This is a genomic window from Gardnerella phocaeensis (assembly GCF_048545075.1).
Taxonomy (GTDB): domain Bacteria; phylum Actinomycetota; class Actinomycetes; order Actinomycetales; family Bifidobacteriaceae; genus Bifidobacterium; species Bifidobacterium vaginale_J.
On record NZ_JBKQXS010000006.1, the window covers coordinates 1 to 47,171 of the forward strand.

The following is a 47,171-nucleotide window of genomic DNA, read 5'->3' on the forward strand; positions in this document are numbered from 1 at the left end:
AATCTTTACAATGAAATTAATGATTCCATTAAAAATCATTTAGATGAATTTACTAAAGAAGAGCAAATAATATTAGCGTCGTTTGTATTGAATTATGAAAATAATAGTGATGACTTTAACCATGCTACTGAGCGAGAAGCGTTGCGACTCATAGAAAAGTGGAAATCTGAAAGCAACATAGAAAAGTAGTAAATCATATTGGGCGTTAGCACACTGCTGTTAGTGCCCGATATTTTTGTCGCTTACCCTATTTGGTAACATGAGTTATAGGAGTCTTCCTGCGTTGAAAGTCGGCTTCATGCCGTTGACTGCTTTAACACTTTAGGCGTTGCGTAGGCTCCTTTACTTTTGGCTTATAACGTATGAATCATTAAAGATTATAAAACAGTTGGAATATACGAAAGCTAGTCATACCCTCAAACCAACTCATTACGAGATTAAAGGGAAAGAGGAGCCCTAGCATTCATTTCGATTCTATCATATGAGTCTTTCCCGCATATGCGTGGTTATCCTTTCAATAAAGTGTCCCCTCACCGGGGGCACTAGTCTTTCCCGCATACGCGGGGGTGATCCTGAGTTGTTCGGAATTCCCGAACAAGTTAAAAAGTCTTTCCCGCGTATGCGTGAGCGCTTCAACCTGCTTGAGTGCAACACAAAACGCACGAAAGCACCTTGAAGCGCCGAGCTTGCTCAAAGTTGAAAGCACAGCGTGCTCTCAACGCAAGCGAGGACTGACTTCGCGCTTTAACGAAGTCAGCAACACCAAACGCAGTCTTTCCCGTATACGCGGGGGTGATCCCGCAACGCAATGCAGAAGGGGCTTAATCTCCATGTCTTTCCCGCATACGCGGGGGTGATCCTTGACGCGGCTGGTAGTTGTGGAATGCGCTTCAGTCTTTCCCGCATACGCGGGGGTGATCCCAATAGCTTTAATGCCGCTGTCTTGCTTCATTTGTCTTTCCCGCATACGCGGGGGTGATCCTACGCAGTGGTAATCCTTGAAGCGCAATAAGTAAATAAAGAGTCCCGAACAATCCAGGTGTCCGGGACTCACCATCCACTATACTGCAGGCTCATTATGAAATTAGATGCAATAGTATCAGCTATATTCTCACTCGTTATTATCGCTGGAGTATGGTGTAATTTTTCGCCTTGGTTCACAGGCTTTCCCGCATACGCTGATGCTATCCTAGAAGTGCGTTTATCAAAAAGAAAAAATCTTAGCGTGTTGTTACTGCATATCATGACGTAGAAGATAAGAGAGGAGTGAAAAGCTAATGGATATGATGAAAATTTGTTATGACATGGTTGAAAGGCTCCGTCCTTATGCCGAACCTAATATGGATAAGCTCTCTAAAGAAGCAGCCAATAGTGCTATTAGAGCAGGCGAACCATCGATTGCAATTGATTATTATTTAGTAGAAGCATGGCTACACAAGAGCGCACCTAAAGAGCTGCTAATAGAAGCCTATAACCTGCTAGATCCTTATGAATGTGGCGATGATTATGACGATATAGCAGACGATTTAGGAGTCCCGCGTAAAGTTCATTCTCCAGATGAATAAATAAATTTTGGCCTATAACCCTAGAACCTATAACCCTAGAAAATATACTTAAAATGAAGATTGCGAAGCTGGGAATATTAAGCCAAGTTCTAAACACCGTTACTAATTCAGTCAACGAACTGAGAAAGTAACGGTAATCAGCAAAAAACTGTTAAAAACTCAGTCAACGAACTGAAAAAGTAACGGTAATCAGCAAAAAACTGTTAAAAATTCAGTCAACGAACTGAGAAAATAACACTCACAGCCCAAACATCGTTAAAAACTCAGCTAGCCAACTGAGAAAATAACACTCACAGCCCAAACATCGTTAAAAACTCAGCTAGCCAACTGAGAAAGTAACACTTGCGCTCGCAAATGCTTCAATACCATACGCATAACAAACCTCCAATCAACACGCGCAAACGAACACACCTACTAACACGCCAAAAAACACACCAACAGAAACACCAAACGACACGCCAAAATAGGCGAGGGCTTGCATTTGTAAATATTTCGGGTATAGTAGTTACTCGTGCTTCGGCACTGACATTGTTCAGTAAAGTTGCATTGCGGACATAGCTTAGTTGGTAAAGCGCAACCTTGCCAAGGTTGAGACCGCGGGTTCGAGTCCCGTTGTCCGCTCTAGGTCCGATGAGTTATTCGACCTTACGGTGGGTTAGCCAAGCGGTTAGGCAGCGGCCTGCAAAGCCGTATAGATGAGTTCGACTCTCGTACCCACCTCGATTAAGCGGGTTAGCTTAATAAACAACCTGGGCGGTTGGCGCAGTGGTAGCGCACTTCCCTGACACGGAAGGGGTCACAAGTTCGAACCTTGTATCGCCCACTCGAAAGGATTGCCTTTCACGCATAATTAAAAAATTTTGGGTGATTGGCGCAGCGGCTAGCGCACTTCCTTCACACGGAAGGGGTCATAGGTTCGATTCCTATATCACCCACAATATGTTCGCAGTGTAGAAGCACTGCGTTTTTTGTTATCTGGCTATTTTTTATTTCCTAACTTACATATGAAAATTTTTTGCAACCGAACACACATGCAACCACAAATGGAAGCAATATCTCGTAACAGTCAACCAACCAATCATTTCTTCACAGAAACACACATGCTAATGTTCATTTTGAGTTCATTTAATATCGTGCTATACTCATCCGAGTACAAGTGAAAATTGCAGGGGTACTGGAAACAGTTGAGAAACACCCTTTGAACCTGTTTTGTTAAGACATGCGTAGGGAGCAATTACAGTAAGTGATTTCTTTCTATCACGATTTTCGTGATATCTTGCGTTGCCACAAAGTAGTAGCAATTACACGAGTATCAACTAAACAATTAAAAAAAAATTAAAAAAACAACTAAAAAAAAAACTAAAAACCAAACACCAAAACCAAAAAATATCCGCCTGAATGTCACTTTTGGGGAAACTTGCACAAGTGAGGAGGAATACTGCACATGATTGATAGCAGCATAAGTGCTGAAACTATAGAATCAGCCATAAGCTGGCTTGCAGGATTCACAGAAAAACCAGGAGAACAAGGAGTTACTCGACCTCTTTACACAAAATCTTGGAAACAGGCTCTTTTTGCTCTTCGTCAACGATTTGAAAAACTCGGTATGACTGTAGAATTCGACCAAGTTGGAAACCTAATTGCAACTGTTGAAGGATGCGAAAATCCAGAAAGCATAATAGCTTGTGGATCGCATATTGATACAGTTTCAAGAGGAGGTCGTTTCGACGGTCAACTTGGAATAGTTGCAGCCTATTTAGCAATTAAGAATTTACTTACTAGATATGGAAAGCCAAAGAAAAGTCTTCGCATTATCTGCTTAGCAGAAGAGGAAGGCTCACGTTTCCCATACGTATTCTGGGGTTCAAAGAATTTCTTCGGACTAGCCAAAAAAGAGGACGTAGAAAATATTTGCGACAGTGAAGGTGTTCCTTTTGAAACAGCAATGCGTGAAGCTGGGTTCAATTATCAAACAACTCAACCTAAGTTCGCAAATCTTGAAGCCTGGATTGAGCTACACATTGAGCAGGGACCAACGCTTTACAGCAATCACGAAGATTTAGGTATTATCACTAGCATTGCTGGCCAGCATCGTTGGGATATTCATCTTAAAGGCGTACAAAATCACGCTGGCACAACAATGATGTCCTACAGGCACGATGCAGTAGATTGCATGTCTCATATAGTCGCCAAGAATCTTGACAAAGCTAAGCAAGCAGGCGACCCACTGGTACTTACTTTCGGTAGAATCAGCGTAGTTCCAAATCAAGTAAATATTGTTCCTGGAGAAGTTACTTTTTCAATGAACTGCCGTCATACAGATAAAGCTTTTCTTGATAAATTCTTGCAGGAACTCGACGAAGATATTCACGAAACTGCCAAGTCTTATGGCATTACAACGCAGATTGATAAGTGGATGTCTGATGATCCTACACCACTTAGCGACGATATTATTAATCTTTTGAAAGATCAAGCTAATAAGCAAGGTTATGCGTACAGAGTCATGCATTCAGGTGCTGGTCAAGATACGCAGATTTTTGCTCCGTTTGTAAAATCCGGAATGATTTTCGTTCCTTCAAAAGATGGTATTAGTCACGCTCCAGAAGAGTACACAGATCCACAAGACGCTGTTCACGGAGTAAAGCTTTTACGAGATGCTCTGCATAGTTTGGCTTATGAGGACTAACTAAAACCAAACGAAAACCAAAAAGAAATAGAAATTTAGGAAGGACGCAAAAGGCATATACGATGCCAACTTCACTGCTTAATTAATCGCAGCGAAGAAAAGTGAATATCGAATGAGAGTACAACGCTTATTCACAAATAAGAGGCTGATACGAAGGGGCGCACCACCACGGGTACGATATCCTTTCGTATCTTTTTTTATTTTTGAGCAAAGTTGCGATTATTACTTTCAAAAAACTCAAAATAAAAAACTCAAAACACAAAAAAGAATCAAATTTACAAACAAGAAAAGTAAGGAGGTGCGCATGCAAATTAGTAAACTGCTACAAGACGAGCCAGTAGATAGTAAAAACTTGGAATGTTACCGCGAGCGCGGCTACACTAACGAAGATTTACTGCCAAAGCCGCAAGAAAAACGCACAATGAGCGCTCTTAATTTCTGCACTTTGTGGATGCAGTCTGTACACAATATTCCTAATTATGCTGCAGTTGGCGCGTTCCTTTTAATGGGATACTCTCCAATTTACGTAATGATTGGTATCATGCTTGGCGCAATTCTTACAGCAATTGTCATGGTTGCTAACGGTGTTGTAGGTTCCAAATACGGCATACCATTTTCTATGCATTTGCGCGCAACATACGGAAAAGCAGGCGCTCAACTACCAGGATTCCTCAGGGGAGTAGTTGCTGCAATATGCTGGTATGGAATTCAAACATATATAGGTGCGAAAGCTTTAGAGATTCTAGTTGGCAAAATTTGCCCTGAGTTTCTTACTTTTGGAAACAAAATACCATTTGTAGGTTCGCACATACCTATTATTATTTCCTTCGCAATATTTTGGTTGCTTAACTTGGCGATTGGTTTAGGCGGAGGAAAGACTCTTAATAAGCTAACTGTAGTATTAAGCCCACTTATTTACGTTGTTTTTGGTTGCATGAGCGTATGGGCTATTAGCTGTGCTGGTGGATTATCTGCAATCATGCAATATCATGCTACTGTTCAAGCGCCAACTAATTACGGTCTTGGGCTTTTCATGATGATGGTTGTAAATTCTGTGCTGGGCGTTTGGGCTGCTCCTGCCGTTTCTATTGCTGATTTTACGCAAAACGCAAAGTCAACTATGGCTCAACTAAAAGGTCAAATTGCTAGCTTCTTGCTAAGTTACGCGCTTTTTGCTTTTACAAGCGTAATTATTTTAGTGGGCGGATCGCTTTTTTACCATGAAACTATTACAGATGTTCTTGTTATCATAAACAAGTGGGATAATCTTCCTGCAATTGCAATAGCTACTGGGTTGCTTCTACTTACTACAGTTTGCACAAATGCCACTGGCAATATTGTTCCTGCAGCATACCAGCTAACTGCTTTAGCTCCGCGATTTGTAAATTATAAGCGTGGCGTAGTTATTGCAGCTCTTGTAAGCACTGTGTTAATGCCGTGGAAGTTTATGGCTAATATTACAGGCTTCTTGAATCTTATTGGTATGCTTTTAGGTCCTATTGCAGGTGTTCTACTTGCCGACTATTACGTAGTAAAGCGCACGCATATTGATCTTGATCAAATTTATTACGATACAAATAGCTCGTCAAAATCTGCCTATTCTGGAACTAACTGGATATCTTATACTTCTACGATACTTGGGCTTTTATTTGCTCTTTCCGGGCAGATAATTCCTCTACTTTCACCGCTTACTCAAATCTCATGGATTGTGGGATGCGCTGTAGGTTTCGTGTGTCAAATATTACTATCAAAAGTTTTTCAGCCAACAATGGCTAAAGAAAGGAAATAATATGAACTACGATGTAGTAATCACAAATGGTTTGGTTGTATTCGATAATGAAGCAACTAAAGCCGATATAGCAATTAAAGACGGCAAGTTTGCCGCTTTTGGAAGCAACTTTGCAGCAGAAAAAACTATTGACGCAACTGATTTAATAGTTGTTCCTGGAAAAGTTGATTCTCACGTTCATATTAACGCTCCAGGCGGCGGCGTTCGCGACGATTGGGAAGGTTTTGTAACAGCAACTTCTGCCGGCGCAAAAGGCGGTATTACTACAATGCTGCAAATGCCTTGCAATCAGATTCCTGCAACTACTGATGGAAAGTCATTTGAAGCAGTACTTGAAGAAGCCGACGGAAAGCTCAAGGTTGATGTTGGTCAAACTGGTGGCTTGGAACCACAAAACCTCAATGGCGGAATATGCGAGCAAGATAAGCAGGGTGTCGTTAATTACAAAGCATTCCTCGGCACTACCGGCGACAAGGATTTGCAAGTTGATTTGTATAATTGCGACGATTATTCCCTCTACACCGGTATGCAGCAGATTGCAAAAACCGGCAAAATTTTGATTATGCATTGCGAAAACGCTCCTATTACAGATCAGCTTGGAAAGAAAGCTCATCAAATGGGAGCTAGAAAACTTTCTGAGTTCGTAGCAACCAGACCTGTTTTCACTGAAGTTGAAGCGATTGAACGCGCTTGTCTTTTTGCTAAAGAAACTGGATGCAGAATTCATATTGTTCATGTTTCTTCACCGGAAGGCGCTCAAGCTGTTGCTGACGCTCGTAAGAATGGCGTAGACGTAAGCTGCGAAACTTGCAACCATTACCTGTATTTCGACACTTCTGAGCTTGACGAAATTGGAAATATCGCTAAGTGCACTCCGCCAATTCGTGACAAGGAAAACCAGAATGGCTTGTGGGAAAAGGTTTTTGACGGTTCTATTAACTTCATTGTTTCCGACCATTCGCCAGCTCCTTTGAGTTTGAAGCAAACTGATGATGCTTTCACAGCTTGGGGTGGTATTGGTAGCGTTCAAAACGATGTTGATGTGTTCTTTGATGAAGCTGTGCAAAAGCGCGGAATGTCATTAACTCAATTTGTGGCATTGAATTCTAGCAATTCTGCAAAACGCTTCGATTTGAAAGGAAAAGGCAGCATACGTTTGGGTTATGACGCAGATCTTGCATTCATTAAACCAAATGCTCCTTATGTTCTTAAAGCTGAGGATCTTGAGTATCGCAACAAGTTCAGCCCGTACGTTGGTCGCACTATTGGCTGCCAGGTGGTAAGAACTTTGCTTCGCGGCGAAGAAATTTACAGCAAAGAAAACGGCGTTTGCGAAGACTTTAAGGGCAAGTTTATTCTTCATCCGGCTAAGGCTTAGGTAGAATATTTAAACGTAATATTTAAAAACTTAAAGCATATTCTACAGAAAGGAGGTAAGTGTGCTGAAACTTAATCACGATACTGTGGATTATGTTGAGAACGAGAATTTACTTGAACTACTTAAGCGCGAAGGCTACGACAGTACTTTTGTTGCAATAGAAGTTGATGGTGAATTAGTAAAACGCAAAGATTTTGAAACTTTCATAGTTAAAGATAACGCAAAAATTGAAGTATTTAGCATTATGGGAGGAGGATGAATGGAAAGTGACGATATTCGCGCAAAAGTTCTTAAGCGTCAGCTAAAGGAAGATAATGATTTGTTTGCTCAACAATCAGTTTCAATACTTGGCTGCGGCGGTTTGGGATCAAATATTGCGTTAATGCTTGCGCGAGCCGGCGTAAAAAAGTTGTACATTTACGATTTTGACAGTATCGAGTATTCGAATTTAAACCGTCAAAATTATACGATTAACGAAATTGGACAACACAAAGTACATGCTACTAAAGCGCGACTTAATGAAACTTTGCCGTACGTTGAAGTAGAAGCTTTCGTGCAAAAAGTTACGCCGGAATCGTTAGATGAGATTGCTGATCGCTCCGACTTGTTTATTGAAGCATTCGACAATCGCGAATCGAAAGCAATGGTTCTTGACTATTTCATGAATCATCCTAACAAATATGTTATTACTGCTTCTGGCTTATCTGGACTAGGAGATATTAGGAACGTAAAAATTAAGCATCTTTCAAACGTGTGCTTAGTAGGTGATTTTAAGTCTTCTCCTGAAGAAGGCTTGTATTTGCCTTATGTTTCGATTATCGCGAGTTTAGAAGCCTTAGAAGCGTTGAAATGGATAAAAAATGGAGGAAATTATGGAGAATGAAGATTATTTAGAATTGGGCGGTAAGAAGTTTACTTCTCGATACATTTTGGGTTCTGGAAAGTATTCTGAGGAACTTATTGATGCCGCAGTAAACAGTGCTAAAGCTGAAATGATTACTGTAGCAATTCGCTATAGTGAGAAAGCTGCAGGAATTTTAAAGCATATTCCAGAAGGCGTTACCATTTTGCCTAATACCAGCGGATGCGTAACTGTAGAGGAAGCAGTTAACACTGCTCATATTGCTCGCGAAATGGGTTGCGGAAACTTCATCAAGCTTGAGATTATTCCTGATCGCAAGTATTTGTTGCCAAACAATGAAGCTACTTTGCAAGCAACAAAGATTTTGGCTGACGAAGGTTTTACTGTTCTTCCTTACATGTATCCTGACCTTTATTTTGCTAAGGCAATGCGCGACGCTGGTGCTGCAGCAATTATGCCTCTCGGCTCTTTGATTGGCTCTAACAAGGGTCTTGAAACTAAGAAGTTCATTCAACTTATTATCGACGAAATCGATCTTCCTGTTATTGTCGATGCCGGCATTGGCGTTCCAAGCCAGGCTGCTGAAGCAATGGAAATGGGTGCTGCAGCTGTAATGGCAAATACTGGCGTTGCTACTGCAAACGATATCGTGCTTATGGCTAAAGCTTTCAAGCTTGGTATTGAGGCAGGCCGCGCAGCTTATCTTGCTGGCCCTGGTCGAGTGCTTGAAAAGGGTGCAACACCATCTTCTCCAAAGCGCGATGACGAAAACAAGTAAGCAAACAAATAAAATAAGTTTTCAACTTAAAACACTAAAAATCTGAAACAAGTAAGCCTTACAAGTGCATCCAGTACTTGTAAGGCTTGCGACATACCTAATTTGCACTTTTTATGAAAATGATATAAGGTATTCACTTGTTTGCGGACATAGCTTAGTTGGTAAAGCGCAACCTTGCCAAGGTTGAGACCGCGGGTTCGAGTCCCGTTGTCCGCTCCATTTTTTCTCAATATTCGAAATCGTCCTATTCTCTTATTAGCAATCTATTGATGAAATAATTTCGATAAATAATGTCGCGCATTTTATAACATGCATAATTTCTTATATACTAAAATAATGTGATTAAACGCCACATTATGTGCGCTAAAAATATAAAACAAAAACTCACATGCCACAAAGCAAAGTGAAAGAATGGGGATTATGACTAACAACATGCAAACTACTGAAAATTCAGAATCTCAGGAAGATAGTATGTTGCAACTACAAGAATCTCTTAACTCGTTGTGGTCAGAAGGCAATCCAATAGATATTTCGTCGCGCGCTAAAAAGTGCGTTATTAAAGATTTTCCACAAACAAATATCAACAATCAATTAGGCTGGGTTCAACTTAACAAGAAAAAAGAATACACGTCAATTGGATTATTTAAAGAAGACGGAAGAAAATTCCTTCAACTAGCAGTAGCAGATTCAGAAGGGCGAATATTTCTCGGCAGCAACCTTAGCTACGAAGATATTCAAGACATGAGGCCGCAACTTTCATTTGTAGAAAAAAATAATTCTTCACTGAAAGATTTACGCCGTTTTTATGGAAAACAATATAAAAAAACAAAAATTACTCTAAAATGTGCATTTTCGGAAGCGTTTGACGAAACATACACAAAACATACAGACTATGATATGGATAATATCGTAGAATCCTATTTAAATGGCGACGCAACCGTAAAAGATTTTCTCGCTTCTTTAGAAAGCAGTAAGTCTAAAAGCGCGTTAAAACCAGAACAACGCTCTAAAACTTTTGCCGGAAAAATAAACTACTTTTCTAAAACTTTTTCAAAAATTAGAAAAGAAAACGTATTTTACGTATCAAACGGAGACTTAGTTTTACAACTTTCAGAAGATGACGGTTTAATTAAAATCGGATCATGGATGGCACACGGGTTCGGATCTAAAAAAACTTATACTCTCGAAGAGTTACGAACTAAACTTCCAGAAAACTTACGATGCAATCTTACATACACAAATGCAATAGCAATAGCATTCTTTGCAGCATTATTCATTCCAGACATGCACAAGTCTTTAACTGGATTTGGCTACAGCAATGTACTTCGCAGACTAGAACACGAAGCACCTTTAGGAGCAATACGAAGAAGTGTAGAAGACATAAAAATAGCGAAAAAAGAGAATTTAAGAGTTTCAGGTTTAGAAGAATATTTCGAAAAATTAATGCGCTCAACTGGAGCTTTAGAAACAGAGCGCAGCCTGGAAGCAGTGCATGGTGCGGAACGCCTACACATGCAAAAATCTCAGCAAACAGAAGCAAACTACTTACTTTGGGATGATGCTTTGGAACCAAATGCTGCACTCAAAGTACTTAAAATAGAAGGCGCTATTAACCGTTTATATTCAATTTATGATTGTCTGCAAATTAACTCCATTACGGGAGGGAAAACTTGCGAAAATACTATAAAAGAAGAGCAGGCATCACAAATCGACATGGCAATGATTAAAGATGTTGCTTTTGCAGCAAGCGGTTCAATAGGTATGCAATTTTTTGGCAATCCTTTGATGGACGACAAAATAAGACCTATTTTGCACATGTGGAGAAGAGCAAAGCAGGTAAAAAATAACGATAAGTATTTCAATAAGATAGATAACGACAGTGAATGGTCCTATAGGCAGCGTCTTTCTAATCTTATTAGAAGCGTATACTTGCCGTTCCGTTTTGACGCGGAATTTAGATCTAATTTAGAAGATGGTAACGTGGCAATAAACCTTACTACAGCTGGAGCTGCACTTATGCCATCTGTAGCTTACGTTAATGAGGATAAATCTTGGAAAAATCTGAACGACGACGATAAAGAAAAACTAGCTACAAACTACAATCTTCAAGTTGGAATGATAATGTCTACTCTAGCTTTTGGAGCAAGCGGTAAAGTAAAAAATGTTTCTATACGCTTAGATTCAATAGGCTTAGAAGAGATGGTTACAGCACAAAACAATGCTATGAACAATCTTGTAAATCGTACTCTTAATGCGCTTAACGTTATGAATAGTGACGCTGCAAATAATGATTCATCCAAGTCAAAAGGAGATCCAAAAGACGGTGACGTTCATGGAGACCCGTCTAAATTGCAAGAAATGCAGCAGACTAATATTAGTAACGCAAACAAGACAAACAATAATGTCATATCAATACATGCGAGCGCAAGCAGCCAAGAATTAAACTCAGAAACAGGCACAAACGCAGATTCTAACGAAAATCAACTGTCCGAAAACAGCATGGATAAGTCTAAAGAAGAAAATTCATTTGCAGCTTTTACTACAGCACCATCCATACGAGCTCTAACTACAGTTACGTTTAGCAGAGACAGATTTATAAAACTTATTCACCAAAACGGATTAAATAATCCTATAAAAACATACGAAAAATTTAATGCCAAATTAAACATTGATTCTCATGGAAAATTAAATACCATCGAACCAGATTTTGATGTTCACAGTAGCCGCTTTTCTCCTCATGGATCACAAGAAGAACCTGAATTTTCTGACAAAATTTTTACAGCAGATCAGGAAAGCATACTGGGAACACAATACGCACAAGGGCTTTCTATACAACGCGAAGATCTTTTGCAACAAGCTGTTGCCGACTTCCACCATATTGCTTCAGAACTTATGCCAACAACTGCACAAAAAGCTCACGAAGCTATGAGTATTATTGAAAGCATTGACGATCCTGAACTTAATGCTCAAGCAGATTCAATAACGCGAGCGCTAATTGACGAAACAGATTTACCTAATCTTTCATTTACTGCAGCAAAACGTATAAGAGATATTCGTACAAAAGCTCACGAACAGTTTATGAATGGGGACCTTAGCGAGGCTTTAAAAGAGTACGAAAATTCTGTAGCACAATTCGATACTATGTTTACTAGCAGCGAAGCTGTACCAAGATACTTTAATTCCTATGCTGAGAGAGTAATTTATAATCATCTATTTGCAACTAAAGAAGAACGAACAAGACTTATTCCTGACGGTCTTTTCTACGCGCATATGGAACTTGCTGATTTACTTTCGCAATTAAACCAACATGACGAAGCTTTACGCCATTTAAATATTATGGTTTCGTACGCTCCTACTTACGCTCTTTCTCATTTAAGATTAGCTGATATACTTGCGCAAAAAGAGGATTGGCCATCTGTTATTGCAGCTTGCATTAACGCTTTGAATGTGTCTCTCGATAGGGATGACGCTGCTTTTGCTTACTATAAGCTCGCTTATGCGGAATGGATGCAGAATAATTTCCTCATTGCTGCATCTTCGTATAGAATGGCACAATACTTAGCTCCAGGAAAGATTGAGCCGCTAGAAATGGAACTTGATGAACTTCTTTCTAGAATGAGATCGCAGTGCAAGCTAATACCGAGCAATATACATGAAGCGCAGATGGCTCTTCTTTCTGAAGACATACCAGCTTGGCCTGATATTGAAGCAGAAGAGATTATTGATAAAGCAGCAAAATTAACTGTGAACGATGGAATGTTTGTAATTGCAAGAACTTTGTGTGTTGCAAATATTCGAATGACTTCTAACGAAGATCTAAGTAGCACAGTACAAACACAGTTCTTACGTTCATTAAATGCGTAAATGGTAAGTGACATAATCTATATAAAGCAACAGCTGATTTGAAGGGGGTTTCATGAGTATGACTCACGATGATATCGAGTCAAAAAACGCACAATGGACTCTTTTTGACGATTTTGACGAGCAAAATGAGACTCATGAAAATACGCAAAAAACAGATACATGGATTGCTCAACTTCAGCCAACAGACACTGATGCGTTGGCTCTTGGAAATTTGCAACCAGCGACGCTTACTATAGAGCAAGCTGCGAAACTTTGGGCGAAATTGGCAGCTTGGGCACAATCTGATCAAATTGCTTATTATGTAGAAGATTCTCCGACTAGTTCAGACGCAGCATACGATGCAAGAATGCGAGCGCTAAGCGCTTTAGAAGCTGCTTTCCCAACTTTAGATACTCCTCAATCTCCAACACATCGCGTAGGTGGAACTTTTTCTAACGATTTTACTTCTGTAAAGCATCCGTCTCGAATGATGAGTTTGGATGACGTATTTTCAATTGAAGAATTACATGATTGGTATAACAGCGTAATTCGCGATTTACAATGGGATGAGTCCAAACCTCTTCCTATGACTTGCGAAGTAAAAATTGATGGTCTTGCTTTAAATCTTATTTATCGCAACGGTACTCTTGAACAAGGTCTTACTAGAGGCGATGGCGTAACTGGCGAGGATATTACATTAAACGTAAGAACGATTGAAGCAATACCAACACAGCTTCATTCTGACAATCCTGACGATATTCCTGAGTTCGTGGAAATTCGTGGCGAAGTTTTTATGAAATGGGAAGACTTTAGGAAATTAAATGATGAACAAGAAAATGCTGGACGAGTTGCTTTTGCAAACCCTCGTAACGCTGCAGCTGGCTCTTTGCGTCAAAAAGATCCACGAATTACAGCCACGCGTCGATTAAGCTTTTTTGCACACGGACTAGGTGAGCTTCGTTGGAAAGAAAATACAAGCCATAACAATAGTGAAACAAAATTTAATCAGTCTGACGCATATAAGTTCTATCAACAGTGGGGAATACCTGTTTCTCCGTACACGAGAAAAGTCACAAATTTTTCTGAAATAGAAGAAATGATTGACTATTACGGAGAGCATAGAGCAAATATTTTGCACGCTTTAGACGGCATAGTTGTAAAAGTTGATGACAGAGCATTACAGCATCAACTAGGAGCTACTTCTAGAGCTCCACGATGGGCTATTGCATACAAGTATCCTCCTGAAGAAGTTAATACTTATTTGAAGGATATTATTGTCCAGGTTGGAAGAACTGGAAGAGTAACTCCTGTAGCTGTTCTTGAACCTGTTACTGTAGCAGGATCGACAATTTCTCGCACAACTCTTCATAACGCTTACGAAGTTGAACATAAAGGTGTGCTAATTGGCGATACTGTCGTAGTTCGTAAAGCTGGGGATGTTATTCCGGAATTAGTCGGTCCGGTACTTAAAGCTAGGGAAGGGCGAGAAAATGAACTTAGAAAGTTTGTTATGCCAGAATACTGCCCATCTTGTGGAACTAAGCTAGCTCCTGCAAAAGAGGGAGATAAAGACATTCGTTGCCCAAATGTAGAAAACTGCCCAGCTCAACTTACAGAACGAATAATTCACTTGGCTTCCAGACAAGCTTTTGATATTGAAAATTTGGGCGATAACGCTGCGCTAGCTCTCACAAATCCTGAGGATTGCAGGCCTACAACTGCAGAAGTTTACTGCCCAGATATGGATAAAATTATAATTCAGCGAGGCGCAACTCAACAACCATATATACCGTCACCAGATTTAACGCTACCTGAACCACAAACTCCAGTACTTAGAAATGAAGCTGGATTATTTAGTATTACTGCCAACGATTTACAAAATGTAATGGTTTGGAAAGAAATCCCTCTTGTTGAAGAGTGGAAAGAAGTTAGTAAAGACGGTAGCTTTAAAAAGCGTACACGCAAAATAGGTGGATCTGGTCTTTGGCATCAAGTTAGAGCATTTTGGACTCGCACAATCGAAGCAAAGTTATCTACAAATTACGAAGCAGCAGAAACTTCCGAAAAAACTACTTCATCAAACGAACAATGGGATCCTCAATATCCTAAATTCCAGGTTCCAATTGACGCTAAAGTAGTACTTTGGAAAAATAAGCGCATTACTAGAAATGCTAAAACTAGCGACAACGCTAAAGAAACAATAAATGTGCCATGGTATACAAGACCTTCTGAAACTACTCGTAGTATGCTTGAAGAAATAGCTCAAAAAGGCAAAAATGCAGCGCTGTGGCGAGTTTTGGTTGCTTTATCTATTCGTAGACTAGGTCCACCAACTGCACGTCTTATAGCGGCAAATTTTGGATCTTTAGATAATATTTCCAAAGCATCTATTGAAGAACTTACACAAATTGATGGAGTTGGTCCTGAAATTGCGCAAGCAGTATACAACTGGTTCCAACAAGCTAAAGACCCTGCTAATTGGCAATTTGAAGTATTAAAATCGTGGCAAGAAGCAGGTGTAGTAGGGAAAGTTGAAACATCATCTTTCGCTCAAACATTAGTAGGTAAAACAATAGTTGTTACAGGGTCTTTGCAAGGATTTACACGTGACAGCGCAAAAGAAGCTATAGTCTCAAGAGGCGGCAAAGCATCAGGATCAGTAAGCAAGAACACATATTGCGTTATTCTAGGCGAAAATGCAGGATCCAAGGCAACTAAAGCGCAAGAACTTGGCATTCCTATGCTTAACGAACAACAGTTTAATACTCTTTTAAAAACTGGGGACTTAGAAGAAATACTACAAATTGCAAATAATACTGTGCCAAATCTCATTGCTGAGGAATCATAACGCATGAATACAAGTGAACTCGAAAAACAAGTTTACGATTTGCTGGGTAGCGTTATTGATCCAGAATTAGGTCGCTCTGTTACCGAATTAAACATGGTAACCGGAGTGCATGTGATAAAAAAAGCTGAAACTATTGATGCAACAAAGTTTGCTTATGATGTAGAGATAAATCTTGAACTTACTGTGCCAAATTGCCCTCTTGCAGAAGTGATTACAGGACGAGTTCAAGAAGCTATATCTAAATATCCTCAAGCAATACTCATACCGCACGTTAACGCCACTGCAATGAGTAAAACTAAATTAGAAAAGTTAGTTGCAGATTTAAAAGCTGAACGCAAAGAAAATCCATTTAATAAAGCTGGCACTCGCACGAGAATTTTTGCTATAGCTTCTGGAAAAGGCGGAGTTGGAAAATCTTCTATAACTGCTAATTTAGCTGCAACTTTTGCAGCATTAGGTTACGATACTGCAGCTATCGACGCCGATATTTACGGCTTTTCTTTACCGCGAATGTTTGGAGTTAATTCTCAACCAACAAATTTAAACGGAATGCTTATGCCTGTAGTTGCTTGGGGAGTAAAGCTTATTTCTATTGGAATGTTTGCTGGAACTGATCGTGCTATTTTGTGGAGAGGACCACGATTACAACGTTCTTTAGAACAGTTTCTTTCCGATGTTTGGTGGGGCAACCCCGATGTTTTACTTCTTGATTTAGCTCCAGGCACAGGAGATATGGCATTAGCTGTAGCACAATCCTTACCAAATGTAGAGCTTGTTGTAGTAACAACTCCACAGCCTAGCGCATCAGACGTAGCAGTTAGGTCGGGTCTTATGGCTTTGCAAATTCCTGTAAAAGTTCGCGGAGTTGTTGAGAACATGAGCTGGTTTGAAAATAACGGCGAGCGCTTAGAATTGTTTGGTTCAGGAGGAGGAAAGAGAGTAAGCGAACAACTTTGTAACGCTCTTGACACTAATGTGCCTCTTTTAGCTCAACTTCCTTTAGATCCTGCGCTTAGAGAAACTGGTGAAGCAGGGCGACCTGCTGTTCTAACCGAAGATGGAAAATTGGCAGATTCTAATTTAGCTAATACTTTTATTCATTTAGCTAAATCTTTAATAAAAAACTCTTAAAAGCAAATAAATCTTAAAATACAGCCGAAAAATAAGTATGGGGCCGCTTGATTTTTAAGCAACCCCATACTTTTAATTAGTTATAAAACTAATTTACTTAACAGCGTTAAGCCACTGCTCTTTAGTAGCCTTTTCAGCTTCCAACTTAGCTTTACGCTTATTATCGGTTTCCTTAGCAATAGCAGCGTTAAGCTCTTCGAGTTGTGCTTCCAACTGTAAAGCAAAACTGGACTTACGAGCGTTAGCTTCAGGATCAGCTTCACGCCAAGCAGCGTCTTCAACAGCCTTAATCTTTTTATCAACGTCGTTCAAGCGAGACTCAATACGACGCATATCTTCACGAGGAACGAAACCAATAGCATCCCATTCTTCCTGAATCTGAGACAAAGCCTTACGAGCCTTCTTAGCAGCCTCTTCATTTTCTACTGGCAACAAAGCCTCTGCTTTTACAAGCAAAGCTTCCTTCTTAGCAAGATTTTCGTGTTCTCCAGCATTAACCTTTTCACGGTCATTTTGACGAGCATGATAGAAAGCATCAGCAGCTTCGCGGAACTTAGCCCACAAAGCATCATCGTGCTGGCGACCAGCATTGCCAGCTTTCTTCCAACGATCCATTAAAGCATTGAACTTCATAGAAGTTTCACGCCAATCTTTTGAATCTTTTAAGCTTTCAGCTTCTGCAATAATAGCTTCCTTAAGCTGCTTAGCAGTATTACGCACATGCTCACGTTCTTTAACCCAAGAATTGCGAGCCTGAGAGAACGCAGAACGAGCCTTTGAAAAACGCTGCCACAAAGCATCGGCATCAGACTTATTCAAGTGAATAGTAGTACGCTGGTGCTCCTGCCATTCGTCAAATAAAGCACGTAGCTTATCGTTTAATTCACGCCAGTTAGTAGATTCATTCATTTGCGCTACTAACGATTCTGCACGTTCTACAATATTTGTACGTTCTTTCAAAGCTTTTTCTAGAGCTTCTTTTCGAGCTTTAGAGATTGCTTCCTTCTTTTCATTACCTTTTGCAGCTAATTCGGCGTGTCGCGCACGTAAAGCAGCAATATCGCCTACGGCAGCAGGATTTTCCAATTCAGCTTTCAAAGTATTAAGCGTTTCGTCAATTTCTTTTGCTTTTACATTGGAAGCTTCTAAGCGCTTAGCAAAAAGATCAAGCTTAATCTTCAAATCAAGATAACGATGAATATAGAAAGTCAACGCTTCTTCAGGAGTACCAGTGGAGTATTGACCAACCTCACGCTCAGCACCGTTTTCAGTAACGTAAACAGTGCCATTTTCATCAACTCGGCCAAAGGTTTTTGCGGCTTTAATATCCTCTTCACTATAAGAAATGGTTGGTGCTTGAGCAACAACACGAGTCTTATGCGCGAAGCTTGCTGGAGATGGAGCAACTGGCTTTGGCGCGGTAGTAGTTTTAGTAGTTTCTTCAGGTTTAGTCTGTTCGGTCACGGGACGACTCCTTACAGCAGATGCACGGTAACATTGTTACGAATAAGTATGACGGTAAGCCATGATTTTTCCGCAACACCACCTATTATAGTGGACATGGTACAAGGCTCATCAATATCGGGTTTCCCTGAATGGCTTCCTAGTGAACGCGCTGTTGAACAGCAAGTAATTGATACACTAAGAGAAGTGTTTGAACTCAACGGTTTTATTGGAATTGAAACGCGTGCAGTAGAACAGGGTTCAAGCTTATTAAAAAAAGGCGAAACCAGTAAAGAAATTTATTTATTATCGCGTTTACAAGAAGTCGGTCACGAATCCGACACTCCTGTAGAAGAACGCATTGGTTTACATTTCGATTTAACAGTTCCACTCAGCCGTTACGTAGTTGAGCATACTGGTGATTTGACGTTCCCATTTAAACGCTGGCAAATGCAAAAAGTTTGGCGAGGGGAGCGTCCACAAGAAGGTCGTTTCCGTGAGTTTGTACAAGCTGATATCGATGTCGTAGGAAATGGCGAATTACCTTCACACTACGAAGTTGAACTTCCACTTGTTATGGTTGAAGCTCTTGAGCGTTTACGTAAGTTCGGTCTTCCTAAGGCAACTGTTCATGCTAACAATCGAAAGCTTTCGGAAGGTTTTTATCGCGGTATTGGATTAAGCGATATCGAGGGAGTTCTTCGAGAAATCGATAAGCTAGACAAAATTGGCGCTGAAGAAGTATCTAAGCTTTTAGTAAAAGAATGCGGCGCTACAGCTTCTCAAGCTGATGCATGCTTAGAATTAGCTGAACTTACTGCCGAAACAGGAGATGAGTTAAAGTCTCGTTTCAACGAATTATGCGATAAGCATAGTATTTCTCGAAGCGATGATAACGAATCTTACGTTTTAGCTTCTCAAGGTGTTGAAACTCTTGCGATGATTGTAGACGAAGCAGCACGTATCCGCCCAGGCGCTGTTGTTGCTGATTTGAAGATTGCTCGTGGACTTGACTACTATACTGGTTCTGTTTACGAAACTTTCCTTGACAACGCAGAATCTCTTGGTTCAATTTGCTCTGGCGGTCGTTACGATAATTTAGTTTCACAAGGCAAGAAGAAGTATCCAGGCGTAGGACTTTCAATCGGCATGTCTCGACTGCTTTCTTATATGCTTCACACTGCAGGTGCTACTGTTTCTCGAGTTTCTCCTGCTGCAGTACTTGTTGCAGTTTGGAATGAGGAGGATCGTCCTGCATGCAATGCTATTGCTAAAACTTTACGAGATCGAGGCATTGCAGCAGATGTTTCTCCTAGCGCAGCAAAGCTTGGTAAGCAGATAAAATATGCTGACAAGCTCGGCATTCCTTATGTGTGGTTCCCTGCTGATAGCACTGAATCAGAGTCATCTCACGATGAAGTAAAAAATATTATTACTGGCGAACAGGAAACCGCGGATGCCACGTCTTGGCAACCGGATACTGTTTATGCCCGGCAGACAGTTTCTTGCGCTAAATAATGTTCTTGCAAATTTGCTTGAATATTGTGCGCAAAATCATGTCAATAGAAACAAATGAATATATCAATTAGATTGTAGAGGAAGTGGACTTATGAGCCAGACGGCGTATCGCACACATCATGCCGTTGAAGTGACTGAAGAATTAGTCGGGCAAAAAGTAACCATCGCTGGTTGGGTTGATCGTCGCCGTGATCATGGTGGAGTTGCCTTTGTCGATGTCCGTGATAACACAGGCTTAGTGCAAGTTGTTATTTACGATGAAGAAACTGCACGACCATTGCGTAGTGAATTCGTTGTACAAGTTACCGGCGAAGTTCGCTTGCGTCCAGATGGCAACGAAAACGACCATTTAGCAACCGGTAAAATTGAGATTGTTGCTCAAACTGTTACTATTCTCGCAAAGTCAGATGCTTTGCCATTCCAGGTTTCAACAGCTTTGGAAAACGAGTCCGAAAACAAGCTCCCAAGCGAAGATGTTCGTTTGAAGTATCGCTATCTTGATTTGCGTCGCCCATCTATGCAACGCAATTTGAAGCTTCGCTCTGATATGGCTAAGGCTGCTCGTCACGCTTTGGAAGATATGAACTTTACTGAAGTTGAAACACCAACTTTCATTAAGTCAACTCCTGAAGGCGCTCGCGACTTCGTTGTTCCAGCACGCTTGGTTCCAGGCTCTTGGTACGCACTTCCACAGTCTCCTCAGCTTCTAAAGCAGTTGCTCATGGTTTCTGGCGTCGAGCGTTACTATCAGCTTGCTCGCTGCTATCGCGACGAAGACTTCCGTGCAGATCGTCAGCCTGAGTTCACTCAGCTTGATATGGAAATGAGCTTTGCAAGCCAGGAAGATGTTATGGCTATGGCAGAGCGCGTTATTGCTGCTATTTGGAAGGAAGCCGGTCACGAAATTACTCTTCCTTTGCCTCGTATTACTTGGCAGGAAGCAATGGATAAGTATGGTTCCGATAAGCCTGATTTGCGTTTTGGAAACCCACTTGTTGAATTAACTGACTTCTTTAAGAACACTCCATTCCGCGTGTTCCAGGCTTCATACGTTGGAGCTGTGCTCTTTAAGGGCGGTGCGCAAACTCCTCGTCGTCAATTTGACGCTTGGCAGGATTGGGCTAAGCAGCGTGGAGCTAAGGGATTGGCTTACGTTGTATTTGGTGAAGATGGCGAGTTAAAGGGTCCTGTTGCTAAGAATCTTAGCGAAGAAGAGCGCGCAGGTCTTAAGGAAGCTGTTGGAGCAGAAGATGGCGATGCAGTATTCTTCGCAGCAGGTTCCCGCGAGTCTTCGCAGCTTTTGCTCGGCGCTGTTCGTGTAGAGCTTGCTAGCCGCGCAGGATTGCTTCACCCAGATGAGTTTGCTTTCACTTGGGTTGTTGACTTCCCACTGTTCAAGCGCACTGATGATCCAGATGATGACGACGTTGCTGTTGGCCACTCAAAGTGGACTTCTATGCACCATCCATTCACAATGCCATCTGCTGATTGGATCGATAAGTTTGATAAAGATCCAGAGCACGCTATGAGCGATTCTTACGATATCGTGTGCAACGGTAACGAAATGGGCGGCGGATCCGTTCGTATTCACCGCGACGATATTCAAGATCGTGTGCTTAACGTTCTTGGAATCGATAAAGCTGAAGCTGACGAAAAGTTCGGCTTCTTGCTTGAAGCTTTCAAGTATGGTGCTCCACCTCACGCTGGTATTGCTTTGGGTTGGGATCGTACTGCTGCAATTTTGGCAGGCGCAAGCTCAATCCGCGACGTAATCGCATTCCCTAAGGCTGGCGGCGGTAGGGATCCTCTAACCGGCGCTCCTGCTCCAATTTCTGACGAGCAGCGTGCTGAAACTGGCGTCGATTACGATCCAGAAGAAGACGAGTAAATAAAAATACTTGTAAAAAATATTATTTATAAGCCGTTGATTGTTATTTTATGATTACAATCAACGGCTTTTTGTAACGTAAGAGTTACAAAACGTAACGATAGTGATAAATAACCGTAACACAGATTGGCTAAACTTCTTGTTATGGATAAGCAAATATCAAAGTCAAATCCAAACGCCGAGGATATGACTAATAGCACTATTTCAGTGCGAAAAGCGGCAAATCCCCTCGTAGAACTAAGCCATGTCGAAAAGCATTATGGAAAACTTCATGTGCTTAAAGATATCAATCTTACTGTTAACAAAGGCGAAGTACTAGTTATTATCGGTCCATCTGGTTCTGGTAAATCAACAATGTGTCGCACAATTAACCGTCTCGAAACTATCGATTCAGGTGACATACGTATTGATGGTGAGCCACTTCCTCAAGAAGGAAAAGAACTTGCAGCTTTGCGAGCAGAAGTTGGAATGGTATTCCAGTCCTTTAATCTTTTTGCAAACAAAACGATTCTTGAAAACGTCACTCTTGCACCAATGAAAGTTCGTCACATGGATCAGCAAAGCGCTGAAACTCTTGCCATGGAATTACTTACTAGAGTAGGCGTAGATAATCAGGCTAACAAAATGCCTTCACAACTTTCCGGCGGCCAGCAGCAGCGCGTAGCAATCGCTCGAGCTCTTGCTATGCAGCCAAAAGTTATGCTTTTTGACGAACCAACTTCCGCACTCGATCCAGAAATGGTTAACGAAGTACTGGATGTTATGGTTGAGCTTGCAAAAGAAGGCATGACAATGATTTGTGTTACGCACGAAATGGGCTTTGCTCGTAAAGCTGCTGACAGAATTGTGTTTATGGCCGATGGTCAAATCCTCGAACAGGGTACTCCAGAAGAATTCTTCGAGCATCCAAAAACTGATCGAGCAAAAGATTTCCTTTCCAAGATTCTTACGCATTAATCTGCTTTTTGTTTTATCTTTCAGTAAAAATCCTGAAACTTTAAAACATTTCTTATGAAGGGAAAAGATATGAAAATATTACATAATCGCATTTTTCGTGCGATACTAGCGATGCTTTGTACCGTATGCTGCGTTATGCCGCTTACAGCTTGCGATCGTAGCGATGGTAAAAAAGTAATACGCATTGGTATTAAATTCGATCAGCCTGGTATGGGTTTCAAAAAAGCAGGAACTTACGTTGGCTTCGACGTTGATGTTGCAAAATATGTTGCTAAAAAGCTCGGCTATTCAGAAGATCAAATCGTATGGAAAGAATCACCATCTAAACAGCGTGAAACAATGCTTCAAAACGGTGATGTCGATATTATTGTTGCAACATATTCCATTACTGACGCTCGCAAGAAAATGGTTTCGTTTGCAGGACCTTACTTTATTGCTGGCCAAGATTTGTTAATTCGAAAAGATGAGCATAAAGTAAGCGGTCCAAATGATTTGGATGGAAAGCGTTTATGCTCAGTTTCAGGCTCAACATCTGCAATTTCTATTAAAGAGCGTTACTCTTCAAAAGTACAACTTATGCAACAGCCTGGTTATGCAGAATGTGCAACTGCACTATTCTCAGGAATTGTGGATGCTGTAACTACCGACGATATTATTCTTGCTGGTTTAGCAACCGCTTCTCGAGGTCGTTTAAAGCTTGTAGGCAAGCCATTTACCGAAGAATATTACGGAATTGGCATTAAAAAAGGAAATACAGCCTTAGCTAAGAAAATTAATGCAGCCTTAAAAGAAATGATTAAAAACGGCTCATGGAAACGAGCTCTAGACGACAATTTGCGAGGCACTGGCTTTAAGCCGAACGCAAAGTATAATCCGCCAATTCCTCAAGAAGGAGAGAAGTAATATGCAAGATTTTGTGCAGCTATTTACCTCCTACAATATTCCAGGAGCATTCTTGGTTAATATTGAAATAACTTTATGGAGTGTACTTTTTTCATCAATTATTGGCGTAATTCTTGTTACTATGCGCATTTGCCCTGTTTCATCATTACGCATGATTGCTACAGTTTATGTTGAATTGTTTAAAAACATGCCACTTACCATCATTATGGTTTTCATGGTTTTAGGCGTTTACGCTCAGCTTAAGATAGGATTCTCCTCAATTTTTGAAGTGAATTTCTTCTGGCTGGCAATTGCTGGATTGTCGCTTTATACTGCAGCATTTGTTTGCGAATCTTTGAGATCTGGTCTTAATACAGTGCCTGTTGGTCAAGCAGAAGCTTGCCGCGCTCTTGGATTAAATTTCTTCCAATCTGCAACACAAGTAATTCTTCCACAAACTTTCTGCGGTTCAGTAGCACCATTAGGTAATACATTTATTGCTTTGCTTAAGAATTCTACAGTTGCTGCTGCAGCATCAGTTGCCACAGAGACTTCAACAATGATGAGCGAAATGATTGAGAAACATGCAGATTTGATTGTGCCAATCTTCTTAATTTTCGCTTGCGGATACATTATGCTCATCATTCCTATCGGCATTTTGACTACTTATTTGTCAAATAAGCTTGCTGTGAGAAGGTGATAACAATGGCTAAACAACGTGAACAATCATTATTATTCGATGCTCCAGGTCCAAAAGCTCTTAAGAAAATTCGCATAGCTAATATTATTGCCGGTTGCATTTTTGTTATTTGCATTATTGCTATTCTCGCTCGTTTGAGCAATCCTCCAGAGGGAGAAAACCAACTTTCTTGGATACTTTGGAATCCTGCTCTCGAATCTGAAGCCTGGATTGATTTTTATCTTCCTGGATTATGGATGACACTAAAGGCATCGTTACTTGCAGTAGTTGGTTCTATTGTATTTGGCTTATTCTTCGGACTTTGCCGTTTACTACCTAATTTTATTATTCGTAGTATTTCCGCAATAGTAGTAGAGTTTTGCCGCGCAGTACCAGTATTGATGCTTATGATTTTCTTGTGGAGAGCATTCGCACTTTCTGGTATGAAAGAATCATCTTACTGGGCTGTTGTTTTGGCACTGATTATGTATAACGGTTCTGTTGTTGCAGAACTTGTTAGATCAGGTGTTGGCAACTTGCCAAACGGTCAAAGAGAAGCTTCACTTGCATTAGGATTGAGCGAATACCAATCATTGACACAAATTGAAATGCCTCAAGCAATTATTGCTATGATGCCTGCAGCAGTAACTCAGCTTGTAGTTGTTTTGAAGGATACTGCACTTGGTTCAATTATTATGTACACTGATTTGCTTCAGGAATCGCGCCGACTCGGATCAATGTACTTTAATATTTTGCAAACATTAAGCGTTGCAGGAGTAATATATTTCCTTATTTGCTTGGCATTGTCTTGGTTTGCACAATGGTTGCCATCGCACTTGAAGAATCGAACTGCCGCTCCAACAGAGCCAGAGCCTGTTGCTCCAATTGCTATTATGGATCCTTCTAATGTGAACCAAATGGCAGTTGCTAGCGAAGTTAAAGAGCTTCCTTATGGCGGTACTCCACGTAAGTATCACGTACATCATCGCGGTACGAACGCTTCTATTCACCATTGGCGTCACACTCGTTACTTGCAAGGCTATGACGAGCATCATCTAAAAACTGGCGATGAACCGGAAGAAAATGATGACAACAATGCAGAAAATAACTAAATTTCATATTTAGTAGTATTTAGTAGCAAATTTCTCATAAGCGCAGTCAGTATTTATTATTGGCTGCGCTTATTACTTTCTAACTTGCACTTTCTAACTTGCACTTTCTAACTTTGGTAGAATCATAATAGTATTTAAAAATAACCGTTAAAAGCAATATTTGCGCAGCGACGCACAAATCGCTAAACTATTAAGGTCACATGCATACGAGGAGGCTTTTACATGGATGACGCGTTTGAGTTGTCCGCTGCAAAGATGCGCGAACAAGGCATGAGCGAAATTGCTATTGAACAATTTAAACACTTATATAATGCTTGGAATTTAGATAAATCAGGGGATAAGCCTGCTGAGTTTATTCGCGAGAGCACAGTTGAGCCTATTAAAAGCGTTCCAACTTTCCACGAAATTTACGAAACTATTGATCACGACAAAGCTGTTAACGCATTCGCAAAAACCGCTTTTATCAAATTAAATGGCGGTTTGGGAACGTCTATGGGCTTGTCTTGCGCAAAATCTTTACTACCAGTTCGTAGGCATAAAGCTCGCCAAATGCGCTTTATTGATATTATTATTGGACAAGTTCTTACAGCTCGTCAGCGATTAGGAGTTAATCTTCCGCTTATTTTCATGAACTCTTTCCGCACATCTCACGATACTTTGCAAGTACTAAAGCGCAATCGCAAGTTTGCTCAAGACAATATTCCTGTAGAAATTATTCAACATCAAGAACCAAAATTAGTAGAAGAAACTGGAGAACCTGTTTCTCACGAAGAAGATCGATCTCTTGAATGGTGCCCTCCAGGTCACGGCGATATTTTTTCAACTCTGTGGGAATCTGATTTATTGCATACTCTTAAAGAAAATGGAATTGAGTATTTGTTTATTTCAAATTCTGACAATTTAGGTGCTAGACCGTCGCGCACTCTTGCTCAGCATTTTGAAAATACTGGCGCACCTATCATGATTGAGGTTGCAAAGCGAACGCAAGCAGATCGTAAGGGCGGTCACATTGTTAGGGACGCGCAAACAGGAAGACTAATGCTACGAGAAATGACACAGGTTCATCCTGAGGATCGTAGAAGCGCACAAAGCATTAAAAAACATCCATACTTCAACACAAATAATATTTGGGTTCGTGTAGATGCTCTAGAAGAAAAACTAAAAGAGCACAAAGGAATTTTGCCTTTGCCTGTTATTTTTAATCACAAAACTGTTGACCCAACTGACGAAAGCAGCACACCAGTAGTGCAATTAGAAACAGCAATGGGCGCAATAGCTTCACTTTTCGATGACGCAATTTGCGTAGAAGTTGATCGCATGCGTTTCTTGCCTGTTAAAACAACCAACGACTTATTTATTATGCGATCAGATAGATTCCATCTTACTGATTCATATGAAATGGAAGATGGTAACTATATATTTCCTGATATTGATTTGGATCCACGTTATTACAAAAACATCAATGATTTCAACGAAAGATTCCCATATTCTGTTCCAGCTTTAGCTGCTGCAAAATCAGTAACTATTAGGGGAGATTGGACATTTGGAAATCAAGTTTCAATGTTTGCTGACGCTGTTTTAGAAGATACAGGAGAACCGAGTTATGTGCCAAACGGAGAATTCGTTGGACCGCAAGGAATTGAACCAGACTCTTGGGTTTAAAGCAAATTTCTTGCAAATATGCGATTTTTATTGATAGTAAATAAAATTATCTATAAAAAAGTTATATGGCGTGTCGCGAAAAAATGGCGTATTTTCAACGTTGTTGATGTTCGTGTGAATAAAAAATATATAATTATTAGAAGTTTTTTAAAAAATGTCCACACGTACCGCAAAACACCATTAAAATAGAAAAGGTGTGCGCAATATTGCAACACAAGTTCTGCTGCATTTCGTAGTCGCTTGTACGCAAAGCGCATAAGTAAATTGATACAAACATGATACGTGAGGACTAATGGTAGAAGGAAGCAACGGAAGGCGACGTTTTTCCGACAAATGGGGCAAACACGAGTTAGATGTACTCGCTGTATTGTCTTCCGCATTCCCGCAATGGCTGACTTCGCGTCAAATTGCACAGCGCGTAAAGGCATATGCAGATTCATACGGTGAGCTTGCAGATCAAGCAGCTAAAGCAGCATTCGCAAAACAATTCCAGCGAGATCGCGCAAAGCTTGCTGCTATGGGTATTGCAATCGAATCTAGGCAGCCAGAATATTCTTCAAAGTCCGAAGGTCAAGATTTTGCGTCTTATCGTTTGCAATTAGGCGATGAACCTCGCGTACGTTTACGTTTCGACCAATCTGAATTACCAGTTTTAGCTGCAGCAAATTATCTTGCTCGTTCAATGTCTATTTCTTCTCTTGATTCAGGTCAACACGAGCAACAGCGCACTTCTCGCACTGCTCCTAGAGTTCCACAAACTCCTATTCCTGGCTTAGGCTTAGATTCAATCGCGCCTGGTCTTGGAACGCAAATGCTACCTGATTCTTTGGTAAAAGTTATTGATTCTCGCAGATTTGCCGCAACTGTGGATGTTGACGGCGAACATTTAAACGTTGCTTATACTGATGCTGACGACTTAGCGATGTTTGTGCTAGAACATCCTGGCTCTAGCGTGGTAAGTCCTCAAGAAGCAGTTGATGCTTTCCATCGCCGTTTGCACGCAGCAGTTAATTTTGCTCAATGTGACGAAAATGAGCAAAAAGATGAAGAAGATGCTGTACAAGAAGCGCAAAATATTGAAGAACAAAATAGCGACACTGATAAATCGCATACAAAAAAAGGTTCCTCATTCCAAACTGGAAGTGAAGTAGATCGTAGGCTTCGATTAATGCTTTTCTTGTCTGCTCATCTTGGAGAGGAATTCCCATTAGACGAGCTTGCTGAGCGTTTTATTGGTAGACCAAAAAGCGATGATGAACTTCGTCGATTTGTTACAATTCTTCACAAAGATATAAATACTCTTACTACTGTTTCTGACGATGGGGAAATGGCAGGAAGCCAATTCTTTGATATAGATTGGACTCTTCTTGAGAACGAGGGAATTGTTTCTGCTACTAACTCTTTAGGCTTGGAAAGACTTGCTGGAATTTCACAGCAATATTTGAGCATGCTTACTGCGTCTGCTAATTATTTGGCACATTCTTTGCTTTTGCCTATTGAGCAGCGCACTCAAGCTGAATCCTTGTATAAGCGTCTTCGCCGTCATGTTCTTCCTGGTCAAACTCCATGGCTGAGTTTAACAGGTTACGAAATTGAGCCTCGAAATTGCTCTATTGTTCGCAGTGCTATTAACTCTGGATCTTTGCTAGATATGGAATACACTGACGGGGCAGGGCGTATTCGTCGCAAGATTGTTGCGCCGTCGAAGATTTACGTTGATGAAGGCGTTTACTATGTTGCAGTATGGACTGATGTAGAGCAGCAAACACCAGAAGATAAACGTGAATTTGTTGCTAAAGATACAACAATTAATAAAGCAAATGGCTTGCCTCGCATTTGGCAAGTTCTTCGCGTAGCACGTATTGAACGTGCAGAAGTTGTAGAACCTGTATCTCAAGTTGAAATTCCAGATGTTCCAGTTAGTGAACTTCGCAAGTGGAGCTTTGATAACGGCACTGAAACTTGCTTTATTACCGATGAAACAGAATTGAACTTTTTGAAGAATCTTTCTGGAGCCACTATGGAAACTTGTGGCAGCGGAGTAAAAGTCCATCTTACTGTTTCTTCTGATTCATGGTTCGTTGCGTTTTGCATTGCTCACGCACGTCATATTACAGCTGTTGCTCCTGAAACATTGCGTAGTATGATTATTGCTCGCGCTCAACGTGAATTAAGCGTTAATCACGCTGATAATGCGAATACAGAGGAATAACAATGCCTTGGTGGATTTGGCTACTCATAACGGTTTTTATGCTGATCATGGTAGCGCTCGGAGTTGTTATTGTCGTTTTAAGCGCAATAAAAATAGCTAGAGTCTGCTTTGGCATTTCCGAAGATGTTTCTTCTAGATTCGAACGTTTGCATGAACCAAATAAAGAAGATAATGAGAATCCTCGAGATCCATTATTTACACTTCCTATTAAAGATGCAACGAATCGATATGAGCGAACGCACACAAAAGTTATTGAGCGTCATCAAAAAATTCGCGAGAATCACCGTAGCATATGGCAGCATTGGGATAAAAAATCTCTTCGCGAAGAAGACATTCAGCTATAACATATAAGAAAGCGACTAATACTTTTTATGTCTCATTTATCACATAAAAAAGACTGCAAAAATAAAACAAGCAATCCAACTGACTGCAATGAGAATGATGTAGTATTATCTCCTTCACAACGTTTCGCAGCTTTTAAAAATACAATGAAGCACGAGCGCTCGATGGCATCTAAATTTGAGCGTTCTTTGTCTTTTGAACTTGATGATTTTCAACTTGAAGCTATTGATGCACTAGAAAATGGCAATAATGTTTTAGTTGCTGCTCCTACTGGAGCTGGTAAAACTGTTGTTGCGGATTTTGCTGTATTTCTTGCGCAAAATCGTAATGTAAAAGCTTTTTACACAACGCCTATTAAAGCTTTAAGCAATCAAAAATATCACGATTTCTGCGAACTGTACGGCTCAGACAGAGTAGGGTTATTAACTGGCGATACTTCTGTAAATCCTGAAGCAGACATTGTTGTAATGACTACTGAAGTTTTAAGAAATATGCTTTACGAGCATTCGATTACGTTGCAATCTTTAGGTTTTGTCGTTCTTGACGAAATTCATTATCTTGCAGATAAATTCCGTGGAGCCGTGTGGGAAGAAGTTATTATTCACCTTCCAAAATCGGTGAAAATTATTGGGTTGTCTGCAACTGTTTCAAATGTTGAAGATTTTTCTGCATGGCTAGAATCAGTGCGTGGAGAAACTCATTTGGTTGTTGACGAACACAGACCTGTGCCTTTAGAAAGACATGTTGTTATTCAAGAGGATTCTGCAACTGAGCCTGAGCTACTCGATTTATACGACCATGACAATAATGGAAACGTAACTAAGCGCGTTAACCCTGCATTGACTAGGAAACTTAATGAATTTGAGTACCGTGCTCGTCGCCGTAAAGAATCTTATAGCGATAGCAAATACCGTTACAGAAAAGGTAAGAAGCACAGTGCTAACGGGGGAGTTGCGCAATTAGATAAATGTGCAAAACGACATACTCCTCGTCGATGGGCTGTTATTGACGAATTAGATTACTTGGGAATGCTGCCAGGAATTTATTTCATATTCTCTCGTTCCGGATGCGATCAAGCTGTTCAACAATGTTTAAACGCAGGATTAATACTTACATCCGATGAAGAAATGTACGAAATCCGTAAAATTGTCGACAGCATGGTTGCAAATCAACTTTCTAAAGAAGATTTACACGCTTTAAGTTTTGAACGTTTTCGTTTTGCTCTCGAACAAGGATTTGCAGCACATCATGCAGGTATGATTGCGTTATTCCGTCACATTGTTGAAACGCTATTTGAACGCGGGCTTATTAAAGTTGTTTTTGCAACAGAAACACTTGCTTTAGGATTAAATATGCCAGCTCGAAGCGTTGTTGTAGAAAAGCTAGTAAAATTTGACGGCACTGGGCATGTACCTCTTACGCCTGGAGAATTTACGCAACTTACAGGTCGTGCTGGAAGACGTGGAATTGACGATATTGGTTACGCAATTCTTGTAGATCATGCTGATTTCGTTCCTCAACAAGCTGCAGCACTTTCTAGTAAACGCGTATACCCACTACATTCCAGCTTCGTTCCTACGTTTAATATGGCAGTTAATTTGCTGAACTCAAGCGATGCAGATACTGCTAGAACAACACTAGATCGTTCTTTTGCTCAATGGGAAGCTAATGCTTCTGCTGAACGTTTACATAATCGCATGAATGAACTTGAAACAGCTCTTAAAGGCTATGAAGAAGCATTTTACTGCGAACATGGGGATTTTGCTGAGTTCTTACAATTACGCATGAAGCTTAAAGAAGCTCAACACGATCAACGCCGTAAACTTAAACATACTTTATTCCATACAGATGCAGAACGCACAGCAGCGTTTAAAGCGCTGGATGATGTTATTGCAAATCTTAGAGAAGCTGAACGAACTCATCCGTGTGCAGGTTGTGCAGATATTCAGCAACATTTGCGTTGGGGCTACCATTGGATTAGAGAACATAAGGAACTTGATCAAGTACGTGAACGCTACGAATCTCGTACCGGTTCTGTTGCTAGAACTTTTGACCATATTTGTGACGTATTGTACAGTTTGGATTATTTACAATCTGAAGATTCTTCACAAAACCAAATTTTGCACCTTACTGAGCGCGGTCAATTGTTAAGAAGGTTGTATAACGAACTAGATATTGTATTTGCTGAAGCTATTTGCGAAGGAATTTTTAATGATCTTTCGCCGCTTGAATTATTATCGTGCTTGTCTGCATTAGTTTATGAATCTAGAGGACCTGCAGGGGGAGAACCTAGACGATATCCAGGCGGCAAGGATGGGGCAATATTTAATACAGTATTGCGAATGAAAGAATTGTTTATGCGTACTAGCGCATTATGCGCAGACGCTCATTTGCCAGCGTTAAGACCGCTTGAATTTGGTGCTGTAGATATTATGTATGATTGGGCTAATGGCGCTGATCTAGCTGAAATTTTGCGCAATACTGACAGCACTGGAGGAGATTTCGTGCGTCAAGCTAAACGTCTTATTGATTTACTTACTCAACTTTTCGCAGCAGGAGAATATTTACAATCTATAGATGGCGTAGATAAAAATCTTGCTTCGTGTGCTTATGAAGCTGCAAAACTATTAAACCGTGGAGTTGTAGCATACTCAGATGTATAAGTATGAGCATATACAAATAAAACGCATGTATTTTGTATATATAAATCGTTTTTATATATATAGTCCGTGCAATTCGGTAATTTTATAAAGTACTACACAAGGAGATACTATGGCAGAACGCAGTTTACGCGGTATGAGCATTGGTGCGAAATCATTAGAATCTGATGATAATGTAGATTTCGCGGCACGAAATGATGTTGTGTATGTGTGCCCAAAGGGACATCGCACGATTCTTCCTTTTGCTCAAGGCGCAGAAATTCCTGAAGAGTGGGAATGCCGCTGCGGCACGATTGCACATCGCGAAGGCGAAGATGATCGCCCAGATGATGATTTCAACAAGCCGTCTAGGACGCATTGGGATATGCTGCTTGAACGTCGTAGTGAAGAAGAATTAAAAACTTTGCTCGACAAGCGTCTAAAAATGCATCATGAGGGCTGGATTCCTGACTATGAGTGAATTCTCAGTGCCTTCAGGATGCACTAGTCGTCGCATTATTCTGCTTGATCTTGATGGCACATTAACAAAGTCAGATGCTGGTATTATTACTTGCGCAAAGCTTGCATTGAAAGAATTGAAACAGCCTATACCGGACGATGCTGAAATGCACCGTTTTATAGGTCCTTCAATTTTAGAATCTCTTCAACGCAATAATGTTCCTGAATCGCTGCTAGCAAAGGGACTTGCTACGTATCGCAAGTATTATTCTGAAGTAGCAACTTTTGACGATCCTAATAATCCTGGTAAAAAAATTCCAGGATGCCTACTTAACAAAGTATACGATGGAATACTTGAGCAACTCACAAAACTTCGTGAAGCTGGATATTATTTAGCAACCGCATCTTGCAAGCCAGAATATCAAGTAAAGCCTATTTGCGATTATTTTGGTTTGACGAAGTATCTTGACGGAATTTATGGCGCCAGCAAAGATATGTCGCGTATTAGCAAAACTCAAGTTATTCGTTATGTTTTTGATGAGATTGATTACAATCCAGAAAAAGGCGACAGAGCTTTGATGGTTGGAGACCGCTGGACTGATGCTGACGGAGCAAAAGATTGCGGCTTGGATTGCTTGGGATGCGCATGGGGTTATGCTGAGCCTGGAGAGCTTGAAGCACACGGATCTTACAGAATTATTGATAGCGTAAGCGAATTAAGCACTGCAATTTGCGAATATTTCGCTTAATCTAATCAGAATTTTGTCGTAACGGCTTTTTCTTTACACGTGCGTAAAGTTTCGGTCGGATTTTAGTGAGAAAACGACAGTTTCTTTACATGCGTGCACAGTTTCTGTCGTTTTTTGGCTGTATTCCGACATTTACTTTACAACGCTGCACAGTTTCTGCCGGTTGAGCTTATTATTTAACTAAATTTGCTTGATATTTATCCGATAATGTATGTTATGTCAAATTAGAGATAATAATCAAACGCAACCAGCAAAATCTCACACTACTGTCAAATAATATCCTTACGATACTTCTTGCTAAATAATCTAAGACTTGCAGCTTCGGTACGCGCAAAATAGCATTGCAAAAATATTAGCAAAAATAAGCACGATAATAATCGCATATGACGCAATTAACGTCGATCTCATTAATAACCAATAATCGTCACAAACAAATCCAAAATCGCGAACAATATGAAAAAGCATGTACGCAAGCATTGCGCAAGGAAGCCCACAACAATGTGTAATAACAATACTCCAAGGCATTAAACCAATAGAATTTCGCTTCTTATTACTATTGCTAATATTATTTGATTTCAAATAAGCATTTTTTCGAAATTTTACTAAAAAACGCACGCAAGCAAATAAACTATATAAAAACAATGCTACTGAAGCAAACCAGCAAATAACATCGATAATAACAACTACAAACATGCCATTATCCCCACGTTTCCTGAACAAGACTCCATGAGTTTGAAGATGTATGAGAAGTAGGTTTTGAATAAGATTTGCGAGTAGACTTACTACTTTTTTCTTCAACTTGCGTAGCGTCAACAGAATTTTCAGAAGATAAGTCCTCTTCAACTCTAGAAACAATGCGACCAACAGCAATAGCAAATACTGCTAAACCAGAAGCAAGCATACGACGCATATTATCTTGATTCTCATCGCACTCTTGAACAGACTGACCATCACAAATAATAGTCATATTTCTCAAACGCTCTTCTGAGTATCGATTAAGAAAAATAATAGCCGTAGTAACATTAACTAAATTAACGCCAGCATCGAGCAACCTTTTAGCTACAGCCATAATCGCAATATCCTTAAAAGAATACAAACGACGAGAACCAGAACCGCTAGATGCGTGAATTGAAGGCTCTATAATGCTTTTACGAGCCCAATAATCGAGTTGCCGGTAAGTAATACCGGCAACCTTCATAGCGACACTACCACGGTATCCTGAAGCGTGATCAGCAGACAAGGAAAAGTTAAAAAGCTCCCCCTGTACTGCATTAATCACATTATCGGACTGTGACTGCGTCATGTGCGAAAAATACCAGTCTGAATTTGCCAATCATAATTTCATCGCCATTATGCAGCACTGATTCATCAACACGTTCACGATTTACATACGTACCGTTTAGACTTCCAGAATCTGAAATGCTAAACACGCCATTATGGCGCTTAAACACTGCATGCGCACGCGAAACAGTAGAATCGTCTAACAAAATATCAGCATGCGAATCGCGTCCAACTGTTACTAAATCTTCATCGAGAAGATAGCGAGAACCAGACACTGCTCCCCTAGTTGAAATCAACAACGCAGTACCAGGAAGTAATTTCGCTATAGTATCAAAATCATCCTGTTGCATAGGACGATCTGAAGTTGTATTCATTGGAATATGAATAGCTGGCATACCAATAATAGTGGTTTCGCCAGCTGTAGGAATCGGTTCAGTCATACTTGCTATTCTACCTTGTTACTCGACTGGTTTTGCATATTCGTACTGTTTTGGTTCGCGTGTCGAAGTAATTTCTACTTCATCAGGCACTGAAACCATTACAGAAGAACCAAATTTAATTTTTAAACGCGACCCAACACCGCCTGCAATATTAACAGCATTTTGCAAATTCTGAGGGTCACCAATTGCTTTCACAATATAAGGAGGATCAATCATAATATTGTCGCATATAAGACCATGCTTAGTTTGCGAAATATAGCTTGAAGTAACTATTCTCACACCGTTAATAGACATAACTTCTACGCCAGCATTTCGCAATTCCTCTATTAGCTGAAACATCGTAGCGGCATCAATATTCTCTTTTTCGCCTGCAGTAATGTGAACTACAATACCTTTACCTACTGCCGGCAGACGTCCAGAAATAAGACCATTTGCTTGAGCATTCTGCTGAGCAATACGACGAGCTTCATCTTGTTTATCTACTGCTTCACGCAACGAATTGAGCTGACCTGTTAATTCACTTTTTCGGCTTTCCAAACTTTGAATTTGAGAATGAGTTTCTGTAATAAGACGAGTCAACTCCTCTTCGCTCATTGTTTCATACAAAAGTGAGTTACTACGATTAACTTGAATCATGTACGCAAAACCTAATAAAGCGCAGAGCAACATCATTAAAAAGCCCGTAAATATACGCGCTCGAGTCACGTGACCACTTAGCGAAGATTTTACTTTACGATGAACTGCTGGGAAAGATCCAGTTTGAGTTTCATCACTTTCACGATCATGCGCTTTTTGACGACGCATTTTATGAAGAATATCATCATCTTGTGGAGAATGAGAAAACATTGAAACCATATGCTAACTCCTGAAGATGAAACGACGAATTGCAGAAACGTTAGAGAAAATACGAATTCCTAAAACAACGATAACTGCAGTTTGCAATTGTGCACCTACGCCAAGCTGATTTCCAAGCAAAACAAGCAACGTAGCTGCTATAACGTTTGAGAAGAATGAGATAACAAAAACTTTATCCGAAAAGTTTCTTTCAAAATATGCACGTGCAGCACCAAGCAACGCATCTAGTGCTGCAACGACCATAATAGGTAAGTAAGGCTGAATGACAATAGGAATATCTGGATGAACAACAACTCCAATTAATACTCCCAAAATTAATCCAAAAATCGCTGCCATGCTTATCTCCTAATTCTCTCGTTGGCAAAACTAATATCGCCTGTGCTTGCTGCACTTAGTCGTATAACTCTCGAAGGTGAAACCTGTGGATTAATGCCTGCATTAACTAAAGATGCGTACCATTTCATGCGCTTCATATCATTGCATTGTTTAATCAAATCATCAGAATCGCCAATAACTTCAATAACATATGGGCTTTGAGTTTGATTAACTCCAATAAGAATAGTTTGACCAGCAACACGAATAGAAGTTTGTGCTCCGAGTCTATGCCCGTTAACGGAAATAGCTTCAGCGCCTGCTTTCCACAATAATGACACAAATTGTTGAATATCACGATCTGTAACTAATCGCATTCTTGCGCCGTTACTTTCGCGAGGTAAAGAACCGCTATTCACATCGCTCGAAGCAGAAATAGGATTAGCAATAGTTAAAGTAATCCCAGAACCTTCTACAGCATGAGTGCCATTAACCATATCATCTGATTTACTAACTTCATCCTCTTCAGGCGTAGTAATTTTTTGCGACTCATGATCTACGTTATTTCTCAATGACGTTACTTCTTCTACAAGCTTATCGAAACGAGACGTATAACCAGACAACTCATTAGCTAATGAAGAACGTATTGCTTTTCTAGGATCAGTGTGCAATTTGCGAACAAACTGGCTACCAACAGTACCAATAGAAACACACAATAAAAATACTATGGCTCTAGTGAACCACAGATTAAATAGTTTAACAGGCTGTTTACTTAACCTTGCATCCATAAACATTGGATCAACTGGACGATTAGTTAAATCATCAATAAGACGCAAAGCATAGTCATCAATATAACGGCTACGATCATGATTGTGAGCAAAACCACTGGGAGACATTACAACGTGATGCGTTGAAATACCAGTAAATGAGTGCGAGAATAATGCCCTACGCCTAGTTAACGACATTCCATCAGGAGCATCAAAAGATATTGGCATAGTGCTTTTGTGAGACGTATGCTTTACATCTAAATCTTTAATACTATCTTTTAAACTAACAAATTCATCTTGCTTAGTCATATGTGCGTACACGCCTTATTTAGTTTTTTCTTGACTTAGCAAGTAGTAAATAAGCTTGCATATAGTAAAGCAAGCCAGCATACCAATATAGAGCAATACCCCACACTCCACATGCAAGTGCAGCAGCATAAAGCACGAACATAGACTCAGTAGATACAGCATAAACAATCATTAAAGAAACGATTGAAAGCATAAGAAGCGCTGTGCCAGCTTTACCTACGAAGTTAACAGGCAAAGGACCGTAATCTCTTTGCGCAAGTACTATTACAAGTACAGCCATAATAGCATCACGCAATACTACTAATAAAAGTGCCCACCAAGGGATAATCATTGCAATAGCTAAAGCTAGAGTACTGCAAAAAATCAATAGACGATCAGCTATAGGATCAAGAATTTGACCCAACTTACTAACTTGATTCAAAGTACGAGCAAGATAACCATCAAGACAATCAGAAAATGCAGATATTGCTAAAACAATAAGAGCAAAAGTCATTTGATGCTGTGTAATAAGCCAAGCAATATACGGAATTGAACATATGCGCAAAAAACTGATTAGATTAGGTATTGTCAAAACTCGATTCATTGCTTCAGGACTATATTCCTGATTAATAACGAACTTAGTCATAATATCTTCCTCATCGAAATCACTCAACTAATCAGCATATATTCGCATCAAAAACTCGCTTGTTGTGCAATACTTAACATGTTGGGGACATATTTCATGTCCCCAACACACATCTAATATTTATTCACGCCAAGCAGCTTTAGCAGTATTACGAATAGCTTCAATCGCTTCTTTAGGACTTTCTGCTCTATAAACTGCAGAACCTGCAACAAGCACATCAGCACCAGCTTCAGCAACTATTGCTGCAGTCGAAGGGCTAACTCCTCCATCAACCTGAATATGAGTCTGCAATCCGCGACGAGTAATTTCGTCACGTAAACGGCGAACCTTATTCATTTGATTAGCTAAGAACTTCTGTCCACCGAAACCAGGCTCAACAGTCATAATAAGAACCATATCGAATTCATCAAGAATATCGAAAATAGGTTCAACTGGTTCCGCAGGGCGCACAGCAAAGCAAGCTTTACAGCCCATATCGCGAAGCTGACGAGCTAATCTCACTGGAGCATGAGTAGCACCCATATGGAAACTCACAGAAGCAGCTCCAAGCTTAGCGTATTCTGGAGCCCAACGATCTGGATCCTCAATCATCAAATGTACGTCAACTGGAAGTTTAGTAACCTCACAAATTCGCTTAACAATTGGTTCACCCAAAGTCAAGTTAGGTACAAAGTGATGATCCATTACATCGACATGAACAAGATCCGCATTAGATATTGCATCGAGGTCACGCTCAAGATTGCAAAAATCTGCGGAAAGAATGCTAGGTGCTATTTGTATATTCATGTGTACTATTCTAGAAAATGCAAGCGACTAGTTTTATAAAACAAGATTTTTAAAATTGCTTTTTCAAATACTTGAATCTTACTTACTAGAAGTGTTCTGAGACTCACGTTCTCTTTCGTCTGAAGTTATATCTATAAGTCGTTCAACAAGAGACTCACGAGTACTAGTACTATTTTGCAGCAAAGCAAAAGCAACAGTTGCACAAATGAATACGATAATAGAAACCCAAACATTAATGCGCACACCTAAGAAAACATGTGAAAAATCAATTCGCAATGCCTCAATCCACACGCGTCCAATTGTGTACCACATAACATAAAGCGCGAATACAGAACCGGCTTTTAACTTCTTAGCTATAACTTTTCCAAAATAAATAAGCAATGCAGCACCGATGAAATTCCAAATCATCTCGTACAAAAATGTTGGATGGAATAATGTTCCAGCCGGGCAGGTTAAACCATCGTAGCAGCGCTCAGCATGACCAATAGCTTGAGTGGCATTATAGTTTAATTTCAAACCCCAAGGCAATGTTGTTGGAGCTCCATAAAGTTCCTGATTAAACCAATTTCCAAGTCTACCTATGCCTTGTGCAATAAGTATTGCAGGAGCGGCACAATCAGCTAGTAATCCAATAGGATATTTACGATACTTGCATAAAGCGCAAGCAGCTAATGCGCCTAAGAATATGCCACCCCAAATTCCTAGACCACCGTTCCAAATTCTAAAAATTTCTAAGAAATCACCATGAGATCCAAAGAATCTTTCTGGAGTTGTAATTACGTGGTACAAACGCGCACCAATTATTCCAGCAGGAAGACTGACTAAAACAAGATCAAGTATCTGGTTAAAATCTCCTCCAAGACGTTTCCATCGACGCGTAGTAATCCACATTGCAATCAAAATACCAGCAAGAATACTAAGAGCGTAAAACTTTATGTTTACAAAGCCAAGAGAAAATTGCGAAATACTTGGCGACGGAATAAAACTGACTGTCATGGCGTCGATATTAGCCTAAGCCCACGATTGTGACAGATAAATTTAGAAATGAGCAAGTTGCAAAAGCACAAGCAGCACAGGACCGCACAGCAAAATAGAATCTACTCGGTCAAGAACACCACCATGACCTTTTAGCAAATGTCCCATGTCTTTAATACCAATATCTCTTTTAAGCATAGAAGCACACAAGTCACCAAATGTGCCAACAATTCCAGAAGAAATACCCATAACTAATGGCATCCACCAGAAATTGAACCAAGAGGAACCATAAAAACCTGCAATAATTGCGTATGCTCCTATAATCGCAAAAAGCATTGAGCCTATTAAGCCCTCTACAGACTTCTTAGGAGAGATTCGCGGAGAAAGCTTATGTTTACCCAACCACGCACCAGCAAATAATCCGCCAGTGTCACTTAATGCAGGTAAAAATACCAAAAGCATAGCGTGAGCAACTGCGTATTTTGTATTTGTAAGAGCTAACACAATGCAAGAAGCTAAAAGTGGAATGTACAACACTACGAATAGCGAAACAGACATATTCGTAAATAAAGTATGCTCGTATGATGAGCGGTTAGAACCATCGAGCTTTTTTTCTACAGCTTGCATCGTTCTATTTGAAATAGTGCTGCTAAGAGTCGCACAAATTACTGTAAGAAGCAAAGATGCAGTAATTCCACTAGCCATAGCAACAGCATGCCATTTTGCATAGTAGGTTGCAAAAATAGTTACAAGCGAACATATTGATAACGTCACGAAAGGAATACGCAAACCAAGAGTTGCAAAATCAACATGTAATTCCCACAATGCCAGAACCATAAAAATGGCCATAAGCACTATAAAGACATCAATGCTAATAATTAAGCAAGAAACAATTGCTACAACTAGTATTGCGGCAGTAGCAATTGCTTGAGGCATATTCCTGCCTGTGCGACGATTAATATCACTTAAAGTTTCATGGGTGCCATGTGTAGCAGTAGCTGCTTTGTCAGAAGATAATCTTACTTCTGATGCAGTTTTTTCAGCGTCTGCTTTATTGACTCCATTGGCAAAATTATGCTGTTTTAGTTGACTCATACGGCACCCATTCAGTTTGAAACTACAAAAATCTCAGACTTCCATAATTTCTTTTTGCTTACCTTCAAGCAAAACGTCTAAAGAATCAGTAACTTGCTTAGTTACTTTATCAAGCTCTTTTTGTAAACGATCGCCTTCATCTTCGCCAAGTTCACCGTCTTTAACAGACTTGTCAATAGATTCCTTAGCTTTGCGACGAATATTGCGAACTGCAACTTTGCCTTCTTCTGCTTTATTCTTAGCAAGCTTGACGTATTCCTTGCGACGCTCTTCCGTAAGCTCTGGCATAGTAACACGAATAACATTGCCATCACGATTAGGGCTTACGCCTAAATCAGAATCGCGAATGGCTTTTTCAACAGCATTCGCTTGAGAAGCATCAAAAGGCGTAACTGAAAGGGTTCTAGGCTCTGGAACACCAATAGATGCAACAGCTTTAATTGGAGTTGGAGCACCATAATAATCAACCATAATTCCGTTTAGCAAAGCAGGATTAGCACGACCGGTGCGAATACCCATAAAATTCTCTTTAGTAGCTTCAACAGACTTATTCATCTGTTCACGGGCTTGATCAATTATTGCTGACATGTGTTCTCCTTTATAATATTTAAGCAAATGTTGGCTCTGCATTAGACACTAAAGTGCCAATAGATTCTCCAACAAGAGCACTAGTTACGTTACCTTCGCCTTCGAGACCAAAAACACGAATTTTTTGATTATTATCGCGAGCCATAGAAAGCGCAGACGCATCCATAACAGCTAAACCATCGACGATAGCACGCTTATAGTTTAATGTTAGGAACTTACGAGCAGTAGAATCTTTACGAGGATCAGCACTATATACGCCATCCACACCATTCTTGCCCATAAGAACTTCATCGCAATGAATTTCCAATGAACGTTGAATAGAAACAGTATCTGTTGAGAAGTATGGCATTCCGGCACCAGCACCAAAAATAACCACACGACCCTTTTCAAGGTGACGAATTGCTTTCAACGGAATATAAGGTTCTGCAACCTGACCCATTGTAATAGCAGTTTGTACGCGAGTTGCTTGCCCTGCTTGCTCAAGAAAATCCTGAAGAGCCAAGCAGTTCATTACAGTGCCCAACATACCCATGTAATCGCCACGGCTACGATCAATACCTGCTTGCTGCAGTTCTGCTCCCCTAAAGAAGTTACCGCCGCCGACAACAATAGCAACCTGAACGCCTTGATTGACTGCAGCTACTATTTCGCCGGCAATCCTACGAATAACATTAGTATCAATACCAACAGCGCCACCACCGAATGCTTCTCCAGAAAGCTTTAATAAAACCCTACGGGACTTTCTTTCATCCGTTTGTGCAATAGCCATACAGATTCCTCCAGTCATAACGGCGAATGAGGTATATCTTTGTCAGTTTATCTATCAATAACGACACTCAAAACGCACGTTAAGCTGGAAAATGAATATAAAAAATGGGTTGCGCACAACTTGTGCACGCAACCCTATATACAAGAACAAAAATAAATTCTTATATAATTAGTGCTTATTCAGCAGCACCCTTGCCAACCTCAACGCGAGCAAAGGCAAAAGCGGTGCCGCCAACTTCCTTGAACAAGTCACCAACGCTCTTGGATGGATCCTTAACGTATGCCTGCTCGAGAAGTACAGTTTCCTTGAAGAAGGCGTTCATACGTCCTTCAACAATCTTTGGAACAATCTTCTCTGGCTTGCCTTCAGCCAAGGACTTCTCGGTTGCAACGCGACGCTCAGATTCCAAAACTTCTTCTGGAACATCTTCGCGGCGAAGCCACTGTGCACCCATAGCGGAAATCTGCAAAGCAGCTTCGTGAGCAACCTTTGCGCCAGCTTCGTCAGTAGCAATCATGGAAACGATGCTTGGAGGCAATTCCACAGACTTCTTGTGAGCATAAATCTCAACGTGTGGACCGCTTACCTTAGCAACCTGACCAACCTTGACGTGTTCGCCGAACAAAGCTGCTGCTTCTTCAACAGATTCCTTAACAGTTGCACCATCAGCTGGAGCTGCAAGTACTTCTTCAGCAGTAGAAGCATTAGCTTCAACAGCATGGTCAAGAACAGTATTTGAGAATTCCACAAACTTTGGTGTCTTTGCAACAAAGTCGGTTTCAGAATTCAACTCAACTGCGTAACCAGTTTCGCCTTCAGCAGACTTAACAACCTTAGAAGCGATGGTACCTTCCTGAGCCTTGCGACCTTCACGCTTACCAGCTGCTTGAATACCCTTAGCGCGGATGATTTCCTTAGCGCGGGCAACGTCGCCTTCAGCTTCAGTAAGAGCCTTTTTAACGTCCATCATGCCGGCGCCAGTTTCTTCGCGCACCTGCTTAATCAACGCTGCAGTAATTGCTGCCATTTTGTTCTCCTCGTATCAATATGATTCTTAAAAGCTGCAAAAAGCAAAATCAATTGGATTTTGCAGCTTCTAAATAAGAATCTGGTTGCAAATTAGCTTATCAGGCGTTTGCCTCAGTATTTTCTTCCTTGGCAGGCTCAGCTTCAGCTTCGCCTTCCTTGGTGAGCAATTCCTTCTCCCAAGCTGCCATTGGCTGAGCATCATTACCTTCAGACTTAGCGCCCTTACCGGCATGCTCAAGCAAACCTTCAGCTACAGCATCAGCCATCAAGCTAGTCAATAACTCAATGCCACGAATAGCATCGTCGTTTGCAGGAATTGGATACTCAACAGCCTCAGGATCAGTGTTGGTATCAACAATTGCTACAACTGGGATACCAAGCTTGTGAGCTTCTTCAACAGCCAAAGCTTCCTTGTTAATATCAACAACGAACATGGCGGATGGAGTGCGGTTCATGTTGCGAATACCACCGAGCTGCTTGGAAAGCTTGTCCTTCTCGCGCTCGAGAAGCAAAAGTTCCTTCTTAGTCAAGCCGGATCCACGAACATCGCTGAAGTCCATTTCCTCAAGTTCCTTCAAGCGCTTTACGCGAGTAGAAACAGTCTGGAAATTGGTCAACATACCGCCAAGCCAACGCTCGCAAACATAAGGCATGTTTACGCGAGTTGCCTGATTCTGTACAGCTTCTTGAGCCTGCTTCTTAGTGCCCACGAAGAGAACAGTGCCGTTGTGAGCAACAGTCTGCTTGATGAAGTCATAAGCCTTGTCGATCATGTCGAGAGACTTGAACAAATTGATGATATGAATACCATTGCGCTGGGTAAGAATGAACTGCTTCATCTTTGGGTTCCAGCGACGAGTCTGATGTCCGAAGTGCAAACCAGCCTTCAGCATTTCACTCATGGTAATCTGTGCCATATCTATATACCTTTCTTGTCGGTTATTTCCTGGCCATGTCTGTTCGCATGCAACTTGGTTAACACATGTCTAAATCCAAGCCGACCGACACGAACGGACGCGTACATGGCGCGTATTTGCGAATCCGTGTAGACAATAAAAAGCGAGCAATCATACAACGCGGCAATACTCATGCTCAAAATGGACACGCAAAGAGCGATTATATCAGATACTCAATACTAAAAATCGGCATTCTTGTAGCAATAAAAGCAACAAAAACGCCGATAATTTTTAAAAAATTATTTACGCATAAAGCATAAAAACTAAAACTTAGTTACGCATATTATTGCGCAACTCACGCAACGCTTGACGGCGCACGTCCTTTTCAAGCCTATCTAAATAAATATGACCATCTAAATGATCACACTCATGCTGAATCATTCTAGCCATAAGACCTTCACCTTCAAGCACTACAGTCTTACCATCTAAATCAATTCCACGAGCTCTAGCATAATTTGCGCGCCTAGTTTTGTACCATAATCCCGGAACAGAAAGGCAACCCTCGTCGTCGTACTGCTCACCTTTTAGCTCTTCAATTACTGGATTTAGAATATAGCCGATTCGACCATTTATATTGTAAGAAAAAGCTCTAAAACTTACACCAATCTGATTAGCAGACAATCCAGCTCTACCTGGGTCATTTACCGTTTCCAATAAATCATCAACTAAATGTTTCACAGCTGGAGTAATTTCACGAATCTCATCACAAGGAGTTCGCAATACAGGATCCGGAACAATACGAATTTTTCTAATAGACACTCGATTACTCTTTCTTTTATTTAAGTAGGAATAACGAAAAACAACTACAAATATGCAAGCTCTTTACTCGACATGTTCATTATTATCACTATGCGATGTCGAAGAGGAATCTGATGAAGATTCTTCACCAAAATGCTTCAAATGATTCGCAGCTTGATCGATAGCTTGACGAACTCGAGGAGTTACAGCTTCCTGAGCTTGCTTAACAGTCTCTTGTGCTTGCTTAACAGTCTCAGTAGTTTTATCGAGAATCTTTACAGTTGCTGGCAAAGGACGAGTATTAGGCTTTGGAGCATACAATTGCGTTTCGATAATATCAGCATAGCGAGCAAGAATCTTCGGACGAACAATCTTCATACTTGGAGTCAAGGTTCCAGCATCTTGAGTAAATTCATCTTGCAAAATAACAAACTTACGAACAGACTCAGCGCGAGAAACAGTACTATTAGCTTGGTCAATAAATTGCTGAATTACTGAACGCACAGCATCGTTAGCAGCAATCTCACTCATAGTAAGGTTAACATCCATTCCCTTATTCTTTAGCCAAGAACGAACCATATCTGGATCAAGCTCAATTAAAGCAGACACAAATGGCTTACCATCGCCCACTACTACAGCATGAGAAACTAATGGGCATTGAGCAATAATACCTTCCATAGGAGCAGGACTTATATTCTTGCCACCAGCAGTAATAATAATATCTTTTTTGCGACCAGTAATAGACAAGAATCCTTCATCATCTATTGAACCAAGATCTCCTGAATGCAACCATCCATCTTCGTCAATAACTTCTGCAGTAAGCTCGGGCTTATTGAAATATCCCATAAATACGTTAGGACCTTTAATAAGCACTTCATCATCGTCAGCAAGACGAATAGTTATACCAGGACCAGGTCGACCTACAGATCCAACTTGATTTGCATGCTCAAAATTAACTACGCAAGGAGCAGCAGTTTCAGTCATTCCATAGCCTTGAATAAAAGTAATACCGTCAAGACCATTAAAGAAATGAGCCAAATCAGCATCCATTGGGGCTCCACCGCAAGCTAACCATGAAAGATTAGGGCCTAAAGCTGAACGAATAGAAGAACCAACTGTTTTCATGTACATTGCATGATTCATGCGCGCAGCAAGAGAATGGGTTTTACCTTCAACATTGTCGCGAGACCATTGAATGAAATGCTTTACAGCTTTAGCAAAGATACGACCCTTTATGCCAGCACCAGCTTTTTGTGACGCAGCGTTATAAACTTTTTCAAAAACCCTAGGAACGCCAAGTAAATACGTAGGCTTAAAACTACGCAAATCAGCCAAAAGATGCTTAGCATTAGGCACATATCCAATAACGCCATGAGCACCGATTGCAACATATTGAATGTAGCGAGCAAAACAATGCGCTAATGGAAGGAATAAAAGCAAACGATTTGGCTTGCATAGCATATCGCTAAGAACATCGTAACCAGCAAAAACAATATGCGTAAAATTACGATTTGAAAGCATTGCGCCTTTAGGTCTACCAGTTGAGCCAGAAGTGTAAACAATAGTAGCTAAATCATCTGCCTTAACAGCATCAACAGCTTTATTAAGCTCATCATCAGTAATAGATTTACCAAAATCAACAACTGCTTCCAAGCCGCCAGCTTTGAAATTAAATACAGTTTTCAAAGTTATGCGTTTATGATCCTGGCGAACACGCTCTAAGCATTGAGCATGCGCATCGTCTCCAGCAAAAGCAATAACTGGCTTAACTTCATCGATAATGTCAGCTGCCTGTAATGCTGAATCTGTTTCATAAATAGGAACGCTTACAGCACCAATGCATGCACAAGCAAAATCGGTAATACCCCACTCATAGCATGTAGCAGAGTAAATAACAACTTTGGAGCCATGCTGAACTCCGAGTGCTATTAAGCCTCGAGCTACTGCACGAACTTTCGCGAGCATTTCAGATGAAGTAACATCATGCCAACGACGAGTTTCATCGTCTTGCCATTGAGCAACCACGTCTTGTGGGTTACGCATAGCACGATTGGCGAGTAAGGAATAAATGGTATCACCGTCTTGAGTTGGGTGAATGGCTTCTACAGCAAATTCTCGGAGCATATTATTTATTGTACTTGATAACAGAATCGACACGACTGCACGAAGTACAAAAAATAATACTTAATATTGTCATTTATAAACAAACACTGATAAAACTTAG

The 47,171-nt window shown here is 40.5% G+C and carries 39 protein-coding genes, 5 tRNA genes and 1 riboswitch; of the genes, 28 read left to right on the forward strand and 16 right to left on the reverse strand.

From position 1 onward, the window contains the following. From ACJV2T_RS05435 to ACJV2T_RS05510, 16 genes are all read left to right on the forward strand, one after another. On the forward strand, positions 1–189 hold a 189-nt coding region (locus ACJV2T_RS05435), incomplete at its 5' end, for a hypothetical protein (protein WP_419399373.1). Positions 190–1,277: 1,088 nt separating this feature from the next. Next, positions 1,278–1,565: a hypothetical protein gene (locus tag ACJV2T_RS05440; protein ID WP_419399374.1), complete on the forward strand. Its 288-nt coding sequence runs from the start codon at positions 1,278–1,280 to the stop codon at positions 1,563–1,565. A gap of 548 nt (positions 1,566–2,113) precedes the next feature. Beyond that, a tRNA-Gly gene (locus tag ACJV2T_RS05445) sits at positions 2,114–2,186 on the forward strand. 28 nt (positions 2,187–2,214) lie between these two features. Next, positions 2,215–2,285: transfer RNA gene (locus tag ACJV2T_RS05450), tRNA-Cys, on the forward strand. Between the two features lie 31 nt (positions 2,286–2,316). Continuing rightward, a tRNA-Val gene (locus ACJV2T_RS05455) sits at positions 2,317–2,388 on the forward strand. A 39-nt stretch (positions 2,389–2,427) separates the two neighbouring features. Continuing rightward, positions 2,428–2,500: transfer RNA gene (locus ACJV2T_RS05460), tRNA-Val, on the forward strand. A gap of 222 nt (positions 2,501–2,722) precedes the next feature. After that, positions 2,723–2,812, forward strand: a riboswitch (TPP riboswitch). A gap of 197 nt (positions 2,813–3,009) precedes the next feature. Further along, the gene (locus ACJV2T_RS05465) at positions 3,010–4,251 is read left to right on the forward strand and encodes a hydantoinase/carbamoylase family amidase (RefSeq protein WP_419399375.1); all 1,242 of its coding nucleotides are present in this window, start codon (positions 3,010–3,012) and stop codon (positions 4,249–4,251) included. Between the two features lie 304 nt (positions 4,252–4,555). After that, positions 4,556–6,040, forward strand: coding sequence for an allantoin permease (gene allW, locus ACJV2T_RS05470; RefSeq protein ID WP_419399376.1), 1,485 nt, complete (start codon positions 4,556–4,558; stop codon positions 6,038–6,040). A 1-nt stretch (position 6,041) separates the two neighbouring features. Further along, positions 6,042–7,418: an allantoinase AllB gene (gene allB / locus ACJV2T_RS05475; protein ID WP_419399377.1), complete on the forward strand. Its 1,377-nt coding sequence runs from the start codon at positions 6,042–6,044 to the stop codon at positions 7,416–7,418. 61 nt (positions 7,419–7,479) lie between these two features. Next, positions 7,480–7,677 (forward strand): sulfur carrier protein ThiS, encoded by a 198-nt coding sequence (thiS, locus tag ACJV2T_RS05480; RefSeq protein WP_004106666.1) that lies wholly within the window; start codon positions 7,480–7,482, stop codon positions 7,675–7,677. Next, complete coding sequence (thiF, locus tag ACJV2T_RS05485; protein WP_419399378.1) at positions 7,678–8,301, forward strand: sulfur carrier protein ThiS adenylyltransferase ThiF; 624 nt, start codon at positions 7,678–7,680, stop codon at positions 8,299–8,301. Continuing rightward, positions 8,291–9,058 (forward strand): thiazole synthase, encoded by a 768-nt coding sequence (locus ACJV2T_RS05490; RefSeq protein WP_116773727.1) that lies wholly within the window; start codon positions 8,291–8,293, stop codon positions 9,056–9,058. Before thiF ends, ACJV2T_RS05490 begins: the two co-directional genes overlap by 11 nt. Before the next feature lie 143 nt (positions 9,059–9,201). Continuing rightward, positions 9,202–9,277 (forward strand) — tRNA-Gly (locus ACJV2T_RS05495). A gap of 201 nt (positions 9,278–9,478) precedes the next feature. Then, the gene (locus ACJV2T_RS05500; protein ID WP_419399379.1) at positions 9,479–12,922 is read left to right on the forward strand and encodes a tetratricopeptide repeat protein; all 3,444 of its coding nucleotides are present in this window, start codon (positions 9,479–9,481) and stop codon (positions 12,920–12,922) included. Between the two features lie 58 nt (positions 12,923–12,980). Then, a complete protein-coding gene (ligA, locus tag ACJV2T_RS05505; protein WP_419399383.1) occupies positions 12,981–15,749 on the forward strand; it encodes an NAD-dependent DNA ligase LigA in 2,769 nt (922 codons plus the stop codon). Positions 15,750–15,752: 3 nt separating this feature from the next. Then, positions 15,753–16,880, forward strand: coding sequence for an Mrp/NBP35 family ATP-binding protein (locus tag ACJV2T_RS05510; protein ID WP_004108951.1), 1,128 nt, complete (start codon positions 15,753–15,755; stop codon positions 16,878–16,880). A 93-nt stretch (positions 16,881–16,973) separates the two neighbouring features. Here ACJV2T_RS05510 and ACJV2T_RS05515 read toward each other — a convergent pair whose 3' ends face one another. Further along, the gene (locus tag ACJV2T_RS05515) at positions 16,974–18,344 is read right to left on the reverse strand and encodes a DUF349 domain-containing protein (RefSeq protein WP_064621586.1); all 1,371 of its coding nucleotides are present in this window, start codon (positions 18,342–18,344) and stop codon (positions 16,974–16,976) included. A gap of 96 nt (positions 18,345–18,440) precedes the next feature. Between ACJV2T_RS05515 and hisS the strand changes: the two genes are divergently transcribed. The 12 genes from hisS to ACJV2T_RS05575 all read left to right on the forward strand — a co-directional run bounded on the left by hisS (position 18,441) and on the right by ACJV2T_RS05575 (position 33,422). Continuing rightward, positions 18,441–19,841 (forward strand): histidine--tRNA ligase, encoded by a 1,401-nt coding sequence (hisS, locus tag ACJV2T_RS05520; RefSeq protein ID WP_415682996.1) that lies wholly within the window; start codon positions 18,441–18,443, stop codon positions 19,839–19,841. Between the two features lie 91 nt (positions 19,842–19,932). Then, positions 19,933–21,729 carry an aspartate--tRNA ligase gene (gene aspS, locus ACJV2T_RS05525; protein WP_415682981.1) on the forward strand — a complete coding sequence of 599 codons (1,797 nt, stop codon included), beginning with the start codon at positions 19,933–19,935 and terminating at the stop codon, positions 21,727–21,729. Positions 21,730–21,915: 186 nt separating this feature from the next. Next, positions 21,916–22,686: an amino acid ABC transporter ATP-binding protein gene (locus ACJV2T_RS05530; RefSeq protein WP_415682980.1), complete on the forward strand. Its 771-nt coding sequence runs from the start codon at positions 21,916–21,918 to the stop codon at positions 22,684–22,686. A 69-nt stretch (positions 22,687–22,755) separates the two neighbouring features. Then, on the forward strand, positions 22,756–23,589 hold the full coding sequence (locus tag ACJV2T_RS05535; RefSeq protein ID WP_415682979.1) for a glutamate ABC transporter substrate-binding protein: 834 nt from the start codon (positions 22,756–22,758) through the stop codon (positions 23,587–23,589). Between the two features lies 1 nt (position 23,590). Further along, the gene (locus ACJV2T_RS05540) at positions 23,591–24,268 is read left to right on the forward strand and encodes an ABC transporter permease subunit (protein ID WP_415682978.1); all 678 of its coding nucleotides are present in this window, start codon (positions 23,591–23,593) and stop codon (positions 24,266–24,268) included. A gap of 5 nt (positions 24,269–24,273) precedes the next feature. Beyond that, complete coding sequence (locus ACJV2T_RS05545; RefSeq protein ID WP_415682977.1) at positions 24,274–25,359, forward strand: amino acid ABC transporter permease; 1,086 nt, start codon at positions 24,274–24,276, stop codon at positions 25,357–25,359. Positions 25,360–25,581: 222 nt separating this feature from the next. Continuing rightward, positions 25,582–27,021: a UTP--glucose-1-phosphate uridylyltransferase gene (locus ACJV2T_RS05550; protein WP_415682976.1), complete on the forward strand. Its 1,440-nt coding sequence runs from the start codon at positions 25,582–25,584 to the stop codon at positions 27,019–27,021. 292 nt (positions 27,022–27,313) lie between these two features. Continuing rightward, positions 27,314–29,233, forward strand: a complete 1,920-nt coding sequence (locus tag ACJV2T_RS05555; RefSeq protein ID WP_415682975.1) for a helix-turn-helix transcriptional regulator — start codon at positions 27,314–27,316, stop codon at positions 29,231–29,233. Between the two features lie 2 nt (positions 29,234–29,235). After that, positions 29,236–29,577, forward strand: a complete 342-nt coding sequence (locus ACJV2T_RS05560; protein ID WP_415682974.1) for a hypothetical protein — start codon at positions 29,236–29,238, stop codon at positions 29,575–29,577. A gap of 162 nt (positions 29,578–29,739) precedes the next feature. Further along, positions 29,740–32,238, forward strand: coding sequence for a DEAD/DEAH box helicase (locus ACJV2T_RS05565; protein ID WP_419399380.1), 2,499 nt, complete (start codon positions 29,740–29,742; stop codon positions 32,236–32,238). A gap of 109 nt (positions 32,239–32,347) precedes the next feature. Then, a complete protein-coding gene (locus ACJV2T_RS05570; RefSeq protein ID WP_119487198.1) occupies positions 32,348–32,695 on the forward strand; it encodes an RNA polymerase-binding protein RbpA in 348 nt (115 codons plus the stop codon). Then, entirely contained in the window at positions 32,688–33,422 is a 735-nt protein-coding gene (locus ACJV2T_RS05575; protein ID WP_410299648.1) for an HAD hydrolase-like protein, read from the forward strand. The genes ACJV2T_RS05570 and ACJV2T_RS05575 overlap by 8 nt, the downstream gene beginning before the upstream one ends. Positions 33,423–34,119: 697 nt before the next feature. Here ACJV2T_RS05575 and ACJV2T_RS05580 read toward each other — a convergent pair. The 15 genes from ACJV2T_RS05580 to ACJV2T_RS05650 form a co-directional block, all read right to left on the reverse strand. Further along, the gene (locus ACJV2T_RS05580) at positions 34,120–34,725 is read right to left on the reverse strand and encodes a MerR family transcriptional regulator (RefSeq protein ID WP_064340297.1); all 606 of its coding nucleotides are present in this window, start codon (positions 34,723–34,725) and stop codon (positions 34,120–34,122) included. Then, positions 34,703–35,143: an FHA domain-containing protein gene (locus ACJV2T_RS05585; protein ID WP_004108920.1), complete on the reverse strand. Its 441-nt coding sequence runs from the start codon at positions 35,141–35,143 to the stop codon at positions 34,703–34,705. The genes ACJV2T_RS05580 and ACJV2T_RS05585 overlap by 23 nt, the downstream gene beginning before the upstream one ends. Positions 35,144–35,161: 18 nt before the next feature. Continuing rightward, a complete protein-coding gene (locus ACJV2T_RS05590; RefSeq protein ID WP_119526595.1) occupies positions 35,162–35,998 on the reverse strand; it encodes a DUF881 domain-containing protein in 837 nt (278 codons plus the stop codon). 3 nt (positions 35,999–36,001) lie between these two features. Continuing rightward, positions 36,002–36,334 carry a small basic family protein gene (locus tag ACJV2T_RS05595; RefSeq protein ID WP_004106615.1) on the reverse strand — a complete coding sequence of 111 codons (333 nt, stop codon included), beginning with the start codon at positions 36,332–36,334 and terminating at the stop codon, positions 36,002–36,004. A gap of 2 nt (positions 36,335–36,336) precedes the next feature. Further along, positions 36,337–37,386 (reverse strand): DUF881 domain-containing protein, encoded by a 1,050-nt coding sequence (locus tag ACJV2T_RS05600; RefSeq protein WP_415682971.1) that lies wholly within the window; start codon positions 37,384–37,386, stop codon positions 36,337–36,339. A gap of 19 nt (positions 37,387–37,405) precedes the next feature. Next, the gene (locus tag ACJV2T_RS05605) at positions 37,406–38,011 is read right to left on the reverse strand and encodes a CDP-alcohol phosphatidyltransferase family protein (protein ID WP_415686838.1); all 606 of its coding nucleotides are present in this window, start codon (positions 38,009–38,011) and stop codon (positions 37,406–37,408) included. Positions 38,012–38,131: 120 nt separating this feature from the next. After that, entirely contained in the window at positions 38,132–38,797 is a 666-nt protein-coding gene (gene rpe / locus ACJV2T_RS05610; protein ID WP_419399381.1) for a ribulose-phosphate 3-epimerase, read from the reverse strand. A gap of 78 nt (positions 38,798–38,875) precedes the next feature. Next, a complete protein-coding gene (gene lgt, locus ACJV2T_RS05615; protein WP_419399382.1) occupies positions 38,876–39,793 on the reverse strand; it encodes a prolipoprotein diacylglyceryl transferase in 918 nt (305 codons plus the stop codon). A gap of 42 nt (positions 39,794–39,835) precedes the next feature. After that, on the reverse strand, positions 39,836–40,867 hold the full coding sequence (locus ACJV2T_RS05620; protein WP_415682968.1) for a phosphatidate cytidylyltransferase: 1,032 nt from the start codon (positions 40,865–40,867) through the stop codon (positions 39,836–39,838). Positions 40,868–40,900: 33 nt separating this feature from the next. Then, positions 40,901–41,455 (reverse strand): ribosome recycling factor, encoded by a 555-nt coding sequence (gene frr / locus ACJV2T_RS05625; RefSeq protein WP_004106603.1) that lies wholly within the window; start codon positions 41,453–41,455, stop codon positions 40,901–40,903. 19 nt (positions 41,456–41,474) lie between these two features. Beyond that, positions 41,475–42,224, reverse strand: coding sequence for a UMP kinase (gene pyrH / locus ACJV2T_RS05630; protein ID WP_415682967.1), 750 nt, complete (start codon positions 42,222–42,224; stop codon positions 41,475–41,477). Between the two features lie 175 nt (positions 42,225–42,399). Then, positions 42,400–43,251: a translation elongation factor Ts gene (gene tsf / locus ACJV2T_RS05635; RefSeq protein WP_415682966.1), complete on the reverse strand. Its 852-nt coding sequence runs from the start codon at positions 43,249–43,251 to the stop codon at positions 42,400–42,402. A gap of 100 nt (positions 43,252–43,351) precedes the next feature. Further along, positions 43,352–44,170: a 30S ribosomal protein S2 gene (rpsB, locus tag ACJV2T_RS05640; protein ID WP_119526583.1), complete on the reverse strand. Its 819-nt coding sequence runs from the start codon at positions 44,168–44,170 to the stop codon at positions 43,352–43,354. Positions 44,171–44,479: 309 nt separating this feature from the next. After that, entirely contained in the window at positions 44,480–44,968 is a 489-nt protein-coding gene (locus ACJV2T_RS05645) for a peptide deformylase (protein ID WP_415682965.1), read from the reverse strand. 63 nt (positions 44,969–45,031) lie between these two features. Further along, positions 45,032–47,071: an AMP-dependent synthetase/ligase gene (locus ACJV2T_RS05650; protein ID WP_415682964.1), complete on the reverse strand. Its 2,040-nt coding sequence runs from the start codon at positions 47,069–47,071 to the stop codon at positions 45,032–45,034. Positions 47,072–47,171: the final 100 nt, after the last annotated feature.

Bases quoted from the DNA above. Each gene is read 5' to 3' on its own strand.
- ACJV2T_RS05440 (WP_419399374.1), top strand. From the start codon at position 1,278: ATGGATATGATGAAAATTTGTTATGACATGGTTGAAAGGCTCCGTCCT.
- ACJV2T_RS05465 (WP_419399375.1), top strand. From the start codon at position 3,010: ATGATTGATAGCAGCATAAGTGCTGAAACTATAGAATCAGCCATAAGC.
- allW (WP_419399376.1), top strand. From the start codon at position 4,556: ATGCAAATTAGTAAACTGCTACAAGACGAGCCAGTAGATAGTAAAAAC.
- allB (WP_419399377.1), top strand. From the start codon at position 6,042: ATGAACTACGATGTAGTAATCACAAATGGTTTGGTTGTATTCGATAAT.
- thiF (WP_419399378.1), top strand. From the start codon at position 7,678: ATGGAAAGTGACGATATTCGCGCAAAAGTTCTTAAGCGTCAGCTAAAG.
- ACJV2T_RS05490 (WP_116773727.1), top strand. From the start codon at position 8,291: ATGGAGAATGAAGATTATTTAGAATTGGGCGGTAAGAAGTTTACTTCT.
- ACJV2T_RS05500 (WP_419399379.1), top strand. From the start codon at position 9,479: ATGACTAACAACATGCAAACTACTGAAAATTCAGAATCTCAGGAAGAT.
- ligA (WP_419399383.1), top strand. From the start codon at position 12,981: ATGACTCACGATGATATCGAGTCAAAAAACGCACAATGGACTCTTTTT.
- ACJV2T_RS05510 (WP_004108951.1), top strand. From the start codon at position 15,753: ATGAATACAAGTGAACTCGAAAAACAAGTTTACGATTTGCTGGGTAGC.
- hisS (WP_415682996.1), top strand. From the start codon at position 18,441: ATGGTACAAGGCTCATCAATATCGGGTTTCCCTGAATGGCTTCCTAGT.
- aspS (WP_415682981.1), top strand. From the start codon at position 19,933: ATGAGCCAGACGGCGTATCGCACACATCATGCCGTTGAAGTGACTGAA.
- ACJV2T_RS05530 (WP_415682980.1), top strand. From the start codon at position 21,916: ATGACTAATAGCACTATTTCAGTGCGAAAAGCGGCAAATCCCCTCGTA.
- ACJV2T_RS05535 (WP_415682979.1), top strand. From the start codon at position 22,756: ATGAAAATATTACATAATCGCATTTTTCGTGCGATACTAGCGATGCTT.
- ACJV2T_RS05540 (WP_415682978.1), top strand. From the start codon at position 23,591: ATGCAAGATTTTGTGCAGCTATTTACCTCCTACAATATTCCAGGAGCA.
- ACJV2T_RS05545 (WP_415682977.1), top strand. From the start codon at position 24,274: ATGGCTAAACAACGTGAACAATCATTATTATTCGATGCTCCAGGTCCA.
- ACJV2T_RS05550 (WP_415682976.1), top strand. From the start codon at position 25,582: ATGGATGACGCGTTTGAGTTGTCCGCTGCAAAGATGCGCGAACAAGGC.
- ACJV2T_RS05555 (WP_415682975.1), top strand. From the start codon at position 27,314: ATGGTAGAAGGAAGCAACGGAAGGCGACGTTTTTCCGACAAATGGGGC.
- ACJV2T_RS05560 (WP_415682974.1), top strand. From the start codon at position 29,236: ATGCCTTGGTGGATTTGGCTACTCATAACGGTTTTTATGCTGATCATG.
- ACJV2T_RS05565 (WP_419399380.1), top strand. From the start codon at position 29,740: ATGGCATCTAAATTTGAGCGTTCTTTGTCTTTTGAACTTGATGATTTT.
- ACJV2T_RS05570 (WP_119487198.1), top strand. From the start codon at position 32,348: ATGGCAGAACGCAGTTTACGCGGTATGAGCATTGGTGCGAAATCATTA.
- ACJV2T_RS05575 (WP_410299648.1), top strand. From the start codon at position 32,688: ATGAGTGAATTCTCAGTGCCTTCAGGATGCACTAGTCGTCGCATTATT.
- ACJV2T_RS05580 (WP_064340297.1), bottom strand. From the start codon at position 34,725: ATGACGCAGTCACAGTCCGATAATGTGATTAATGCAGTACAGGGGGAG.
- ACJV2T_RS05585 (WP_004108920.1), bottom strand. From the start codon at position 35,143: ATGACTGAACCGATTCCTACAGCTGGCGAAACCACTATTATTGGTATG.
- ACJV2T_RS05590 (WP_119526595.1), bottom strand. From the start codon at position 35,998: ATGGTTTCAATGTTTTCTCATTCTCCACAAGATGATGATATTCTTCAT.
- ACJV2T_RS05595 (WP_004106615.1), bottom strand. From the start codon at position 36,334: ATGGCAGCGATTTTTGGATTAATTTTGGGAGTATTAATTGGAGTTGTT.
- ACJV2T_RS05600 (WP_415682971.1), bottom strand. From the start codon at position 37,386: ATGACTAAGCAAGATGAATTTGTTAGTTTAAAAGATAGTATTAAAGAT.
- ACJV2T_RS05605 (WP_415686838.1), bottom strand. From the start codon at position 38,011: ATGACTAAGTTCGTTATTAATCAGGAATATAGTCCTGAAGCAATGAAT.
- rpe (WP_419399381.1), bottom strand. From the start codon at position 38,797: ATGAATATACAAATAGCACCTAGCATTCTTTCCGCAGATTTTTGCAAT.
- lgt (WP_419399382.1), bottom strand. From the start codon at position 39,793: ATGACAGTCAGTTTTATTCCGTCGCCAAGTATTTCGCAATTTTCTCTT.
- ACJV2T_RS05620 (WP_415682968.1), bottom strand. From the start codon at position 40,867: ATGAGTCAACTAAAACAGCATAATTTTGCCAATGGAGTCAATAAAGCA.
- frr (WP_004106603.1), bottom strand. From the start codon at position 41,455: ATGTCAGCAATAATTGATCAAGCCCGTGAACAGATGAATAAGTCTGTT.
- pyrH (WP_415682967.1), bottom strand. From the start codon at position 42,224: ATGGCTATTGCACAAACGGATGAAAGAAAGTCCCGTAGGGTTTTATTA.
- tsf (WP_415682966.1), bottom strand. From the start codon at position 43,251: ATGGCAGCAATTACTGCAGCGTTGATTAAGCAGGTGCGCGAAGAAACT.
- rpsB (WP_119526583.1), bottom strand. From the start codon at position 44,170: ATGGCACAGATTACCATGAGTGAAATGCTGAAGGCTGGTTTGCACTTC.
- ACJV2T_RS05650 (WP_415682964.1), bottom strand. From the start codon at position 47,071: ATGCTCCGAGAATTTGCTGTAGAAGCCATTCACCCAACTCAAGACGGT.